Annotated in this window: 56 protein-coding genes, 3 pseudogenes and 1 riboswitch (1 of these 60 running past the window's edge); of the genes and pseudogenes, 45 read left to right on the top strand and 14 right to left on the bottom strand. The window is 47.6% G+C overall.

Annotated elements, in window-relative coordinates:
* Positions 1-220: the 3' end of a response regulator aspartate phosphatase gene (locus AXI59_RS18735; protein ID WP_061528994.1), read on the top strand. The gene continues 929 nt to the left of window position 1, outside the view; the window shows 220 of its 1,149 coding nt (coding positions 930-1,149); its start codon lies off the left edge, out of view; the stop codon is at positions 218-220.
* A complete protein-coding gene (phrC, locus tag AXI59_RS18730) occupies positions 204-323 on the top strand; it encodes a phosphatase RapC inhibitor PhrC (RefSeq protein ID WP_013351005.1) in 120 nt (39 codons plus the stop codon). Before AXI59_RS18735 ends, phrC begins: the two co-directional genes overlap by 17 nt.
* Positions 324-610: 287 nt before the next feature.
* On the opposite strand, the gene AXI59_RS19905 is transcribed toward phrC, so the two are convergent.
* Together AXI59_RS19905 and AXI59_RS18725 are read right to left on the bottom strand one after the other, a co-directional pair.
* Positions 611-688 carry a YjcZ family sporulation protein gene (locus AXI59_RS19905; protein WP_156476333.1) on the bottom strand — a complete coding sequence of 26 codons (78 nt, stop codon included), beginning with the start codon at positions 686-688 and terminating at the stop codon, positions 611-613.
* A 113-nt stretch (positions 689-801) separates the two neighbouring features.
* A complete protein-coding gene (locus tag AXI59_RS18725) occupies positions 802-2,166 on the bottom strand; it encodes an aspartate kinase (RefSeq protein ID WP_061522856.1) in 1,365 nt (454 codons plus the stop codon).
* A gap of 415 nt (positions 2,167-2,581) precedes the next feature.
* Between AXI59_RS18725 and AXI59_RS18720 the strand changes: the two genes are divergently transcribed.
* The 4 genes from AXI59_RS18720 to AXI59_RS18705 are packed head-to-tail and all read left to right on the top strand — an operon-like array spanning position 2,582 to position 6,198.
* Entirely contained in the window at positions 2,582-3,535 is a 954-nt protein-coding gene (locus AXI59_RS18720; protein ID WP_061522828.1) for an ABC transporter permease, read from the top strand.
* Positions 3,525-4,472 carry an iron chelate uptake ABC transporter family permease subunit gene (locus AXI59_RS18715; RefSeq protein WP_061522827.1) on the top strand — a complete coding sequence of 316 codons (948 nt, stop codon included), beginning with the start codon at positions 3,525-3,527 and terminating at the stop codon, positions 4,470-4,472. Before AXI59_RS18720 ends, AXI59_RS18715 begins: the two co-directional genes overlap by 11 nt.
* Positions 4,466-5,224 (top strand): iron ABC transporter ATP-binding protein, encoded by a 759-nt coding sequence (locus AXI59_RS18710; RefSeq protein ID WP_061522826.1) that lies wholly within the window; start codon positions 4,466-4,468, stop codon positions 5,222-5,224. The genes AXI59_RS18715 and AXI59_RS18710 overlap by 7 nt, the downstream gene beginning before the upstream one ends.
* Positions 5,225-5,244: 20 nt before the next feature.
* A complete protein-coding gene (locus AXI59_RS18705) occupies positions 5,245-6,198 on the top strand; it encodes a siderophore ABC transporter substrate-binding protein (protein WP_061528993.1) in 954 nt (317 codons plus the stop codon).
* Between the two features lie 49 nt (positions 6,199-6,247).
* Here AXI59_RS18705 and AXI59_RS18700 read toward each other — a convergent pair.
* The 3 genes and pseudogenes from AXI59_RS18700 to AXI59_RS18690 form a co-directional block, all read right to left on the bottom strand.
* A pseudogene (locus AXI59_RS18700) lies at positions 6,248-6,520 on the bottom strand (MFS transporter); the annotation flags it as partial.
* A 132-nt stretch (positions 6,521-6,652) separates the two neighbouring features.
* Entirely contained in the window at positions 6,653-7,399 is a 747-nt protein-coding gene (locus AXI59_RS18695; RefSeq protein WP_061522823.1) for an NADPH-dependent oxidoreductase, read from the bottom strand.
* Positions 7,400-7,415: 16 nt separating this feature from the next.
* Positions 7,416-7,703, bottom strand: coding sequence for a putative quinol monooxygenase (locus AXI59_RS18690; protein WP_061522822.1), 288 nt, complete (start codon positions 7,701-7,703; stop codon positions 7,416-7,418).
* A 140-nt stretch (positions 7,704-7,843) separates the two neighbouring features.
* On the opposite strand from AXI59_RS18690, the gene AXI59_RS18685 reads away from it, so the two are divergent.
* Positions 7,844-8,158, top strand: a complete 315-nt coding sequence (locus AXI59_RS18685; protein WP_061522821.1) for an ArsR/SmtB family transcription factor — start codon at positions 7,844-7,846, stop codon at positions 8,156-8,158.
* Between the two features lie 26 nt (positions 8,159-8,184).
* Here AXI59_RS18685 and gabR read toward each other — a convergent pair whose 3' ends face one another.
* Positions 8,185-9,597, bottom strand: coding sequence for a MocR-like transcriptional regulator GabR (gene gabR, locus AXI59_RS18680; protein ID WP_061528991.1), 1,413 nt, complete (start codon positions 9,595-9,597; stop codon positions 8,185-8,187).
* Between the two features lie 113 nt (positions 9,598-9,710).
* On the opposite strand from gabR, the gene gabT reads away from it, so the two are divergent.
* The 5 genes from gabT (at position 9,711) to gdh (ending at position 15,306) form a co-directional block, all read left to right on the top strand.
* Complete coding sequence (gene gabT / locus AXI59_RS18675) at positions 9,711-11,018, top strand: 4-aminobutyrate--2-oxoglutarate transaminase (protein ID WP_061528990.1); 1,308 nt, start codon at positions 9,711-9,713, stop codon at positions 11,016-11,018.
* 75 nt (positions 11,019-11,093) lie between these two features.
* Complete coding sequence (gene gabD, locus AXI59_RS18670) at positions 11,094-12,479, top strand: succinate-semialdehyde dehydrogenase (protein ID WP_061529014.1); 1,386 nt, start codon at positions 11,094-11,096, stop codon at positions 12,477-12,479.
* 152 nt (positions 12,480-12,631) lie between these two features.
* Complete coding sequence (locus AXI59_RS18665; RefSeq protein WP_061529013.1) at positions 12,632-13,519, top strand: DMT family transporter; 888 nt, start codon at positions 12,632-12,634, stop codon at positions 13,517-13,519.
* A 116-nt stretch (positions 13,520-13,635) separates the two neighbouring features.
* Entirely contained in the window at positions 13,636-14,499 is an 864-nt protein-coding gene (locus tag AXI59_RS18660) for a RhaT/GlcU family sugar-proton symporter (RefSeq protein ID WP_061528989.1), read from the top strand.
* Between the two features lie 21 nt (positions 14,500-14,520).
* Positions 14,521-15,306, top strand: a complete 786-nt coding sequence (gdh, locus tag AXI59_RS18655; RefSeq protein WP_061522816.1) for a glucose 1-dehydrogenase — start codon at positions 14,521-14,523, stop codon at positions 15,304-15,306.
* Positions 15,307-15,351: 45 nt separating this feature from the next.
* Here the strand turns inward: gdh and AXI59_RS18650 are convergent, their stop codons facing one another.
* From AXI59_RS18650 to AXI59_RS18640, 3 genes are read right to left on the bottom strand one after another with little or no spacing between them, the layout of a single operon-like run.
* The gene (locus AXI59_RS18650; protein ID WP_061528988.1) at positions 15,352-15,963 is read right to left on the bottom strand and encodes a YcnI family copper-binding membrane protein; all 612 of its coding nucleotides are present in this window, start codon (positions 15,961-15,963) and stop codon (positions 15,352-15,354) included.
* Between the two features lie 12 nt (positions 15,964-15,975).
* Positions 15,976-17,610, bottom strand: a complete 1,635-nt coding sequence (locus tag AXI59_RS18645) for a copper resistance CopC/CopD family protein (RefSeq protein ID WP_061529012.1) — start codon at positions 17,608-17,610, stop codon at positions 15,976-15,978.
* A gap of 32 nt (positions 17,611-17,642) precedes the next feature.
* Complete coding sequence (locus tag AXI59_RS18640; protein WP_061522814.1) at positions 17,643-18,215, bottom strand: DeoR family transcriptional regulator; 573 nt, start codon at positions 18,213-18,215, stop codon at positions 17,643-17,645.
* A 175-nt stretch (positions 18,216-18,390) separates the two neighbouring features.
* On the opposite strand from AXI59_RS18640, the gene AXI59_RS18635 reads away from it, so the two are divergent.
* The 4 genes from AXI59_RS18635 to AXI59_RS18620 all read left to right on the top strand — a co-directional run bounded on the left by AXI59_RS18635 (position 18,391) and on the right by AXI59_RS18620 (position 21,932).
* Positions 18,391-18,732: an LIM domain-containing protein gene (locus AXI59_RS18635; protein ID WP_061522813.1), complete on the top strand. Its 342-nt coding sequence runs from the start codon at positions 18,391-18,393 to the stop codon at positions 18,730-18,732.
* A 183-nt stretch (positions 18,733-18,915) separates the two neighbouring features.
* Entirely contained in the window at positions 18,916-20,352 is a 1,437-nt protein-coding gene (locus AXI59_RS18630; RefSeq protein ID WP_061528987.1) for a PTS mannitol transporter subunit IIBC, read from the top strand.
* 25 nt (positions 20,353-20,377) lie between these two features.
* Positions 20,378-20,809: a PTS mannitol transporter subunit IIA gene (locus tag AXI59_RS18625; RefSeq protein ID WP_061522811.1), complete on the top strand. Its 432-nt coding sequence runs from the start codon at positions 20,378-20,380 to the stop codon at positions 20,807-20,809.
* Between the two features lies 1 nt (position 20,810).
* Entirely contained in the window at positions 20,811-21,932 is a 1,122-nt protein-coding gene (locus tag AXI59_RS18620; protein WP_061528986.1) for a mannitol-1-phosphate 5-dehydrogenase, read from the top strand.
* A gap of 46 nt (positions 21,933-21,978) precedes the next feature.
* Here the strand turns inward: AXI59_RS18620 and AXI59_RS18615 are convergent.
* Positions 21,979-22,578, bottom strand: a pseudogene (locus AXI59_RS18615) (dienelactone hydrolase family protein).
* Between the two features lie 75 nt (positions 22,579-22,653).
* On the opposite strand from AXI59_RS18615, the gene AXI59_RS18610 reads away from it, so the two are divergent.
* Positions 22,654-23,049, top strand: coding sequence for a 3-hydroxyacyl-ACP dehydratase FabZ family protein (locus tag AXI59_RS18610; RefSeq protein WP_061528985.1), 396 nt, complete (start codon positions 22,654-22,656; stop codon positions 23,047-23,049).
* 51 nt (positions 23,050-23,100) lie between these two features.
* Here AXI59_RS18610 and AXI59_RS19900 read toward each other — a convergent pair whose 3' ends face one another.
* Positions 23,101-23,265 carry a hypothetical protein gene (locus tag AXI59_RS19900; RefSeq protein ID WP_156476330.1) on the bottom strand — a complete coding sequence of 55 codons (165 nt, stop codon included), beginning with the start codon at positions 23,263-23,265 and terminating at the stop codon, positions 23,101-23,103.
* A gap of 128 nt (positions 23,266-23,393) precedes the next feature.
* Between AXI59_RS19900 and AXI59_RS18605 the strand changes: the two genes are divergently transcribed.
* From AXI59_RS18605 to AXI59_RS18565, 9 genes are all read left to right on the top strand, one after another.
* On the top strand, positions 23,394-24,143 hold the full coding sequence (locus AXI59_RS18605) for a Cof-type HAD-IIB family hydrolase (protein WP_061522808.1): 750 nt from the start codon (positions 23,394-23,396) through the stop codon (positions 24,141-24,143).
* A 189-nt stretch (positions 24,144-24,332) separates the two neighbouring features.
* Positions 24,333-25,097 carry a 5-oxoprolinase subunit PxpA gene (locus AXI59_RS18600; protein WP_061528984.1) on the top strand — a complete coding sequence of 255 codons (765 nt, stop codon included), beginning with the start codon at positions 24,333-24,335 and terminating at the stop codon, positions 25,095-25,097.
* Between the two features lie 22 nt (positions 25,098-25,119).
* Complete coding sequence (locus AXI59_RS18595) at positions 25,120-26,334, top strand: NRAMP family divalent metal transporter (protein WP_061528983.1); 1,215 nt, start codon at positions 25,120-25,122, stop codon at positions 26,332-26,334.
* Positions 26,335-26,359: 25 nt separating this feature from the next.
* On the top strand, positions 26,360-27,133 hold the full coding sequence (locus AXI59_RS18590) for a putative hydro-lyase (protein WP_156476332.1): 774 nt from the start codon (positions 26,360-26,362) through the stop codon (positions 27,131-27,133).
* A 35-nt stretch (positions 27,134-27,168) separates the two neighbouring features.
* Complete coding sequence (gene pxpB, locus AXI59_RS18585; RefSeq protein WP_061522804.1) at positions 27,169-27,900, top strand: 5-oxoprolinase subunit PxpB; 732 nt, start codon at positions 27,169-27,171, stop codon at positions 27,898-27,900.
* A gap of 2 nt (positions 27,901-27,902) precedes the next feature.
* Entirely contained in the window at positions 27,903-28,910 is a 1,008-nt protein-coding gene (locus AXI59_RS18580) for a 5-oxoprolinase subunit C family protein (protein WP_156476329.1), read from the top strand.
* A gap of 16 nt (positions 28,911-28,926) precedes the next feature.
* Positions 28,927-29,676: an IclR family transcriptional regulator gene (locus AXI59_RS18575; protein WP_061522802.1), complete on the top strand. Its 750-nt coding sequence runs from the start codon at positions 28,927-28,929 to the stop codon at positions 29,674-29,676.
* A gap of 64 nt (positions 29,677-29,740) precedes the next feature.
* Positions 29,741-30,382: a GDSL-type esterase/lipase family protein gene (locus AXI59_RS18570; RefSeq protein ID WP_061528980.1), complete on the top strand. Its 642-nt coding sequence runs from the start codon at positions 29,741-29,743 to the stop codon at positions 30,380-30,382.
* Between the two features lie 166 nt (positions 30,383-30,548).
* Positions 30,549-30,794, top strand: a complete 246-nt coding sequence (locus tag AXI59_RS18565; protein ID WP_061522853.1) for a YczI family protein — start codon at positions 30,549-30,551, stop codon at positions 30,792-30,794.
* Here AXI59_RS18565 and AXI59_RS20590 read toward each other — a convergent pair.
* Positions 30,795-31,079 (bottom strand): annotated as a pseudogene (locus AXI59_RS20590) (antibiotic biosynthesis monooxygenase family protein).
* Between the two features lie 144 nt (positions 31,080-31,223).
* Here AXI59_RS20590 and AXI59_RS18555 point away from each other — a divergent pair.
* From AXI59_RS18555 to AXI59_RS18515, 9 genes are all read left to right on the top strand, one after another.
* Positions 31,224-33,227: a penicillin-binding transpeptidase domain-containing protein gene (locus tag AXI59_RS18555; RefSeq protein ID WP_061528979.1), complete on the top strand. Its 2,004-nt coding sequence runs from the start codon at positions 31,224-31,226 to the stop codon at positions 33,225-33,227.
* 119 nt (positions 33,228-33,346) lie between these two features.
* Positions 33,347-34,249: an aldo/keto reductase gene (locus tag AXI59_RS18550; RefSeq protein WP_061522799.1), complete on the top strand. Its 903-nt coding sequence runs from the start codon at positions 33,347-33,349 to the stop codon at positions 34,247-34,249.
* A 301-nt stretch (positions 34,250-34,550) separates the two neighbouring features.
* Positions 34,551-36,638 (top strand): BglG family transcription antiterminator, encoded by a 2,088-nt coding sequence (locus AXI59_RS18545; protein WP_061528978.1) that lies wholly within the window; start codon positions 34,551-34,553, stop codon positions 36,636-36,638.
* A 222-nt stretch (positions 36,639-36,860) separates the two neighbouring features.
* Positions 36,861-38,375 (top strand): class I adenylate-forming enzyme family protein, encoded by a 1,515-nt coding sequence (locus tag AXI59_RS18540; protein WP_061529011.1) that lies wholly within the window; start codon positions 36,861-36,863, stop codon positions 38,373-38,375.
* A 150-nt stretch (positions 38,376-38,525) separates the two neighbouring features.
* Positions 38,526-39,386, top strand: coding sequence for an SDR family oxidoreductase (locus tag AXI59_RS18535; protein ID WP_061528977.1), 861 nt, complete (start codon positions 38,526-38,528; stop codon positions 39,384-39,386).
* Between the two features lie 12 nt (positions 39,387-39,398).
* Positions 39,399-39,902: a D-lyxose/D-mannose family sugar isomerase gene (locus tag AXI59_RS18530; protein ID WP_061528976.1), complete on the top strand. Its 504-nt coding sequence runs from the start codon at positions 39,399-39,401 to the stop codon at positions 39,900-39,902.
* Positions 39,903-39,988: 86 nt separating this feature from the next.
* Positions 39,989-40,540, top strand: coding sequence for a GNAT family N-acetyltransferase (locus AXI59_RS18525; protein WP_061528975.1), 552 nt, complete (start codon positions 39,989-39,991; stop codon positions 40,538-40,540).
* Positions 40,541-40,619: 79 nt separating this feature from the next.
* Entirely contained in the window at positions 40,620-41,042 is a 423-nt protein-coding gene (locus tag AXI59_RS18520) for a pyridoxamine 5'-phosphate oxidase family protein (RefSeq protein ID WP_061528974.1), read from the top strand.
* A 492-nt stretch (positions 41,043-41,534) separates the two neighbouring features.
* On the top strand, positions 41,535-42,344 hold the full coding sequence (locus AXI59_RS18515) for a lipid II flippase Amj family protein (protein ID WP_061528973.1): 810 nt from the start codon (positions 41,535-41,537) through the stop codon (positions 42,342-42,344).
* Between the two features lie 39 nt (positions 42,345-42,383).
* Here the strand turns inward: AXI59_RS18515 and AXI59_RS18510 are convergent, their stop codons facing one another.
* Entirely contained in the window at positions 42,384-42,674 is a 291-nt protein-coding gene (locus AXI59_RS18510) for a DUF3817 domain-containing protein (protein ID WP_061522793.1), read from the bottom strand.
* Positions 42,675-42,846: 172 nt separating this feature from the next.
* On the opposite strand from AXI59_RS18510, the gene AXI59_RS18505 reads away from it, so the two are divergent.
* The 10 genes from AXI59_RS18505 to AXI59_RS18460 all read left to right on the top strand — a co-directional run bounded on the left by AXI59_RS18505 (position 42,847) and on the right by AXI59_RS18460 (position 57,269).
* On the top strand, positions 42,847-43,281 hold the full coding sequence (locus AXI59_RS18505) for a transcriptional regulator LrpC (RefSeq protein WP_061528972.1): 435 nt from the start codon (positions 42,847-42,849) through the stop codon (positions 43,279-43,281).
* Positions 43,282-43,344: 63 nt separating this feature from the next.
* On the top strand, positions 43,345-45,531 hold the full coding sequence (locus AXI59_RS18500) for a DNA topoisomerase III (protein ID WP_061529010.1): 2,187 nt from the start codon (positions 43,345-43,347) through the stop codon (positions 45,529-45,531).
* A gap of 205 nt (positions 45,532-45,736) precedes the next feature.
* On the top strand, positions 45,737-46,822 hold the full coding sequence (locus tag AXI59_RS18495) for a lipoprotein YdaJ (protein WP_061528971.1): 1,086 nt from the start codon (positions 45,737-45,739) through the stop codon (positions 46,820-46,822).
* On the top strand, positions 46,803-47,654 hold the full coding sequence (locus tag AXI59_RS18490) for a diguanylate cyclase domain-containing protein (RefSeq protein WP_061528970.1): 852 nt from the start codon (positions 46,803-46,805) through the stop codon (positions 47,652-47,654). The genes AXI59_RS18495 and AXI59_RS18490 overlap by 20 nt, the downstream gene beginning before the upstream one ends.
* The gene (locus AXI59_RS18485; protein ID WP_061528969.1) at positions 47,644-49,371 is read left to right on the top strand and encodes a DUF2334 domain-containing protein; all 1,728 of its coding nucleotides are present in this window, start codon (positions 47,644-47,646) and stop codon (positions 49,369-49,371) included. The genes AXI59_RS18490 and AXI59_RS18485 overlap by 11 nt, the downstream gene beginning before the upstream one ends.
* On the top strand, positions 49,364-50,626 hold the full coding sequence (locus tag AXI59_RS18480) for a glycosyltransferase family 2 protein (protein ID WP_061528968.1): 1,263 nt from the start codon (positions 49,364-49,366) through the stop codon (positions 50,624-50,626). Before AXI59_RS18485 ends, AXI59_RS18480 begins: the two co-directional genes overlap by 8 nt.
* Positions 50,627-50,631: 5 nt before the next feature.
* A complete protein-coding gene (locus AXI59_RS18475; protein ID WP_061528967.1) occupies positions 50,632-52,749 on the top strand; it encodes a cellulose biosynthesis cyclic di-GMP-binding regulatory protein BcsB in 2,118 nt (705 codons plus the stop codon).
* Positions 52,750-52,883: 134 nt separating this feature from the next.
* A riboswitch (cyclic di-AMP (ydaO/yuaA leader) is annotated at positions 52,884-53,031 on the top strand.
* A gap of 156 nt (positions 53,032-53,187) precedes the next feature.
* A complete protein-coding gene (locus tag AXI59_RS18470; RefSeq protein ID WP_061528966.1) occupies positions 53,188-55,008 on the top strand; it encodes an APC family permease in 1,821 nt (606 codons plus the stop codon).
* Positions 54,995-55,453, top strand: a complete 459-nt coding sequence (locus AXI59_RS18465; protein WP_061529009.1) for an NUDIX hydrolase — start codon at positions 54,995-54,997, stop codon at positions 55,451-55,453. The genes AXI59_RS18470 and AXI59_RS18465 overlap by 14 nt, the downstream gene beginning before the upstream one ends.
* A gap of 58 nt (positions 55,454-55,511) precedes the next feature.
* Positions 55,512-57,269, top strand: a complete 1,758-nt coding sequence (locus tag AXI59_RS18460) for a pyruvate oxidase (protein ID WP_240491532.1) — start codon at positions 55,512-55,514, stop codon at positions 57,267-57,269.
* A 25-nt stretch (positions 57,270-57,294) separates the two neighbouring features.
* Here AXI59_RS18460 and AXI59_RS18455 read toward each other — a convergent pair whose 3' ends face one another.
* Positions 57,295-57,561 carry a hypothetical protein gene (locus AXI59_RS18455; RefSeq protein ID WP_061528965.1) on the bottom strand — a complete coding sequence of 89 codons (267 nt, stop codon included), beginning with the start codon at positions 57,559-57,561 and terminating at the stop codon, positions 57,295-57,297.
* Positions 57,562-57,671: the final 110 nt, after the last annotated feature.

The raw sequence follows: 57,671 nt of genomic DNA, 5'->3' as shown, positions 1-57,671 counted from the left end.
TCTGTATCAGGCGAAACCGGATGAAGAAAAAATCAACACGTGTTTTCGCTACCTTGCAAATAAAAATTTGTACGCCGATATAGAGGATTTAGCACTAGAAGCAGCTAAATATTACTATGAACAAAAATGCTTTGAGATGTCTTCTTACTATTTTCTCAAAGTCGAAGAGGCAAGAAAACAAATACAAAGGAGTGAGGGTTTGTATGAAATTGAAATCTAAATGGTTTGTCATTTGTTTAGCGGCCGCCGCGATCTTTACTGCTGCAGGAGTAAGCCAAACTGACCAGGCTGAATTCCATGTAGCAGAAAGAGGAATGACGTAAGAAGAAAAGTCCCTTATTTAAGAGGCGGACTGCCTGAGAATACGATCTCGGCAGTCTTTTTTGGTGAATTGATAGATTCGTTAAATTTAGAATCGTAAAGAATGATCTCTTGCTTGCCAAAGATATATTCTTGTTCTGTATCTTTTTTCTCGTAAAATGTTCTAATTGTATTTGAAACAGAATGGAAATTGATTTGCAGGGCAGGGAGGAACCAACGCCATATAAGAATACAAAAAAAGACGCCGCAGGACGAATCGCGCAGCGCCTAAATTATAGACAGAGTAATTCTAGTAACCCCCAAAGAAGGATGATCCTACGATAACTAATAGGATAAACAAAACAACGATTAAAGCGAATGAACCCATTCCGCCCCATTCTGACATTAGCTTCACCTCCATATCGTCTATACCATACAATATGTGAGCGACGCTTTTTTGAAAGGGATAATAGTGGACAAGAGAAAAAAAGAGGCAGTTTTCTATGAGAGTAAGACTCTTGCGAAAAATTCTTCATACAGCGCCTGAACCGCTCGTTTTTCCTGCTCTTCCATGACACCGAACATCATGCTCACCTCAGAGGAGCCTTGGTTGATCATCTCAATGTTGACGTCAGCCTCTGATAACGCTTTTGACGCCCTCGCCGTTGTGCCGACATTATGGCGCATCGCTTCTCCGACGACCATAATCAGCGCCAAATGGTACCGGACGGTGACTTCATCGGCATGAAGCTCTCGTTTCAGCCGTGTGACAAGCCTCTGTTCCAATGCGGCGTCCATTTGATTGTGCCGCAGGATGATCGTGATGTCATCAATTCCGGACGGCACGTGCTCATACGTTAATCCCTCATCCTCTAAAATCTGAAGGGCTTTGCGTCCGAAACCGATTTCCCTGTTCATTAAATATTTGCTTATGTAAATGCTGCAAAAGCCTGTGTCGCTTGCGATGCCGATGACAGGTCCGTTTGTATGATCGCGCCTGCTGACGACTCGGGTGCCCTTTGCATCCGGGTTGTTCGTATTTTTTATCTGAACGGGAATGCCTGCCCGAAATGCGGGGATGAGCGCCTCGTCATGAAAGACGGAGAAGCCGGCATAAGAAAGCTCGCGCATTTCCCGATACGTCAGTTCATTGATTTCCTTCGGGTCCTGAACGATCGACGGATTGACGGAATAGACGGCGTCTACGTCCGTAAAGTTCTCGTACAGATCGGCCTTTAAGCCGTTGGCGAGAATGGAGCCGGTAATATCAGAGCCGCTCCGGGAAAAGGTCAGGACGTCACCTTCTTTGCTGTATCCGAAAAATCCCGGAAAAATGATCAGGCCTTCACGGTTTCTCAGGCGGTGCAAATTGTCATATGATTCAGGAAGCACCTGCGCGCTCCCCGGCTCATTCGTCACGAACAGCCCGGCTTCCTTAGGGCTGACGTATTCCGCTTCGACTCCCTGATGCCGAAAGTACGCCGCGATCAGCTTTGCATTGTTATCCTCGCCGCTTGCTTTAACCGCGTCCAAATACTTCTCGGGATTGCGTTTATCGCCGTTTAAGAGTGTGAACAAGTCATCACGGATTCTTTCAATAATAGAGGAATCCAAGTTCAGCTCACGCGCGATGCTTGCGTATCGTTCGATGACCGCTTCAGCAAGTTCGGGCGCTTTTCCTTTCTGCAAATAATGATCCGCACATGCGATTAACAGATCCGTCACTTTTGTATCGTTCGAAAAGCGTTTTCCCGGCGCCGATACGACTACTGCTTTTCGCGACGGATCGGCCGTCACGATGTGAAACACTTTTTCAAGCTGTGCTCCTGACGCGAGGGAGCTGCCTCCGAATTTTACAACTTTCATCATTATACATCCCCTAATGTTTAAATTTTCCCACAAATTTAATTTTTATTATCACTCTTTCATTTGTGTAAATCAAGGGATTTTTCTATATGGAGTGAACATTTGTATTCTCGGAGAGGAATGACAGCGTTGTTTGTCAGATTTATTTCCTGATAAGTGTGCATGGAGGTGCAAAATATGATAACTGTCCAAACAATGGTTATAGAAAATCCTGCAAATTATTGATAGACTTTTTGTAAAACAGTTAATGTACGAACCCGGAAAGACCGTTTGTGCACGCAAAACCATATTGACTAAGCCCGGAAAGATGATAAGATTGTAATTGCAGTTGATAATGATAATCATTACGAGTCGGGCTGTATCGGAGTCGCCGTACAATGGGTCTAACCGTTTGAGAAGGGTGCAGGGAGGCAGCATGAAGCTACGTTACTTACTTTTGTTACTGGCGGTATTGGCGGTTGCTTCTACCTTTATCGGAGTAGAAGATCTGTCGCCGCTGGATGTATTTCATTTAAATAAAGAACAGGCCGGTACATTATTTGACAGCCGCCTGCCGCGTTTGGTGAGCATCATCATCGCCGGCATGAGCTTGAGCATCTGCGGATTGATTATGCAGCAGATCAGCCGAAATAAGTTTGTTTCGCCGACAACCGCGGGAACAATGGATTGGGCAAGGCTCGGGATTTTAATCTCATTAATGTTCTTTACTTCAGCGAGTCCGCTTTTGAAAATGTTCATCGCTTTTATATTCGCTTTGGCAGGAAATTTCCTCTTCATGAAAATCCTCGAGAGAATCAAGTTTAATGATACGATTTTTATTCCTCTCGTCGGTTTAATGCTCGGGAATATTGTCAGCTCAATCGCCACATTTATCGCATATAAATACGATTTGATTCAAAATCTCTCGTCATGGCTGCAGGGGGATTTTTCACTGGTTGTGAAAGGCAGGTACGAGCTTTTATACCTGAGTATTCCGCTTGTGATCATTGCTTATGTGTATGCGGACAAATTTACCGTGGCGGGGATGGGAGAGAGCTTTTCCGTCAACCTCGGCCTGAAGTATAAACGGGTTGTGAATATCGGTCTGATCATCGTGTCGCTCATTGCTTCACTTGTGATTCTGACCGTCGGGATGCTGCCGTTTCTCGGATTGATCATTCCCAATATGGTTTCGATCTACAAAGGAGATCATTTAAGGAGCAGCCTGCCTCACACGGCTTTGTTAGGCGCCGTTTTTGTGCTGTTTTGCGACATATTGGGGAGATTGATCATTTTCCCGTACGAAATTTCAATCGGCCTGATGGTCGGAGTTATCGGCAGCGGCATCTTCCTGTATATGCTGTTAAGGAGAAAAGCATATGAGTCATAATAAAAAAATTACGCTGCTGGCGGCACTCGCCATGTTATGTATCGGATTATTTTTGTTCTACGGTCTGGGCAATTGGGAATATTCACTGCCGAGACGCTGCTCCAAAGTGCTCGCCATGATGCTGACGGGCGGAGCGATTGCGTTTTCCACAGTGATCTTCCAGACGATTACGAATAACCGCATCCTCACACCGGGCATTTTAGGCCTTGATTCCTTGTATATGCTCATTCAGACCGTCATTGTTTTTCTGTTCGGATCAATGAATATCGTCATGATGAATAAGAATCTAAACTTCGTCATCTCCGTCGGGCTGATGGTTCTGTTATCTCTTCTTCTGTATCAGCTCATGTTTAAAGGGGAAGGGCGGAATGTGTTTTTCCTTCTTCTTGTCGGTGTCGTGTTCGGTACTTTGTTCAACAGCTTATCATCGTTTATGCAAATGCTGATTGATCCGAATGAGTTTCAGGTGGTTCAGGACAAGATGTTTGCCAGCTTTAACAATATCAATACGGATCTTTTAGGCTTTGCCGGCTTGATATTCCTTCTTACCGGCATCTATGTCTGGCGGTTTACGCGGTTTTTTGACGTGCTGTCGCTGGGAAGGGAGCACGCCGTCAATCTGGGAATCGAGTACGATAAGCTGGTGAAACAAATGCTCATTGTGGTCGCGATCCTTGTTTCTGTGTCAACGGCGCTTGTCGGGCCGATCATGTTTTTAGGGCTGCTCGTCGTCAATTTGGCGAGAGAGTTTTTGAAAACGTATAAGCACACGTATTTAATCGCGGGCTCTGTCCTGATCAGTATGATCGCGCTTATCGGAGGCCAATTCGTTGTGGAGAAAGTGTTCACCTTTTCCACGACGCTGAGCGTCATTATTAATTTTGCCGGCGGGATTTATTTTATCTACTTGCTGTTAAAGGAGAATAAATCATGGTAGAGGTCAAAAATGTAAGCAAACAATACGGAGGGAAGGTTGTCCTTGAAAAAACGTCTTTGGCGATACAAAAGGGCAGGCTCACCTCGTTTATCGGTCCTAACGGCGCCGGCAAAAGCACGCTGCTGTCTATCATGAGCCGGCTGATTAAGACGGATTCGGGAGAAATCACCGTCGACGGTCAAGAGATCGGATCGTGCAAAAGCAATGAGCTGGCGAAAAAAATCAGCATCCTGAAGCAGGCGAACCAAATTAATATCCGGCTGACCATTAAAGACTTAGTCAGCTTCGGCCGTTTTCCTTATTCGCAGGGGAAGCTGACGGCTGAAGATTGGACGCACATTAACCAAGCCATCGATTATATGAAGCTTGCCGACATTCAGGATAAATACCTCGACCAGCTGAGCGGCGGACAGTGCCAAAGGGCGTTTATCGCGATGATCATCGCCCAGGATACGGACTACATTTTTCTCGATGAGCCGCTGAACAATTTAGATATGAAGCATTCAGTTGAAATGATGAAGCTTTTGAAGCGGCTTGTGAAGGACTTTGGAAAAACGGTCGTCGTAGTGATTCACGATATCAACTTCGCATCAGTATATTCAGACCATATCGTTGCTTTAAAAAACGGCCGTGTCGTAAAAGAAGGGCCTGCTGAGGAGATCATTGAGACCTCCGTGCTTGAAGAGATTTATGATATGACCATTCCGATTCAAGAGATTGACAGTCAGCGGATCGGTGTTTACTTTTCTTAATAACAGATGGGGTGAAAATCATGAAAAAATTCGCATTGCTATTTATTGCGCTGGTAACGGTATTCGTTGTTTCTGCGTGCGGAAACGGAAGTGCGGACAAAACGTCCGGCAAATCAAAAAAAGATACAATCACGATTAAGGATGACCTGAACAAAGAAGGAGTCAACGTGCCGAAGAATCCGAAAAAGGTTGTTGTGTTCAACCTCGGAATGCTTGACACAATGGACGAACTCGGTTTACAGGACCATGTAGCGGGGCTGCCGAAACAAAGCCTGCCAAAATACTTATCTAAATACAAAAATGATAAATACGCCAATACCGGAAGTTTAAAAGAACCGGATTTTGAAAAAGTCGCAGACCTTGATCCCGATTTAATCATTATAGCTCACAGACAATCTGATTCTTATAAAGAGTTTTCAAAAATCGCACCGACGCTTTACCTTGATGATAACTATACAAACTACGTCGACACGTTCAAACACAACACAAACGTCATCGGCAAAATCTTTAATAAAGAAAATGAAGTGAAGGATAAGCTTGCGAAAATCGATCAATCCATTGCTGATCTGAAGAAAAAAACAAGCAAAATGAATAAAAACGGCTTGGTTGTGATGGCGAACGACGGCAAAATCAGCGCGTTCGGATCTAAATCAAGATACGGCTTCATTCATGACGTATTCGGCGTCAAACCGGCTGACAAGAATATTGAAGCCTCATTGCACGGACAAAGCATTTCATATGAATACATCGCCAAAACAAATCCTGATTACATGTTTGTCGTTGACCGCGGAACCGCGATCGGCACAACCTCTTCGACAAAACAAGTGGTTGAAAACGATTATGTAAAATCCGTCAACGCGGTGAAAAACAACCATGTCGTGTATCTTGACTCAGCTGTCTGGTATTTATCCGGCGGCGGACTTGAATCCATGGCGCAAATGGTGAAAGAAGTAAAAGACGGAATTGAGAAGTAAAAAAAACCCGATCACACCTGTGATCGGGTTCTTTGTTTTTAATGAATCATTACCGCGTGACCGCCTGCTGCTTGGGGGGACGCGGTTTTTTCTTCAAGGTGAAGGATAACAGGAAGCCTGCCAGCGCGATGCATGCGGCGACGATAAACGCGGCATTCATGCCGTGAAGGGCGGCGTTTGCCGGGCTATGTGCATCTGCGTGCGCCGCCTGGTTGCTCATCACGGATACGAGCAGCGCCGTTCCGATAGAGCCTCCGACTTGACGGACGGTATTGTTCATGGCCGTTCCGTGCGGGATTAAGTGACGCGGCAGCGCAACAATAGAAAACTCATTGGTTTACAAAAAACCAATGAGTATATGATGAAAATATTAACAAATGCATTCGATAGGTGTCAACGCTTTTGCTTCATAAAAAGAAAAAACCTGCCGGAGTTTTTCCGGCAGGCTGATATCTTATTTATCCGTCTTAAATCCTTGCTTCTCAAGCATTTCGCGAATGTGCGGATAATAAACCTGTTTATAGTAGGCTGTGATGCCTTGTGACCAGTTTCTTGTTTCTTGTCCGTTGGTGCGCTGCTTCATGTACTCGGACATTTGCTTGTCATAGGCTTCAATATGTGTTCTTAAGTCTTCCTCTTGGTACGTTTCCTGATGCAGTATTGCTGCTTGCGGCAGACGCGGTTTTTTCGCAGAACGGTCTGCCGGGCGGCCGACGACAAGGCCTGAGACAGGGAAAACGTATTTCGGAAGCTTCAGCAATTCAATCAGTTCGTCCGGCTTGCCGCGCACGGCGCCGATCGGCACAGTGCCGAGGCCCATTGATTCCGCCGCAGCGGTTGCCGTTCCGAGCGCGATGCCGACATCTACAGCGCCGACAAGAACGGACTCTAATCCGTTCGTAATTTCAAGCGGTGTATCATTATATTCTTCAAGCGCAATTTTGGCGCGGTTAAAATCAGCGCAGAATAAAAGGAAAACAGGCGCTTGGTCAATCCACGGCTGTCCGCCGGCCAATTCGGAGATTTTCTTTTTTCTTTCTTTATCCCGCACCGCGATCACTGTAAACTGCTGGCCGTTAATGGAAGTCGGCGCAGCCTGTGCGGCTTGGATGATCAGGTCGAGCTCTTCTTCGGTAACCGGTTCATCCGTGTAACTCCGTATGGATCGGTGATCTGTTAATAATTGAAGCACTTCGTTCATGTCAGCCATCCTTTCGTTATTCCGCCAGCTCTGTGCGAACGACATCAAGCGGAGCGTTCAGCAGTTCTTTGCCTTTTGCGACGAATCCTTGGAAATGATCTGTTGCGTTATGAAATTTCATTGCTTCTTCATCTTTCCATTGTTCAAGCATGACGAATGTATTCTCTTCACCGATTTTTTCAAACAAATCGTACTGCACATTTCCTTCTTCTGCGCGTGAATGCTGAACAAGCGATTGAGCCTCTCCTAAAAATTCCTCGCGTTTTTCGGGTTTTACTTTCATGTAAGCTTGTAAGACGATCATGACAATCCCTCCTGATTGGGTTTATTTGTTATAGTTCGAATGTTATCGAACTAACTGTAACATGTTTAACGGCGCAAGGCAAAGAAAAAAACCTCCTGCCTAAATTGTCACCAGCCGCTGATATGTGTTACATTTGACTCATGAACATTCCAAACCATCCTGAAACCAATCATTTGCAGCTGACAAAAGTTCTTCATGCCCTCAGTGATCCGCTCCGCTTAGAGCTGGTCAAGCAATTGGCTGAAACTACAGAAAAAACGTGCAGCACATGCGCTGATATCCAGGTGGCGAAATCGACGCTGTCCCATCACTTCAAAGTGCTGAGGGAAGCGGGAATCGCCCAAGTGCGTATAGACGGGAAGCATCGCTATTATTCCCTTCGTAAAGATGATTTACAAGAGGCGTTTCCAGGCTTGCTGGAAGCGGTGCTGCAAATAGATCCAACCCGCTGGTAAACCAGTCCCCGAAGCCCGGGGTTTTTTTATGCACCGAAAACCGCCCGGTAAAGCCTTGTGACACCTTCTTCGATATCGTCCTGCTTCAGGCGGGCGAATCCGAGAATGAGCTTCGGCTTTTCTGACACGCCGCCTGTTTTCAGCCTAAAACGGCTCATCGCGAACAGATCGAGCTGTTCGGCGGATGCGCGTGCCAATATATCTTTTTCTGAACGGGTGCAGTCAAATTCAGTGACAAAATGAAGGCCCGCATTGGCGCCTTTTAAAATGATCGTTTTCCCGAAAGCCTCTTCTAAAGCTGAAATGAGGCGCTCCCGTATGTCCTTATAATGCTGTTTCATCTTTTTAATATGCTTCTGATATTCACCGGAATCAATGAACTCCTTAAGCGCCAGCTGGGCAAGCGTGTTGCACGTATGCAGATCATACGTCCTTCGTTTGAATACCCGCAAAAGCTCAGGCGGCAAGACCATATAACTGATGCGCAGGCCGGGAAGAAGGGATTTTGAAAATGTCCCCATGTAGATGACATTTTGAAACCGGTCCAGACTTTGAAGCGCAGGGATGGTGTCCGCGTCATATTTAAATTCACTGTCATAGTCATCTTCAATAATGTATCTGTTTTTTCGTTCAGCGGCCCAGTTCAAAAGCTGAATCCGCCGGGAAACGGGCATGATAACGCCGGAGGGAAATTGATGGGACGGCGTGGTGATCAGCACATCGGGCCGGCATATGTCAATTTCCGTCATTGACATGCCTTTCTCATCAAGATGAATGGTCGCGGTCTGTTTTCCGAGGCTTTTCAATAGCTGATACATCCTCATGTAGCCCGGCTCCTCCATGGCGTACAGCGCGTCTTTTGGCAGCAGTTCGGTCAGAAGCTGCATCAGCATTTGCGTGCCCGCCCCGATCACGATCTGCTCCGGCCGGCATTTGACGCCCCTTGTTAAAGAAATAAGTCTTGAGATCGTTTCCCGCACCTCATACAAGCCCTGCGGGTGAACGAGTTCACCGAGCGTATGAAATGAGCGGGCGGCCGCTTTCTGCTCACAGCGGAACCAGCTTTTTAACGGAAAATGCGCCGTGTCCACGCTCATATGCGAAAACGAAATCCAGCCGCTCTTATCCGGCTCCTGCTCCTTTAAATCGTCAGGCAATGCCGACCCAGCCGGCTTCTCTTCATAATAAAACGTGTCAATTTCTTCAACGAAAAATCCTTTTCTCTCAATGGCATATAAATAGCCCTCCGCAAATAGCTGCTGGTAAGCGGAATTCACTGAATTCACACTGATATTTAACGTATCGGCGAGCTCCCGTTTAGACGGCACCTTTGTGTGAGGCGGGAGGCTGCGGTCTAAAACGGCCGCTTTGATCTTCTGATAAATTTGCTGATAAATGTAATCCGCCGTTTCTGAATGATCAATAGACATCGTCATCATAACCCGGGTCACTCCGTTTCATCTGATACCATGAAAAAATTAAAATTGGTACTTTTCATCATACCAAAAAGAAGTCAGAATGATAAGAAAACAATGCAGGGGGATGAAATCATATGAGTCAAACAACAGCATCGGGAAGAACGACAGCCCAGTGGCAGGAAAAACGGGATCAATTCGTATCAAACGGCGTCGGCAACGGAAATCGCAGCATGGCGGTAAAAGGAGAAGGGGCGCTATTATATGACTTGGACGGCAGAAGATTCATTGATTTTGCGGGAGCGATCGGAACGTTAAATGTCGGCCATTCCCATCCGAAGGTGGTTGAGGCCGTGAAGAAGCAGGCCGAGGACCTGATTCATCCCGGCTTTAACGTCATGATGTATCCGTCTTATATTGAATTAGCCGAAAAGCTTTGCGGCCTTGCGCCGGGGGATCATGACAAAAAAGCGATCTTCCTGAACTCAGGAGCGGAAGCGGTTGAAAACGCCGTGAAAATCGCTAGAAAATATACGAAACGCCAAGGCGTCGTCTCCTTCACACGGGGATTTCACGGCCGCACCAATATGACGATGAGCATGACGAGCAAGGTAAAGCCCTATAAATTCGGCTTCGGCCCGTTTGCCTCAGAGGTTTATCAGGCGCCGTTTCCTTACTATTATCAAAAACCCGCCGGGATGAGCAATGAGCAATACGATGACTTTATCATAAACGCATTTGATGATTTCTTTATTGCTTCAGCCGCTCCGGAAACTGTCGCTTGTGTCGTGATGGAGCCTGTTCAGGGAGAAGGCGGCTTCATTATTCCTTCAAAACGTTTCGTTCAGCACGTCGCTGATTTCTGTAAGAAACACGGCATTGTGTTTGTGGCGGATGAAATACAGACCGGCTTTGCCAGAACGGGCGCGTACTTTGCGATCGAACATTTCGGAGCCGTTCCTGATTTAATTACCGTTTCCAAGTCGCTTGCTGCCGGACTGCCGCTCAGCGGAGTCATCGGCCGTGCGGAAATGCTCGATGCAGCGGCGCCGGGCGAGCTGGGCGGAACGTATGCGGGAAGCCCTCTCGGCTGTGCGGCTGCGCTCGCCGTACTTGATATTATTGAAGAAGAAGGCCTTAATCAGCGGTCTGAGGAAATCGGGCAGATCATTGAAGATCAGGCGCTTGAATGGAAAAAAGACCACGCCTTTATCGGAGAGGTGCGCAGACTTGGGGCGATGGCCGCCGTTGAAATCGTCAAAGACCCTGATACGCGTGAACCTGATAAAGCAAAAGCCGCGGCTATCGCCAAAACGGTCAACGAAAACGGGCTGCTTCTTTTAACAGCGGGAATCAACGGCAACATTATCAGATTTCTGACGCCGCTTGTGATGACGGATGAGCAGCTCGCAGAAGGCCTTGCGATTATCGAAGCAGCTCTGTAAGCTCATTGTTGGAAACCTCAAGGATGAGTCTGCTATCATGAGAAGTATCACATAGCAGAGAAAGGAATGTTCAATATGCCAGAACAATTAACGGTTTATAATCCGGCAACGGGAGAGGCGATCGAAAGCATCCCTCAGCAAACGGCTCAGGAAGTTGAAGAAGCGATTGAACGTTCACATCAAGCGTTTCAATCATGGTCTAAAACATCAGCGGGAGAACGTGCGTCACTTTTACGAAAATGGTATGAGCTGATTGTTGAACATAAAGAAGAACTTGCGGAATTAATTACGAAGGAAAACGGTAAACCATATCAAGAGGCGGTCGGCGAGGTATTATACGGAGCAGGCTACATCGAATGGTTTGCGGAAGAAGCGAAACGGATTTACGGCAGAACGGTTCCTGCGGCGGCGGGCAAACGGATTGTTGTCACGCGCCAGGCGGTCGGCCCGGTTGCGGCGATTACGCCTTGGAATTTCCCGAATGCGATGATCACAAGAAAAGCAGCGCCGGCTTTGGCGGCAGGATGTACGTTCATCATCAAACCGGCGGAGGATACGCCGCTGTCTGCTTACGCCCTCGCGCGTCTTGCTTATGAAGCGGGTATTCCGAAGGACGTGCTGCAAGTGGTGATAGGAGACGGAGCAGAGATTGGAAACGTCTTTACCAGCAGCCCGAAAATCCGCAAAATTACATTTACCGGTTCAACGCCGGTCGGCAAAATCTTAATGAAAAACAGCGCCGATACGGTAAAACACATGTCTATGGAGCTTGGCGGACATGCGCCGCTGATCGTGGACGAGGACGCCGATCTTGATCTCGCGGTAAAACAAACCATGGCTTCTAAATTCAGAAACGCCGGCCAAACGTGCGTCTGCGCGAACCGTTTAATCGTTCACGAGTCCATTAAGGATGAGTTTGCGAAAAAACTGAGTGAAGAGGCGGCGAAGCTCAAAGTCGGCAACGGCCTTGAGGAAGGCGTAAACGTCGGCCCGGTCATTAACAAAAAAGGCTTTGACAAAATCGTCGGCCAAATCAATGATGCCGTCGAAAAAGGCGCAAAAGTGCTGACCGGCGGAACGTATGACCAAAACGATGAGAAAGGCTGCTATTTCGTGACGCCGACTGTGCTGGCAGACGTGGATACGACCATGAACATTATGCATGAAGAAACATTCGGCCCGGTTGCGCCGATCGTTACTTTCTCTGACATTGATGAAGCGATCAAGCTTGCGAACGATACGCCGTTCGGGCTTGCGGCTTATTTCTTCACAGAAAATTACCGCCGCGGCATCTATATTTCAGAACACCTTGAATACGGTATTATCGGCTGGAACGACGGCGGCCCGTCCGCAGTTCAAGCGCCGTTTGGCGGAATGAAAGAAAGCGGCATCGGCCGTGAAGGCGGTACAGAAGGAATCGAGCCTTACCTTGAAACGAAATATATGTCTATCGGACTTTAATATCCGAAAAGGAAAGCCCCGCTTGGAGCGGGGCTTTTTTGATGCTTTAGGCCGGACAAAAAAACGTATTGCGCCTTGTATGCGTCCGTAGTATATTTCTGGTATGTGTTTTCTGAATATTAAGACAAGGGTGGTAAAGGATGAAACAGGACATGGAAAAAAGGAGATCCATCGGGCTTCCGCTTGTGATTTCCATCATCGCTATATCTTTTTCCGCAATTATCGTGAAATGGTCGGGGGCGCCTGCGTCAGTGTTGAGCATGTACCGTATGGTTTTTGCCGCTGTTTTGATGCTTCCGTTTGTCGCAAAAAAGCGGGCTGAGTTTTTGGGCATCCGTGTGAGAGAGTGGGCGCTTTTAGGGGTGTCGGGCTTTTTCCTCGGTTTGCACTTTGTGCTGTGGTTCGGGTCATTAAAGCTGACAACCGTTGCCAGCTCGACGGTTATTCTCGCTTTGCAGCCGATGATATCCCTTCTCGGGGGATACCTCATCTATAGAGAAAAATCGAGCGGGCGCGCCCTTTTGATTATGTGTTTGGCCGTCATCGGCGCCGCCATGATCGGCTGGGGCGATCTCGGGCACAGCCGGGCGGCGATTTTAGGTGACGCGCTCTCATTTTTCAGCGTGATTGCCGTTGTTTGTTATTTGTTAATCGGCCAGCAGGCGGTCAAAAAGGTGTCACACTGGGTGTACAGTTTTTGTGTTTTCGCCTTTGCCGGCTTTTTTCTGGTGATCTATAACGTATGCGTGTCCGCCCCATTTAGCGGTTATGCTGCGAGAGAGTGGGGCATCTTTTTACTGCTGGCCGTCATCCCGACGATGTCGCATGTCATTAACAATTGGCTCTTGAACTTTGTGAACGCGACCTCCATTTCAATGAGCATTCTCGGTGAACCGGTCGGCGCGACGATATTTGCCGTGCTTCTGCTGGGGGAGCGTGTAACCGCCATTCAAATGGCGGGAGGCGTGCTCGTTCTGTGCGGCGTCTTTTTCTTTTTACTGTTGCAAAGACAAGGAAGCGCTGTAAAACATACTGCTTAAATTTTTATGCTTGCCGGTGAAATTCGCCGGCAGGCTTTTTTTTATCTTGTTTAGAGAATAATCGATATGATTCCAGACAAAATAACAGCAAATACGATTGAAAGAAGGTCGCCATCATGGATATATTACTGGCTCTTCTCCCGGCTTTGTTTTGGGGGAGCATCGTGTTATTTAATGTCAAACTGGGCGGCGGGCCTTACAGTCAGACGCTTGGAACGACTATCGGAGCGCTTATCGTTTCGTTTGTGCTTTACCTGTTTGTTCATCCGGTGCTGTCTGTGCGCATTTTTATCGTCGGGATCGTATCGGGGCTGTTTTGGTCGCTCGGACAAAGCAACCAGTTAAAAAGCATCCAGCTGATGGGTGTTTCAAAAACGATGCCGATCTCAACGGGGATGCAGCTCGTCTCGACATCTTTGTTCGGAGTTATCGTGTTCAAGGAATGGTCAACGCCTATCGCGATTACGTTAGGTATTCTCGCCCTTATCTTTATCATTGTCGGAATTGTGCTCACATCGCTGAATGATAAAAAGGGACAGGCGGACGGAGAACCGGGAAACTTAAAAAAAGGGATCGTGATCCTGCTGATCTCCACGCTTGGTTATTTAGTCTACGTCGTCGTTGCCCGGCTGTTCGGCGTATCCGGCTGGTCGGCGCTTTTGCCGCAGGCGATCGGGATGGTGATTGGCGGACTGGTGCTGACGTACAAGCACAAGCCATTTAATAAGTATGCGATCCGCAACATTCTGCCGGGAATCATCTGGGCGCTCGGGAATATGTTTTTGTTCATCTCTCAGCCGAGAGTCGGAGTTGCGACAAGCTTTTCATTATCACAAATGGGAATTGTCATCAGCACGCTCGGCGGGATCTTCATTCTCCGGGAGACGAAAACGAAACGCCAGCTGATCGCTATCGCCATCGGTATTATTCTGATCATCGCGGCCGCGGTATTCTTAGGAGTCGCAAAATCAAATTCATAACAAAACGCAGGAGGTTCGAACATGTATACTGATTTAAAAGGAAAGGTCGTTGCCATTACGGGAGCGTCATCAGGGTTAGGAAAAGCGATGGCGCTTCGTTTCGGACAGGAACAGGCGAAGGTCGTCATTAACTACTTTAACAATGAAAAAGACGCCCAAAGCGTAAAAGAAGAGGTTCAAAAAGCGGGCGGGGAAGCGGTAGCCGTTCAGGGTGACGTCACAAAAGAAGAAGATGTTAAAAACATCGTGCAAACCGCAGTCAAGGAATTCGGCACACTTGATATTATGATTAATAACGCCGGCGTGGAAAATCCGGTTCCTTCCCATGAAATGCCGCTTAATGATTGGAACAAAGTCATCAGCACCAACCTGACGGGCGCTTTTTTAGGAAGCCGCGAAGCGATTAAATACTATGTGGAAAACAATATTAAAGGCAACGTCATTAACATGTCCAGCGTACATGAAATGATTCCGTGGCCGCTGTTTGTTCACTATGCGGCAAGTAAAGGCGGTATCAAATTAATGACAGAAACACTTGCCCTTGAGTACGCGCCAAAGGGAATCCGTGTAAATAATATCGGGCCTGGCGCAATCAACACGCCGATCAATGCGGAAAAGTTTGCTGATCCCGTCCAGAAAAAAGATGTGGAAAGCATGATTCCGATGGGGTATATCGGTGAGCCGGAAGAAATCGCGGCAGTCGCCGTCTGGCTCGCGTCTAAGGAATCGAGTTATGTCACGGGCATTACGCTGTTTGCCGACGGCGGAATGACGAAGTATCCGTCATTTCAGGCCGGACGCGGATAAGAAAAAAAGCGATCGCAGGCTCAATATGAGCCGGATCGCTTTTTCTTATCCGCGTTTTTTCTTCAAAATCGCTGCTATGGACAAAATAATGGCTGCGGCTGAAAGAACGATGGCCGCAATATCAAGCGCCGATGTGCCTGATTTGCTTTCTTCCTTTGTTTGTGAAGCTCCGTGTGCATCGGTGACGTTGGCCGCTTTTGTGATTTTTGTAATCGAGTGCGGTGTGTCGGCTTTTTCGTCTCCCGTCCATTCTACAATGCTGCCGTCTTTATAATATTGGTAGGCATCCCAAGCGGCATCTTCGGTCTTTTCAGGGTTTTTTGCAACGAATGTGAACTGCTGGAATTGGCCGGGCTTAATGCCGCCGGCTGTTGCTTCCCAAGTGACTGACACGTTTTTATCATCATGTTTTGAAACAGAGGTTTTCCAGCCTGGAATCGGCTGATACTGCTGGAATTCAACACCCGCGGGCATTTTCAGCACAACCTTTGTAGTAGGTTCATTTTTTTCAACTGGCACTTTCATTGTGTACGTTTCCCAAGAGCCGGCAGCTGATTCCGCCGGTTTCACTGAAACGTGGGCGCTTGCCGAAGCCGTAAAGCATACGAGAGACATAATCACGGCCGAAATGAATAATAAAGCATTTTTTTTCAACATGAGACACACTCCTTAGTTTGTGGTAGTGAAGATTTGGTTGATCTCGTTAAAATCGCTTGTCAGTCCGTGGACTTTGATTTTCCAGTTTCCTTTTTCGGTAATGGAAAGGTTATCAGCTTCAAATAAGCCTTGCTTTGTCTTTTTCAAATCAAAGGTGCTTTCGTTTTTATTGCCGCTGAAGCCCGTCTGGTATACGGTCACCGTGAATTGCTGAATATCTTTGACCAGGCGGCCGTTATGATCGGTGACTCTCACTTCAAATTCATTTTTACCCGGCTGGTTCGGGCTGATACTGATAGACAATGTTTGTCCGCTGCCGATCATTTCTGAACCGTTAAACGGCTCCGGCGCCGGTGCCGGCGGGCTTGGCAGGCTTGTGAAGACAGCCGTTATAAACAATACCGCAATGCCGATCACCCATTCAGCCTTGACCGTCCGGCTGATGCTGCGCGTCTGCCGGTACTTTGTGATCCACACATGAAGGCCGCCGAGCGCAAGCATGACAACAAACAGGCCGATTTTAATCAGAAGCGTTTTGCCGTAAGCGGTGTGAAAGAGCGAATCAAACGAGCGGATAATGAAAAATCCATTCAGCACGCCTGAGAATAAAAGCACGCCGACTGCACTGAATGCCCAAGGGGAGAACCGCTTCACCGTTTCCCACGCAGCCGATTTATCGGACTTTCTCCACTCCGCGGAAAGAAGCAGCACAAGCGCCGCCATTCCGCCCGTCCACACAGAAGCCGCTGATAAATGGAGAAAATCCATCGTGATGCCGACCGCTCTTTCTTCAATCACCGCTGCGTGACCGGCAAATGCCTTGGCCAAAAGCGATCCGAAAAAGAAGAGAAGCGGCGCCGTCCAGTATGTAAAAGAACGAAATTGTTTCTTTTTTAACACCGGAATCATGGACAAAACGAGCAGCGCGTATAAGCTGATTTGAATTATCCAAATCGATCCGCCCGCTGTCTGCAGAAGCGTTTCTTTTATATAGCCGGGCTGAAAAGCGGCACTCCACGCACCTCCAGCATTTTCTTTCGTCTGAATCGGAAGCTGGCAGATCAGGGCCAGCCCAAACAAAGACAAGGAGATGATAAACAGCTTTACGGTTCGCCTTGCGAGCTCTCCTGACAGGCCTTCATTCGCCCTGTACCAAAAAAGGTGGAAAAAAGCCGTTCCGATAAACAGGGAAAGGGCCGTGTACAAGATGCCGCGGTCAATTGCCGTTTCGGGATGAAGCGATGCTCCGGAAGCCGTTTTGTCTTGAAAGGCTCCGTCCGCTTTTCCGACGCTGAAAGGAATTATGCCGGAAACCGGATGCCCGTCGGCTGACACCGCGTTCCATTCCGCTCTGTAAATGTCATGCGGCAGGTTTTTCTGTAAAGCGGCGGTCATGATACGGTTATCATTTTTCTTCATCACTGTCCGGCCCGTATCGACCCGCTCGCCGGATGAATTATACACCTTGATGGAATGGAAGCCTTCCTCGATCGGTTCATTGAACTGAATGTCGACCTGCTTCGGCGCTTGTTTTAATTCGCTGTTCTCACCCGGTGTTGAGCTTGTGATATAGGCATGGGCAAAGCTTGTTTTCGGAAACAAAACAAGGAACAGCAGAAGAATGAGCCACAGTTTGTTTCGTCTCATGGCTGAAGACACCGCCTTCCGGTTGGTTGTTGTTACGTCTTGCTGCAAGTGCATCCCTTTTGCCTGTCGTGTAAGATGATTTCCGCCGCCTGGTCAAATGTGCAAATGACCCCGCCGAACCCTTTTTGAAACCGTTTCGCGTAATCTATCGTTGAAAAGGGGATCGCCTGCGGCTGGCAGCAGTGGAGATCAATTTCGGCATTTACTAAAAAGTATGCAGAGGCGGCCGTAATCGTCGTCTGTAGAAGAAAATCCTTACACATGACGTGGGACACTTCTTCCTTTTTATCCTCATACCGCAAAATCGCGCAATGAATGCAGCACATCTGCTCGACGGATTGTGAAGCAGTGATAAGCTGAACAGAATATGAGTGCTGAATCGGCCGCAAGCAATAGCCGCATTGATTGGCGTTTTGCTCTGAAGCGGATGGGAGCGTAATGCCGCCGGGTGTTTTAATAATCCGGTTCGACTCAGCCAGCTGATTGACGTCTCTGTAAACAGTCATTTCAGAGACACCGAATCTCTCGCTTATATCAGAAATTTTTAACACGCCCTCTTGCTTCAGCCATTCAAGCATTTTTTGCTGTCTGTTAATCGGAAGCAATTCTGCATCCCCCTTTTTATGCGAATGAGTGATGATCTCTTTTTAAGAGTAGATGTTTTCATCAGTGTGTACAAGTGCCTGATGATAAAATATGTGAAAAAATGTTGAACAATCACAACCGCAAACCTTTGGGCCAGTCTCTGTTATAATAGAAGTATTGAATGGAGGAATAAAGATGAAAGAAACGACCTGCCCGAACTGCGGTAAGCCGATTACAGGCGACATGGTCAGATCGTCAATGATCCCGTGCCAGTTTCAATGCGGGCATTGCCATGAAAAGCTGCGTGAATATAAAGTGTCAGCCCCCATTATGGCGGTGGCGATTACAATAACAGTCCTGCTGATTTATCTTGTGCAAATGGCCAGAACGGCTGTCATTCCGGTTTTTCCGGCCGCCCGGTATGTGCCGGCCGCCATATTTGCGCTCGTATGCGCGTATCCGGTGTTTATCGTGAGTGAACGGCTGATCGCAAAGCTTGTTGTTACCAAAGGAAACATTATATACAGAAAGCGGTAAGGCACCTGAATAACAGGTGTCTTTTTTTTATTTAAAAATTTGTCACAGTCTATGTGCCAAACTCCTCTTTACTTTTCGTTGAATAGGCACTGTAAGCGTTTTATGATGAAGGCATAGGGGAGAAAGCAGCCCCGTTTTCTTTATTATTTCATCATAAGACAGCAAAACAGGGAGGGAATATATATGCAGCAAGAACAGCAGCAAGCAGGCGTAAAGGTTAAGATTCAGCGGTTCGGCAGTTATTTAAGCGGAATGATTATGCCGAATATCGGCGCGTTTATCGCGTGGGGGATTATCACGGCGCTGTTTATTCCGAAGGGATGGCTTCCGAATCCTCAGCTGAACACATTGGTCGGTCCGATGATTACGTATCTGCTGCCGCTTTTAATCGCATATACAGGCGGAAAAATGATTTACGACCATCGCGGGGGAGTTGTCGGTGCGACGGCAGCCATTGGCGTCATTGTCGGTTCGGATATCCCGATGTTTTTAGGCGCCATGATTATGGGACCGCTGGGCGGATATCTCATTAAACAAGTAGACCGTTTATTTAAGGATAAAGTCAGACAGGGCTTTGAAATGCTGATCAACAACTTTACGGCGGGAATTATCGGAGCGGTGCTGACTATTATCGCGTTTTATGCGATCGGCCCGGTTGTTCTGTCTCTGAATAAATTGCTGGCAGCCGGAGTTGAAGTGATTGTCCATGCGAATTTGCTGCCGATTGCAAGCGTTTTCGTTGAACCGGCAAAAGTCTTGTTCCTGAATAACGCGATCAACCACGGCATTTTAAGTCCGATCGGAATCGAGCAGGCGGCGAAAACAGGAAAATCCATTCTGTTTTTAGTTGAAGCAAACCCCGGACCGGGACTTGGCATTTTACTGGCATACATGTTCTTTGGAAAAGGCTCTTCAAAATCTACTGCGCCTGGAGCTGCGATCATTCATTTCTTCGGGGGGATTCATGAGATTTACTTCCCGTACATTTTAATGAAGCCGATGCTGATCCTTGCGGCGATTGCCGGGGGAGCAAGCGGATTGCTGACATTCTCGATCTTTAACGCGGGTCTTGTCGCGGCATCATCACCGGGAAGCATCATCGCCATTTTAGCGCTGACTCCGAAAGGAAGCTATCTCGGCGTGCTGGCAGGCGTCATCGTCGCAGCGGCCGTATCGTTTATCGTATCTGCGCTTATTCTGAAATCGTCAAAAGCGGGTGAGGAAGATCTGACAGCCGCTGCGGAAAAAATGCAGGAAATGAAAGGGAAGAAAAGCGAGGCTGCGGCCGCGCTGGCGGACAAAGAGGAAGAGCCGGCTGAAGGGTCTGCCGACATCTCTGCTGAACAAGTCAGCCGCATTATCTTCGCTTGTGATGCGGGAATGGGATCGAGCGCAATGGGCGCCTCCATTTTAAGAAATAAAGTGAAAAAAGCAGAACTGGACATTGATGTCACAAATACGTCGATCAATAACCTGCCAAATGACGCGGATGTCGTCATTACGCATAAAGATCTGACAGACCGGGCGAAGGCCAAGCTGCCGCAAGCGGTGCACATCTCGGTTGATAATTTCTTAAACAGTCCGAAATACGATGAACTGATTGAAAAGCTTAAAAACTAATCAAACAGAAAGAGGGATTCCCATCATGGAAGTATTAGCTAAAGCAAATATCAAACTGAATCAAACGGTGAAATCGAAAGAGGACGCGATCCGGTTAGCGGGACAGACGCTGATTGATAACGGCTATGTGAAAGACGGCTACGTGGCAAAAATGTTCGAACGGGAAGAAACGTCTTCCACTTTCATGGGGAACTTCATCGCCATTCCCCACGGCACAGAGGATGCGAAAGAGGAAGTTCTTCATTCGGGCATCTCCGTCATTCAGATTCCTGACGGCGTGGAGTACGGTGAAGGCAATACAGCGAAGGTTGTCTTCGGCATCGCCGGTAAAAACAATGAACACTTAGACATTTTGTCAAACATCGCCATCGTTTGTTCAGAAGAAGAAAACATCGAACGGCTGATCAATGCAAAAACAGAAGAAGAACTAGCCGCTATTTTCAGCGAGGTGAACTGACATGATTGCCCTTCATTTCGGAGCGGGAAACATCGGGCGGGGCTTTATCGGCGCCCTGCTCCATCAATCCGGCTATGAGGTCGTATTCGCCGATGTTAACGAGACAATGATCAGCCTTCTGAATGAAAAGCGGGAATACACAGTTGAGCTTGCCGACGGCGGTCGGAAAACAGAAAAAATCGGCCCTGTTTCAGCCATCAACAGCGCAGTCCAAGAGGAAGAGCTGTACAGACTGATCAATGACGCTGCGATCATTACGACGGCGGTGGGACCGGGCGTGCTGAAATTCATTGCCCCGTCTATCGCGGAAGGATTAAAGCGCAGAACAGCCTCTCAGCCTCTTAACATCATTGCCTGTGAAAATATGATCGGTGGAAGCAGCTTTTTGAAAAAAGAAGTTTATAAGCATTTATCGGAAGCTGAGCAGGAAAAAGTGAGCCGTGCTGTCGGCTTCCCGGATTCTGCGGTGGACCGGATCGTGCCGATTCAGCATCATGAGGACCCGCTGAAGGTATCGGTTGAGCCGTTTTTCGAATGGGTCATTGATAAAACCGGTTTTAATGGCGAACCGCCGGTGATTGAAGGGGCACTGTTCGTCGACGAGCTTACGCCGTTCATTGAACGAAAGCTCTATACCGTCAATACGGGCCACGCGGTCACGGCGTACGTCGGCTATCAGCGCGGATTAAAGACCGTAAAAGATGCGATCGACCATCCTGAAATCTGCCGTGTCGTTCACGCCGCACTTTCAGAAACGGGCGAATACCTGGTGAAAACCTATGGCTTCAAGCCAGCCGATCATGAGCAATACATTAAGAAAATTATCGGCCGCTTTGAAAACGAGTACATCACTGATGATGTGACGAGAGTGGCCAGATCTCCGCTCAGAAAGCTCGGTCCGAATGATAGATTAGTAGGACCGGCTAAAAAAATAAAAGAACCGAACGCTCTGGCGGAAGGCATTGCCGCCGCCCTGCGTTTCGACTATAAGGACGATCCGGAAGCCGCCGAGCTGCAAAAGCTTATAGCAGAGAAAGGCACGAGCGGCGTGCTTCAAGACGTCTGCGGCATTCAGCCGCATGAACCCCTGCACGGCATCGTGCTGAAAAAATTAAATCAGTAATAAAAACTTCGCGTCATCAGGGCGCGAAGTTTTTTTAGTCCGGCCGTTATTCAAGGGGCAGGGCCATTGCTGCCTCATCAGCGATGACAGACAGTGTTTTGAGAAAAAGCTGTTTATTGAAATACACCGAATCCGGATTGGCAAAGCCATGTCTGCTTTCAAGAACTGATAAATCCGGATGAAGGGGTGCTGTTTTTCTTTTATGCCTTCAATACATTGCGGCAGATCAAACGACGGTTCAAATGAAGGAAAAAACAGCAGTGTCGGGCACGCAGGCTCAATGTCCGGGTATTGGCGGATCCGCGAGCCGCAATAGCAAACGGCGCCGCTTACTTCTTTCATGCTGCTGCATATCCAAGCGATGGCCGCCCCCATGCTGAATCCGAGCAAATACACTACACTTCACGGCTTTCTTCATGTGCCTCCATGATCATATGCCGAATGATTTCTTCTCCCTTTTCGAGACGGCGGTTCTTTACAAACCGATTATATGCCGTTTTTTCCTCTTCTAAAGCATATACCTCCCGCTCTCCGGGAAGATTCGGCGTGATGACATCAAAGCCCGCATTTCTCACCAGCCGGGCTTCATATGGGCATTCTTTCCGTATATTTCATGAATCAGTATCACGAGCGGCTTCGCGGCCATCAATATCACCCTTTCGATCTCTCTTCCATTATATCCTATCGGCGTTATAATAATGGAGAAAGGGAGGAGGCCTCTATGAATCAGAAACTTTTACCCCATCGCTATCCGTTCCTGCTGATTGACGGGGCGAAGGAGAGTGAACCCGGAAAGTGGGCTGCCGCTTACAAATTTGTCAGTGAAAATGACTGGTTTATTACGGAGTCACAACGGGAAATGCCGTTTTCGCTCGTGATTGAAGCGTTGGCCCAAACCGCTGCATATGCCGGAATTACAGGCGAAAACAGCCTCGGCCTGCTGTCTGCGGTGAAGAAAGCGGAAAGATTAGGTGCCGCTGTGCCCGGAGACCGTCTGGACCTTTTTTTCGAAGTCACTCGGAGCAGACGCGGTTTTGTGTTCGGACAGGCGCAGGCGTCTGTAGACGGGAAGCCTGTCGCGGAAGCCGAGATCAGTATTTTTATTGAGCAATCGTAGACAAAAGGATGCCGCTGTCCAAACGGACAGCGGCTGACTGCGACAAGCCTGTTATTTTGTATCGTAATCTCGTTCGCTTTGTGAATTGTCCCGCTGATCGTGCTTGTGTTTTTCATCGTTGGCGTTTTCTTTCAGCTCTTCAAGCGGAATCGGATCTGTTAAGTCATGATGTTCAGGATTTGCATTTACTTTGTTTTTCTGTTTTCTTTCTTTCATCCTCCATCACCTCACCATTTGTTTTCCTCAACGGCGCCCTCGCCAAACGTCAGGGAGCGGGTTTTTGTCCCTGTGGGTATTATGTATTAAAATAGAGACGACTACATTATAAAAAGTGAGGTACACATATGCCGATACAAAGAGAAGACGCAGATATCAAACTGATCGCGATAGATATGGACGGAACACTGCTGAATGACGAGCAGCTCATCCCCGAGGAAAACCGGCGGGCGATCAAGGAAGCGGAGGCAAAAGGCATTCACGTGGTCATCAGCACCGGCCGTACGTTGATGACGTGCCGTGAGCTGGCTGAGTCTCTTGAGCTGTCATCCTTTTTAATTACGGCAAACGGCAGCGAAATCTGGGATTCAAACTTTCAATTGATTGAGCGCAAGCTTCTCCATACCGATCATATTCAGCAAATGTGGGATTTGAGAAATAAGCACAACACGAATTTCTGGGCCTCTACTGTGGACAAAGTGTGGAGAGGGGAATTCCCTGAAACGATCACGGATCACCAGTGGCTCAAATTCGGCTTTGACATTGAGGATGACGAGGTTCGGAATGCCGTGCTTAACGAGCTGAAAAAAAACAAAGAGCTTGAAATCACAAACTCCAGCCCGACAAATATCGAAGTGAACGCCCTCGGCATCAACAAGGCGGCGGCACTGGCGAAGGTATCGGAAAAACTCGGCTTCACGATGGAAAATGTCATGGCCATGGGCGACAGCCTGAATGACATCGCCATGATTGAAAAAGCGGGTGTCGGCGTCGCAATGGGAAACGCGCAAGACATCGTCAAAGAAACCGCAGACTGGGTGACCGATATCAACACAGAAAACGGCGTCGCCAAAGCGATCCGGCACTGGGTGCTATAAGCAGAAAAGAGAGTCTCATCGTGAGGCTCTCTTTTTTATGCCGGCTAGGTCCATGGTAGGTTTTCTGACAATAGGATGTTCAAAGCCGTCAGAATTGTTATAATAAAAAGAAGTCCAATAATTCGGAATAGTCGTTCCGAATAACGGAATAATATTATAAAGCGTTTTCATTATAGCGGGAGGGATTTTATGTTTCAGATTGACGTTAATTGCGATTTAGGTGAAAGCTTCGGCGCTTACCGGATCGGGCTCGATGAAGATATTCTGGAATTTGTCACATCTGCGAACATCGCCTGCGGGTTTCATGCGGGAGACCCCGGCGTTATGCGAAAAACGGCGGTGCTTGCAGCAGAAAAAGGCGTGAAAATCGGCGCTCATCCCGGGCTTCCTGATCTTCAAGGGTTCGGACGGAGGCCGATCGCGATTTCCCCGGATGAAGCATACGATATGACAATATATCAGATCGGTGCGCTGTCAGGATTTTTAAAAGCTGAAGGAATCAGCATGCAGCATGTGAAGCCGCACGGAGCCTTATACAATATGGCGGCGGTCGATCATAAGCTTTCAGCAGCAATTGCCAAAGCCGTATACCGCTTTGATCCGGAGCTCATTCTTTTTGGGCTTGCCGGGAGCGAATTGATTAAAGCGGGAGAACAGATCGGACTTCAAACGGCAAGTGAAGTATTTGCGGACCGCACCTATCAAGCGGACGGCACGCTGACGCCGCGCTCACAGCCGGACGCGTTAATTCAGGATGATTCAAAAGCCGTGAAGCAAGTCATTCAAATGGTCAAAGACGGAACCGTGACTTCCCAGCAGGGACAAGCTGTGCGCCTGCAGGCCGATACCGTCTGTATTCACGGAGACGGCGCCCACGCGCTCACATTCGCAAAAACGATCAGAAAAGAATTACAAGCCGCCGGCATTCATATCAGTGCACTTGCACAGAACTGACCAACAGAGGGAGGAAGACAGCATGGAGCGAAAAAAACAACCGGCAGTGAAAAAAGCGGGAACTTGGTCATTGCTGATGGGAGCTGCTTTCTTAATGGCAACTTCAGCGATCGGGCCGGGTTTTCTGACACAGACGGCTACTTTTACAAATACATTGGCGGCCAGTTTCGGATTCGTCATTTTAATCTCTATTATTTTAGATATATTTGCCCAAACCAATGTATGGCGGATTATTGCCGTTTCCGGGAAAAGAGGGCAGGAAATCGCCAATATGGTGCTCCCCGGGTTAGGCTATATCATCGCCGCGATTATCGTCCTTGGCGGTCTTGCATTTAATATCGGAAATATTGGCGGGGCAGGGCTCGGCCTTCAGGTGCTGTTCGGCATATCTCCTGAAATGGGCGCCGTTATCAGTGCGGTTATTGCCGTTCTTATTTTTATGATTAAAGAAGCTGGGAAAGCGATGGATCGGTTTACGCAAATCGCGGGGTTTGTCATGATTTTATTAACGGTTTATGTGGCTGTCACAACGGCGCCGCCGGTCGGCCATGCCATTGCCAAGACCTTTGTGCCTGATCAGATCAGCGTGCTTGCCATCGTCACGCTTGTCGGCGGAACAGTCGGCGGCTATATCACGTTTGCCGGCGGCCACCGTTTGCTTGATGCCGGAATTAAAGGGAAGGATGCAATTCCAGAGGTCACAAAAAGCTCTGTGGCCGGAATTCTCATCACTTCTATTATGAGGATCGCTTTATTTCTTGCCGTTCTCGGTGTCGTCTCAAAAGGACTGAATATTGACAAAAATAACCCCGCTGCTTCAGTGTTCCAGCTTGCGGCAGGAAATGTCGGTTATAAAATATTCGGATTAATTATGTGGTCCGCAGCCATTACATCGGTTATCGGAGCTGCTTATACGTCTGTTTCCTTTTTTAAAACGTTTTCTCCGAAAATCGAGAAGCATTCTAGAGGTATTATTATCGGCTTTATCATCATTTCAACACTCATTTTTATCTCCGTCGGACAGCCCGCGAAAATTCTTGTGTTTGTCGGATCACTGAACGGTTTAATTTTGCCGATTGCTTTAGGGACGATTTTATTTGCCGCACATAAGAAAAAAATCGTCGGCGACTACAAGCACCCGATATGGCTGACTGTGAGCGGCGCCATTGTTGTTGCGGTAATGGCGGTTATGGGGATTTATACATTATGTACACAATTGCCGCAGTTATGGAGCTGATGAGATGAAACCGCTTATGAGTGCTATGAGTCCGCATGAAGTCAGACAGCTGATTCGGAAGGGGCAGATTACTGGTCCGACTGCGGGATTGGCCGCTTCTTATGCGCAAGCCAATCTTGTCATTTTAAAAAAGGAGTCAGCCTTTGATTTTCTCTTATTCTGCCAGCGCAATCAAAAGCCCTGCCCGGTGCTTGACGTGACGGAAGCCGGTTCGCCCGTTCCGGCAATCGCCGCGCCCGGTGCCGACATCAGGACGGATTTTCCGAAGTACAGAATATATCAACACGGTGTGCTCACCGAAGAGGCGGCGGATATTACGCCGTATTGGAAGGATGATTTTGTCGGTTTTTTGATCGGCTGCAGTTTTTCATTTGAACAAGCGCTTATCAATCATCAAATTCCGGTCAGGCATATCGAGGAAGGTTTAAATGTTCCGATGTATAAAACCGACATCGACTGTGTCCCGGCAGGTCCTTTTTCAGGAAAGATGGTGGTGAGTATGAGGCCGGTGCCGGAAAGGCAGGCCGTCCGTGCAGCTCAAGTCACGTCCCGTTTTCCTGCCGTGCATGGCGGGCCCGTCCATATCGGAAATCCGAAAGGCATCGGTATCAGCGATCTTGATAAGCCGAATTTCGGAGATGCTGTCACTGTGCGTGAAGGCGAGGTTCCTGTGTTTTGGGCGTGCGGCGTCACACCGCAGGCCGTGGTGATGGAGGCCAAACCTGACATTGTGATTACACATTCGCCGGGGCACATGCTGATCACCGATATACAAAATGAGTCGCTGGCCATTCTGTAATAGAGAAAAAGATATTTTACAACGAGGTGATGACAATGATGCAGCATAGCGGCAATGCCGCACTTGATATACAGCCGCTCGGTGATTCCGCCATTATCATCCGTTTTGGCGGGCAAATCAGCGAGCAGGTCAACGGCCGCGTCCATGCGGCCGCCGCCTGTATGGAAGAACGGCCGTTTCCGGGATTCATTGAATGCATCCCGGCATTTACAAGCTTAACAATCTTTTATGATGTATACACCGTCTCCAACATTCAGAAGGGCGTCTCACCTTTTGAGCTGGTAAAAAAAGAAGTGACGGAACGCCTGAGCGATGTAACGGCTGAGCAAAAAGAAGACCGCCGGATCATCGAGATCCCTGTTTGTTACGGCGGGGAATACGGCCCTGATTTAGAAGAGGTCGCCAAGCTTAACGATCTGACGCCTGAAGATGTCATCCGCATTCATACCGAAGGCGAATATCTCGTTTATATGCTTGGATTTGCACCGGGATTTCCGTTTTTAGGAGGGATGTCTGAGCGGATCGCCGCCCCGAGAAAATCGTCGCCAAGATCGTCCATTCCGGCCGGCTCAGTCGGCATCGCCGGGCTTCAGACAGGTGTGTATCCGATTTCCACCCCGGGCGGCTGGCAGCTGATCGGCAGTACGCCGCTTAGCCTGTTTCAGCCTGAAGAAAATCCGCCGAGCCTGTTAAGAGCCGGTGACACGGTGAAATTCGTACGAATCACAGCGGAAGAATACAGCCGCCTCATGGAGGGAGCCAGTTGAGTATGAAAGTTTTGAAACCCGGCCTGCTGACAACGATCCAGGACACCGGCAGAACCGGCTATCAGAAATACGGCGTATTAGGAAGCGGCGCCATGGATACAGTTTCCCTGCGCATCGCCAACATGCTCGCCGGAAACGAAGAAACAGAAGCGGGGCTTGAAATCACGCTCATGGGGCCCGGGCCATCGTTCGAAATGACAGAATCCAGGGTCATCGCCGTAACGGGCGCTGAATTTGCCTTACACATTAACGGAGAGCCGGCCCCTCTGTGGAAGCCGGTTTTCGTCAAGGAAAACAGCACCATCTCATTTGGGCCGTGCAAGCTTGGAAGCCGCGCTTATCTCGCTGTTGCGGGAGGATTCTGCGTGCCGGCCGTCATGGAAAGCAAAAGCACCTATGTTAGAGCAGGAATTGGCGGTTTTCATGGCAGAGCGCTCCAAAAAGATGACGAATTGCCTCTTGGCAGCATGACACAGCTATCGAAAACCATAGCAGCCCGTCTGAGCGGCTCTGCCGGACAGAACGGTTTTTCAGCACCTGATTGGGCCGTCAGCCGCCGGGGATTTTTGCCGCTGAAAAAAAATCCGGCCATTCGCGTTCTGGAAGGCTCCCAATATAACGCCTTTACCGAGGAGGCGAAAACGCGTTTTTATCATGAGCCGTTTAAAGTCACGCCGCAATCCGACCGGATGGGCTATCGGCTGAAGGGCGAGCCGCTTGAATTACAGGAGCCGCTGGAAATGGTATCAGAGGCCGTGACATTCGGGACGGTGCAGGTGCCGCCGGACGGAAATCCGATCATTTTGCTGGCGGACAGACAAACGACGGGAGGCTATCCGAGAATCGCGCATATTATCTCTGCCGATCTTCCTCTCGTCTCGCAAACGATGCCCGGTGAATATATCACCTTCCGGCCTGTTTCAAGAGAGGAAGCGGAAATGCTGATTCTGCATCGTGAAGAGCAGATGAAGGAGCTGAAAGTAAGGATTAAAATGGAATGGCTGACATAACAAAGGGGCTGAGATTGTGGAGAACAAAAACAAAACCGTGGTCAAATCAATGGAATTGCTTCATTTGTTTTTGACAGAACCGAGTCTGACTTTAAACGACATGGTTTCGCTGTCGGGGATGCCGAAAACCTCAGTTCACCGAATGGCCTGTTCATTGGAGGAAATGGGATTTCTCACCCGCGGCGCCGACGGCCGTTATCAATTGGGCCTGATTTTTTTACAGTTCGGGCAGCTCGTCTCCGAACGCCTTGACATCAGAAAAATTGCAAAACCCATCATGGAAGAGCTGTGCACCGAAGTGGACGAGGCGGTTCAGCTTATTATGAGGGACGGCGATGAAGCCATTTATGTCGAAAAAATAGAAGGCACACAAACCGTTCGTCTCTATACGGCAATCGGCCGGAGATCGCCCTTGTACGCGGGAGCGTGCGCAAGAAGCATTTTGTCGTTTCTGCCCAGAGATGAGATTGAAGCTTATATTCAGCAGACAGAGCTTGCGGCGATCGGCTCAGGCACGATCACAGATCCGGCTGCATTGCTTCAATCCATTGAAACTTCATTAAAAACGGGGTATACGCTCAGCTACTCAGAATTGGAGAATTACACCGCGGCAATCGGGGCGCCGATTTTTAACCATGAAGGCAAGGTGGCGGCGGGTATCAGCATTGCCGGCTTTGAAGCCAGGTTTTCAGAGGACTGCCTGCCATATTTAACGGATAAGGTCAAAACCGCCGCACAGCATATTTCTGAGAAATTGGGGTATTGACCGAGCCAATTTACCTTCACTCGCGTACATTACAATATCGACAGTAACGAGTGGAGGAAAGAAAATGGCACTTGTTTATACGGCACTCGGCGATTCTTTGACCACCGGAAGGGGAGCCGGTCCGTTTTCAGCCGGCTTTGTTCAGCGTTTCGGACGTATGATGGAAGAGGATTTACAGAAGAAGACCGACATATCTATTTTTGCGAAATCCGGCCTTGAGACGGGAGAAATCCTGGGACTTATGTCTTGGCCGAATATTCAAAGGCGGATTCAAGCAGCCGATATGATTACGATCACAGGCTGCGGCAATGATTTAATCGATTCTGTTCAAGCGTACCAGAAAACATCGGATGCCTCTGTTTTCACCAGCGTATCTGCGCACTGCCATGAAAATTTTGAAAAGATGATTGCCAGAATTGCCGACATAAAAGGAAAGCATCCAGCTCCTTATGAAATCCGCGTCTTCAATTTATACAATCCCTTTCCTAATATCTCTATTGCTGAAAAATGGATTTCTTCTTATAATGCGCACCTCAGCACGCTTGCATCAAAGCCCCACGTGAAAATCGCCGATGTTCACAGCGCCTTCAAAGGAAGACTGAACGAATATCTCTCCTGTGACTGCGTTCATCCTAACGGCAGGGGCTACGAAGTCATGGCCTGTGTCCTGCGGAGGCTCGGATACGGAAGCCTTGCCGCTTCATAAAAAAACGCGCTCCTTTTTCGGAGTGCGTTTTTTTGTGCTCCTTAAAACAAACTTAAAATTGCCCGTCTCTTGTTCTATATGCAAAAAAAGTACGCTAGAATAATGGGGGATAAAGACAGAAATAGAATTGTGTTCAAAAAACGAAGAAAAGAAAGGATGGATTTTTTTGCTGCGCGCCTTAAAGCTATCACTTGCAATGCTGATTATTATTCTTGCGGCTGCCGCATTTACGTATGCAGAACATACCTCTGTCATACAGCCGATTATGCTCGTGTTTCTCGGTGCGGTCATGTTTATTCAAGGACTGGAAGAAAAAAGAAAAGAAAACGACAGCTCGGGAAAATTTAATATGTACACCGCTGTTTTTGTATGGTCGATCTCCTTAATCGGTTTTACGCTTTACGCTATCTGATTATGTTATATCCCGAAAATGCTCCGCAACTGGAAAAGGTGAATAAAAACGGTGCAAAGGCTTTCCATTCCTGATAATCCGGCGACCCGCGAAAGCCTTTTGTATAATCCTCCAATGTCTCCCATTCTGCAAGCAGCAAATATTTACACGCTCTTCCATACATTTGGACAAGGAATGGGACAGATAACCTTTCATTCCCGATATATTCGGCTCCGCCCGGCGAAACGCCTCTTCAACATTCCCTTCAAGACCGTCTTTTACATTTCTCTGGTCATAAAAAAACATTCCCTTTTTTAATAGATATATTGAATCGGAATATGGGCAAAGATTGCTAGAAAAATAAAAAAATTTTAAACTCTATATGAAAAAAATCCTTGCATGCCTGATTTGCTTTAGGAGAAAATAACAATTGGAAGGCAGGGGAATATAGTGAAAAAAGGGATATACGTATTGCTTTTACTTGCAGGAATCATAGGATTGATCGGCTGTTCAAAAACAGAAGCAGCCGAAGACAGAATGAAAGATTTCGTCAAAGATTGGAACGGCGGTCATTACGATAAAATGTACCAAAGCCTTACGAAGGATGAAAAGAAAAAATTATCCAAGAAAGATTTTGTGAAACGCTATGAAACCATTTATGAACAAGCAGGCGTTAAGAATCTGAAAGTCACTGCTGAAAAACAGGACGAAGACGATAAGAAAAAAGATGACCTGCAGCACATCGGTTATAAAGTCAGCATGGATACGAAAGCGGGAAAGGTCGCCTTTGACAACACGGCTGTCCTGAAAAAAGAAAAAACCGATGATGGAGAATCATGGAACATCGACTGGAATCCTTCCTTTATCTTCAAACAGCTTTCCGATGACAAAACCGTGCAAATCGCAAATGAAGAACCGAAGCGCGGCCAAATTTACGACAAAGACGGAAAAGGACTTGCCGTTAATACAGAGGTGCCGGAAATCGGCATTATCCCTGGCAAACTCGGCAAGGACAAAGAAAAAGTGATCAAAAAACTGTCTGAAAAACTAGACCTTTCTGAAGATGATATTAAGAACAAACTGAATCAGAGCTGGGTAAAAGACGACTCCTATGTGCCGATTCAGAAGGTCAGACCGGATGACGAAAGCATGGTCAGCAGCCTGCTCTCATTAGATGGCGTCACAAAAACGAAAGTCAGCTCCCGCTACTACCCGTACGGCGAAAAAGCGGCCCACCTGACCGGATATATCAAGACCATTACTGCGGAAAAATTGAAAGAAACAAAAGAAGGCCAATACAGCGACACATCCAAAATCGGCATCTCCGGTCTTGAATTTGTATATGAAGATAAGCTGCGCGGCACAACCGGATGGAAAATTTACGTTCCGCAAACAGGAGACGTGATTGCTGAAAAGAAAGCAAAAAACGGCCAGGATATTCATTTAACAATCGATATGAAAACCCAAACAAAGCTGTACGACTCCATGAAGGATGACAGCGGAGCAGCGGTTGCCCTCGAGCCGAAAACGGGAGAAACACTGGCTCTTGTCAGCGCGCCGAGCTATGACCCGAACGGCTTTATTTTCGGCTGGAGCGATAAGGAATGGAAAAAGCTGAACGAAGATAAAAACAATCCGTTTACTGCGAAATTCAACAAAACCTATGCACCGGGCTCAACCATTAAACCGATTACCGCGGCGGTCGGGCTGACGAACGGAACACTGAAGGCTTCTGAAAAGAAAAAAATCACCGGAAAAGAGTGGCAAAAAGACTCAAGCTGGGGAGGCTATCATGTTACACGGGTATCAGAGCGCCTGAGTGAAGTCGACCTTGAAAACGCCTTGATTACCTCCGACAACATCTACTTTGCGCAAAATGCAATTGACGCGGGAGCAGATGCGTTTACAAAAGGATTAGAGTCATTTGGCTTTAATGAAGAGATTCCGTACCAATTTCCGATAGAAAAGTCATCAATCGCTAACGGCAAGCTCGATTCCGATATCCTGCTCGGCGATACCGGCTACGGTCAGGGACAGATGCAAATGTCTCCCCTCCACTTGGCAGCAGACTATACCGCATTTGTTACTGACGGAAATCTCGTCAAACCGACATTAGTCAAAGACGGCGTTAAAACTCCGGAAATCTGGCATAAACAAGTGGTATCCAAAGCAAATGCCGAAGAAATCACGAAAGGCCTGAGAGGCGTTGTTGAAGATCCGCGCGGCTCAGCATACCAGCCGATCGTAAGCGGCATTACCGTAGCCGGAAAAACGGGAACAGCCGAGCTGAAAACGTCTAAAGAAGATAAAAACGGCAAAGAAAACGGCTGGTTCGTCGGCTACGATTACAAGAAGAAAGACCTGCTGATCGCAATGATGATTCAAGACGTCAAAAAACGCGGCGGAAGCCACTACGTTGTGGAAAAAGCGAAAAAGCAATTTCAGGACAAGTAAAAGACGATTTTCTCGGGGACGAAAGGATAATTGGCCGCTGAAGCCGAATCAAAGAGCATGGCATTTCCTAAAAAGCACAATCACAGGCAGTGACACAGAAAGAAAAAGGGGGAATTCACATGCAGCGTATTCAATTGGCGGAAGATCTGGAATTTTCAAGGATTATACACGGGCTTTGGCGTTTGAATGAATGGAATTATTCGGACGGGGAGCTGCTCAATCTCATTGAATGGTGTATTTCCCAAGGCATAACCACCTTCGACCACGCCGACATATACGGCGGTTATACGTGTGAGAAGCTGTTCGGCGGCGCGATTGCCCTTTCGCCTGCCGTAAGGGAACAAATAGAAATCGTCACGAAATGCGGGATTGTCATCAAGTCACCGGAGCGGCCCGGAAACAGATCGCACCATTATAATACGGCGAAAGCTCACATTTTAGCGTCTGCTGAGCAATCACTTTTAAACCTGAACACGGATTATCTGGATGTGCTTCTCATTCACAGGCCTGACCCGTTAATGGACCCGGAGGCCGTGGCCGAAGCGTTTCATGCGCTGAAAAGCTCAGGCAAGGTCAGATATTTCGGCGTGTCAAACTTTAAAGCGCACCAATACAGAATGCTGGAATCCTATTTGGATGAACCGCTTGTCACCAACCAAATTGAAATATCAGCCTATGAGCTGGAAAATATCCATGACGGCACATTGGACTTCTGCCAGGAAAAACGCATTGCGCCGATGGCATGGTCACCGCTTGCAGGCGGCAGCGTATTTGCCGGAACATCGGACAAGGACACCCGAATCCGTGCCGCGCTTGAGTCCGTCCAAGAGGAAATCGGTGCCGCCTCCATTGATGAAGTCATGTACGCCTGGCTGTTCACCCACCCGGCAAACATTATGCCGATCGTGGGGAGCGGAAAACAGAACCGCATTTCCGCCGCAGTCAGCGCTTTGGAATACAAGCTCAGCCATGACCAGTGGTTTCGGATTTATACAAGCGTACAAGGATACGATATTCCATAACACAAAACAAACGCCCGGAAGATCATCATCTCCCGGGCGTTTGTTCATGCGGTGTGCATTGTCAAAACAATAAGGTCAATTTGAAGTATATACCGCCGGATAAAGCGAAACAAGCATCCCGACAGGTTATCTGACACATTTTTCTTTTTTCAATGCTGTCACACTCTTTACTGCCAAATTGCCATTTATAAAAGGTTGAATATTCATTGAAAGCGTTTTATATTATAAGGTACATCAATTTCCCCAGCAGCATTCCCCTATGCATTACACCTCACAACTTGAAAATCTGGAGGCACGTTTCATGTATAAGACAGCGAGAGAACAAAAATTAATGAAGCATCTTTTATTGCAAAACCGGTACGAGACAGTACATGAACTGGCAGAAACGTTGCAGGTCAGCACACGGACCATTCACCGTGAATTGAAAACGGTCAAGCCGCTGATGGAATCATTCGGCCTGACACTTGATAAACAGCCGGGCAAGGGCCTTAAGGCTGTAGGGAGTTCAGAAGATAAACAAAGACTGCTGGCTGATTTGTCCTATGAACATCATGAATACAGCGCTGAGGAACGGAAGCTCTTGATTCTTTGTTCGCTATTAGAGTCTCAAGATCCGATCAAACTTTACAGTCTGGCGAATGAGCTTCAAGTCACAAATGCGACGGTCAGTTATGACTTGGATGAACTGGAGGCGTGGATTGCGCCGTTCGGCCTTACGCTTATCCGCAAAAGGGGTTTCGGCATTCAGCTTACAGGGCCGGAAAATGCAAAACGGAAAATCATCGGCAATCTCATTGTCAACCGCCTTGATATTCAGAGCTTTTTGGAAGCGGTTGAATTAAATATAAAAGGAACACCCGGCTCAACAGAGAAAATGTTCGGCGTCGTGAACAAAGGGGAACTGCTGAAGATGGACCGGCTCTTATTTCAGCTGAAAGAAAAAATCGCCTTCGCCTTATCTGACAGCTCCTACATGGCGCTTGCGGTTCATTTAACCTTCGCGATGGAGCGGATCAGGCTCGGCGAAATGATCACGATGGAGACGTCGGAACTTGAGGCGCTTCAGCAGACGAAAGAATACGGCTCCGCGCTCGAGATGGCAAAAGAGCTTGAAAAAGCGTTCGGCATTCTCATTCCGGAAGCTGAGATCGGTTATATCACGATTCACTTGCGAAGCGCCAACCGCAAATATAAAACCGAATTCAAACCGCAGGAAATTGAACTCGAAACCGCCCTGCAAACCAAGCGGCTCATCTGCTTTATTTCTGAAAAAATTAAAATCGATCTGACGGAAAACGGCCCTTTATACGACGGCTTAATCGCTCATCTGGAGCCGGCCATCAACCGTGTGAAAGAAAATATCGATATGTACAATCCGATGACGGAGCAAATTAAGCGCGACTATTTTCTTCTTTACATGGCGGTAGAAGAAGGAATGGAAAAATACTTTCCGGGACTGGCTTTTTCCGATAATGAGATCGCTTTCATAGTTCTTCACTTCGGCTCCGCGCTGGAAATCAAAAGAGAAGAGGCGAAAATTAAAGCGCTGATCGTGTGTTCAAGCGGCATCGGGTCATCCAAAATGCTTGCCTCAAGGCTGAAAAAAGAGCTTCCTGAAATCCGTTCCTTTGACATGTCTTCCCTGATCGAACTGAAAGACCGTGATATCGGCGCATATGATATGATCGTGTCCACCGTCCCGATCCCGTATGAAAATATTGATTACATCATGGTCAGCCCGTTATTAAATGAGGAAGACGCTGATCAAGTCAAGCAGTACATTAAAAGGAAGATCCCGCTGATTCTTGATAAAAAACGAGGCAGATCGTTAAGAGAAGAAAAAAAACAGGACACACCGGATATGCTGGAAGCCGCCGGACGTATGAGGCATTATGCAGCAGTCATCGAAGACGTATTGCGGCATTTTTCAATCAAGCCCATCGAGTCAAATATGGAATATGATCTGTTTTTGAGAAATCTGTTTCTTATGCTGGAGGAAGAAGGCCATGTCCGTGACGCGCAAAAAACCGCGCTGCTGCTCGCGGAGCGTGAGCGGCAGGGAGGTCTCGGCATCCCTGGCACCGCAATGGCTCTTTATCATCTCAAAAATGAAGAAATTGTCACGCCTTTTTTCAAAATTTATGATTTAACGGCTCCATACAGTGTCAAAGGCATGGACGGAAACTCCCTTGCCGTCACGCGCGCGCTGGTGATGATGGCGCCGGCTGACATGCCTGCTGAAGGAGCGGAAATCTTAAGCGCGGTAAGCTCGGCCATCATCGAATCAAAAGACAGCATGGAAGCCTTTCAGACTGAGGATGAAGCTGATTTATATGAACGCTTAAACAGGCTGTTTTATCTCTTTATGCAGGAGCAATGGCAGCGGTAAACAGAAAGCACACGCCACTGAAAAGGCGTGTGTTTTTTTCGGCATGTATGAGGGTAAGGGGCAGGGAAGAAACTAAAAACACGGGACTATTGGACCATTCAGAGATAGAATAGTTCTAAAACAAAATAGTTTTACAAGTTATCTTTTTTGGTTTAAAATGGGTTGCGTGAGGAAGAAAATCTGACAGATTTTATGGGATTTATCATTATGGGAGATGAAAATATGAAGACATTACAGCATCTGATTCTGCATGACATTCCAAATAGCGAAGAGATAGAAGCTGTAAAAAGCGGTGCGCATACCTTGAATTACGCAGAATATCGCAACCGAATCAACCAGCTTGCACAAACGCTTCTTGATAAAGGCATAAAAAAAGGCGACCGGGTGGCGATGCTTTGCAAAAACGGCCGCGCATCATCTATCATCATGTTTGCGGCTCTTGAAGTCGGCGCGGCAGTTGTGCCGGTCAGCTGGCAGTTAACGCCTTATGAAATGAAAGGCATCTTATCAGCCTGTGAACCGAAAGCCATTTTTTACGGCACAGAATTTGAAGACGTCATGAAAGAGGTGCTTCCTGCGCTTACATCATCGCTGCGTCTGACGGTGGTGACGGGAACCGCTGAGGAAACAACGCCTGAATTTGACGCTTTGTTTACCAGCTCCGGTGAAACGCCTGATGTTGAAACAGTGTCTGAAAACGACACGGCATTGCTGATGTTTACATCTGGTACAACAGGCAATCCAAAACGCTGCATGGTCACCCACGGCGGTATTTATAACTACGTGAAAGCGATGTTGGCGGCGAGCGGACGGATGCAGCATGTTCGTTTCTTAGCGTGTCATCCGAATTACCATACAAGCGCGATCATCTGTCAGATGGTCGGTACGGTGACCGGAACGACGTTTATCATGACGGACACTCAGGACCCTGTTGAAAACTTAAAGCTCATCGAAAAAGAAAAAATTCAAACTATTATGGCGCTGCCTGTCTACTTCACATACCTGCTCAAAGCATGGGAAACGCACCAAACTGATTTGTCTTCAATTCTTTATATGCTGACAGGCGGCACTAAAGTGCCGAGTAGCCTTATCCAGCAGTATCGCGATATCGGCATTCCGCTTATGCACGGCTACGGAAGCACCGAAGCATGGGGCATCAGCTCATGGAATCCGGAATTGGGCATGGATAAAGCAGCCTCTGCAGGCAAACCGATGGAGGAAGTCAAAGTTCGGATTGAAGATCCGGAAACAGGCGAAGTTCTGCCTCAAGGCTCAATCGGAGAAGTTGTCGTGACAAGCCCGTTTTTATTCAAAGGCTACGAAGACAACGAAGAAGCGACACGAAAAGTACTAAAGGATGGCTGGTTCCATACAGGAGACTCCGGCTATGTGGATGAGGATGGATTTATCTATATCACCGGACGTTATAAAGACGTTATCATCTACGGCGGAGACAATATTTATCCTGACCAGATCGAAGAGGTGATTCAGCAAGTGCCGGGTATTCTTGAAACGGCTGTAGTCGGTGTCCCTGATCCGCTTTACGGCGAAAAACCGAAAGCATTCATCGTGACAAACGGCAGAAAAGACCTGACGGAAGAAGAGGTTACCCGTTTCTGTCAAGAACGGCTTGCTGCCTTCAAAATTCCGGAAATCGAGTTTGTCAGTGAACTGCCGAAAAACAACCTCGGCAAAGTTAAAAAAGACGTATTGCGCAATCAAGCGGTACGCTCATAAGAAAAACCCGGCCGCCCGCCGGGTTTTTTTATGCGTTCCATGTGAAACATTTTTCTCCAAAAACGTTTTCGAACTGTCCTTTCATGTTTAATCCGCAAACGTGCGAGGTAGACAAGAAATATGACAGCGAACAAAAAGGAGGAACATGACATGGGAAACTATCCGAAAGAATTTCCTGCAGAAACACAGAACCGCCAGCCCGGAATCGAGAGCGAAATGACTCCGGCACCTGTATATGAGTACAAAGAATATAAAGGCGCAGATAAATTAAAAGGGAAAACCGCCCTCATCACCGGCGGAGACAGCGGCATCGGCCGCGCCGTGGCAGTGGCTTATGCTAAAGAAGGCGCAAATATCGCCATTGTCTATTTTGATGAACACGGAGATGCGGAAGATACAAAAAAACGTGTTGAGCAAGAAGGCGTGAAGTGTCTGCTGATCTCCGGCGACGTCGGTGAGGAAGAGTTTTGCAATGAAGCGGTTGAAAAAACGGTGAACGAATTCGGACGTCTCGACATTCTCGTGAATAATGCCGCAGAACAGCACCCGCAAGAAAGCATTAAGGACATTACGAGCGAGCAGCTTCACAGAACCTTTAAGACAAACTTTTACTCACAATTTTATTTGACTAAAAAAGCAATTGATTATATGAAGCCGGGCAGCGCGATTATCAATACGACATCAATTAATCCGTACAGAGGCAATCCGCAGTTGATTGACTATACAGCAACAAAAGGCGCAATTAACGGGTTTACGAGATCGATGGCGCAAGCGCTTGTCAAAGACGGAATTCGTGTCAACGCCGTAGCGCCGGGGCCGATCTGGACACCTCTTATTCCGTCCACATTCTCAGGAGAATCAGTCGCTTCCTTCGGCCAAGATACGCCGATGGGACGCGCCGGCCAGCCTGTTGAGCATGTCGGCTGCTATGTACTGCTTGCTTCTGATGAATCTTCCTACATGACGGGGCAAACGCTGCACGTCAACGGCGGCGGCTTTGTAACCACATAAGGGGGCAAGGGTATGGGAACTTCAAGACGTGACGTTAATGCATACTTTCAAAAAGCGGGAATCGTGCTGACCGATGATGAAATCGAAGACATTCAGATGATGGATTACGGATTAGGCAAGCTTCAAGAAACGGGGCTTCAGCTGTTTATTTACGTCAATACTGACCGGTACTGTTCTAAAGAATTGGTGCTGTTTCCGGGCCAGACGTGCCCGGAACACCTCCATCCGCCCATTAACGGCGAAAAGGGAAAACAAGAAACATTCCGCTGCCGATGGGGGAAGGTGTATCTTTATGTGGAAGGAGAAAAGACGGAACATCCGAAAGTTCTCCCGCCCGAAGAAGATCAGGAATATTACACCGTCTGGCATGAGATTGTACTGGAGCCAGGCGGACAATACACCATCCCTCCAGACACGAAACATTGGTTCCAAGCGGGAAAAGAAGGAGCGGTCGTCACCGAAATGTCTTCAACAAGCACGGATGACCATGATATATTTACCGATCCGCGAATTTAAGGATGGGGCTTATAAAGCCCCATCTTTTTTGTGGAAAAAAATGAAATAACAAGTATAATGGCTAATAAAGGAAAGAAGGTGCGGCTGTGTTTTCTTATCAAATAGATGAGAATCTCACCATCAGACTGCTCACTCACGAAGATACGGACGAATTATACACGGTGATTAAGCGGAACCAAAAACATCTCAGCGAATGGCTCAGCTGGGCTGAAGAGCTGGCTGATATCGACACGTACCGCAATGTGCTTATACCGGAATGGCGTTATAAATATGCAGAACAAAAAGGCTTTGATGCAGGTATCTTTTTAAATGGCCATTTTTGCGGCATGATCAGTGTGCACAATTTGGATACAGTCAACCACAAGGCGGAAATCGGCTATTGGCTTGATCGGAGTTATGAAGGAAGAGGTATGATCACCGCCTGCTGCCGAGCTGTCATCGCCCATGCTTTTTATGATCTCGGGCTGAACCGCATCATGATCTGTGCAGCTGAGAAAAACGCGAAAAGCCGAGCCATCCCGGAACGTCTTGGGTTTCAGAGGGAGGGCTTGACGAGAGAAGGCATTTTTGCGCAAGGCAGATATCATGATTCAGTCAACTACAGCATGCTGAGGCGGGAGTGGAATACGGATAAATAAGAAGAGCACACTTCTTGGTTTAATTGTCTCCCCGTTGTGGAAAAGTAAAAGCGGAGACGTTAAAAAGGAGTGATTCTTCATGAATCAGGATGAAATCAAACAAAAAGTGCTGGAAGTGCTGGATCATCATAAAATCGGTTCGCTTGCTACCGTAGAACAAGGTAATCCGCATTCCCGTTATATGACATTATTCCATGACGGCTTAACCATTTACACGCCGACAAGCAAGGAAACACATAAAGCAGAAGAAATTGAAAACAACCCAAATGTCCATATTCTGTTAGGCTATGACTGTGAAGGCTTCGGCGACGCTTATGTGGAGGTTGCCGGAACTGCTAAGCTCAACAATTCAGAGGAATTGAAAGATAAGCTTTGGAGTTCAAAATTGGAGCGCTGGTTCGACGGAAAAGACGATCCGAATCTGGTGATTCTTGAAATTGAGCCGCAGCAGATCAAGCTGATGAACGCTGGCGAAACAGCGCCGGCTGAGCTGAAGCTTTAACAGATTTGATCATTCAGGGGCAATCTGTTATAATTAACTGCTAGGTACCAAACATGCAAATAAAAAAGAAAGTAAACTTCTTTTTTCTGTTTATAATGAAGCTTCAAGCTTCAATGTACAGCTTGAAAAAAGCTGAGCTTATTCTTTTCCTTCTGAACATTCGCCCCTAACGAAGAGATGGAAAAAAGACTTTTTGTTTTACAATTCACACCGGCGCGGCTTCGGAGCCGCAGTGACGATTGAGAGGTAGGGCTTTCGTTGTCTTGTGTTCAAGAAATTCCATGGTGTTTACTTTCGAACGATGATTCTGTCGGAACAATTAATCATGAATCTGCCCGCGGGCTAAGGCGGGAAATATAATCTTTATTTGCTTAAGAAAAGAATAAGACAAACCGCACCGGCCAGCCGGGCGGTTTTTTATTTTTACATACCTGAAACTTCGTCCGCTTTTAGAGAGTCTAATCAGTATGAAGAAGCTGGAGGAAAAAGAAATTGCACGTTATCACATCACAAGTACTGTTCATTTTTTGCTTTCTGCTGTTAATTCACTCTATTGAAACGCTTGCTTACGCCACAAGGCTTTCTGGCGCAAGAGTCGGGTTCATCGCATCCGCTCTGTCCTTATTTAATGTCATGGTAATCGTATCGCGCATGTCAAACATGGTGCAGCAGCCATTTACCGGACATTTAGTTGATGCCGCAGGGACAAATGCGCTGTCTGTCGTAAGTGCGCAGTTTCGGTTTTTAATATTCGGTTCAACCGTCGGAACGATGCTCGGCATCTGCCTGCTGCCGACATTCGTCGCCTTATTTTCACGGGCGATTATTCACTTGGCGGACGGCGGCGGGTCCGTGATGCAGGTATTCAAAAAAGGCTTATCGCTGAATGGGCTGAAGCATGCCCGTTCCTATATCAGACTGCCGTCTGTTTCCTATTTAAAAGGCCTTCAATTCCGGATGATCCCGAAACGCCTGTTTGTCATTAATATGGTCATTACCTCGATTTACACGATCGGGGTTCTGTCTGCGCTGTATGCCGGCCTTCTGGCGCCGGAGCACAGCACGACGGCCGTCATGGCATCCGGCTTAGTCAATGGGATTGCGACCATGCTTTTGGCCGTGTTTGTTGATCCGAAAGTATCCGTCCTCGCCGATGATGTGGCGAAGGGCAAACGAAGCTATGTCCATTTAAAGTGGACATCCTTGACGATGGTGACATCAAGGGTGGCGGGCACGCTTCTCGCCCAGCTCGTCTTTATTCCCGGCGCTTATTATATTGCCTGGGTGACACAATGGATGTAACGGACGCAAAAAAGCTCCTCTATGAAAAGAGGAGCTTTTTTATTTATAGTTTCTTAGGCCGCGGTCATAAAAAAAGTTGCCGAACGGAATGAAAGCCGCGATAAACCCTGCGGCTGACCATTTGAACGGCCATTTGACAGAAAACGCCGCATAAGCCAGTACAGCCAAATATATAATAAACAATCCCCCATGAATGGAGCCGACAATGGTGACGGCGAGCGGATGATGAGCCCAATATTTGAGCGGCATCGCAATAAACAAAAGCACTAAAAGCGACATGCCTTCAATAAATCCCATCGTGCGAAGCCTGCCGATTGGCGTGTGAAGCATAAAACAACCTCCTTACGGTCATCTATTTCTCTATACTATAAGCGATGGGCCGTCCAAATATGACGGTTTCGCCATCATTTTCGCAAAACCTTCATATTTCAAGCGGCTGCTCTTGTCATTTTACTTATTTCTCCTGATAATAAAGCCAAAAGGGTAAGGAAGGATTACGCTCATGAAACTAGATAATATTGATCTGAGCATTATTAAGGAGCTCCAAAGAGACAGCCGTCTGTCCATGAGAGAGCTTGGCAGAAAGATTAAGCTGTCAGCGCCGTCCGTGACCGAGCGCGTCAGGCAGCTTGAATCCTTCGGCGTCATTAAACGATATACATTGGAAATTGATCAAAAGAAAATCGGGCTTCCCGTGTCCTGCATTGTAGAAGCGACAGTGAAAAACGGAAAATATGATCAGTTTAAAACCTATATTCAATCCATCCCCAATATCGAATTTTGCTTCCGTGTTGCCGGAGCGGCGTGTTATATGCTGAAAATCAATGCGGACAGTCTGGAAGCGATTGAACAATTTATCAACCGCACCTCTCCGTATGCCCAAACCGTCACCCATGTCATTTTCTCAGAAATTGACACGAAAAACGTCCTCGATTAGAGAGAGCATGAGGAAGTCTGTTATAATAACAGGATGAGTGTGAAAGAAAGAGAAGTGAAAAGCATGTCAAAAACAGTTGTATTAGCTGAAAAACCTTCAGTCGGACGGGACTTGGCCCGCGTACTGAAGTGCCATAAAAAAGGAAACGGATACTTAGAAGGCGACCGGTACATCGTCACATGGGCGCTCGGTCATTTGGTGACGCTCGCTGACCCTGAAGGATACGGCAAAGAGTTTCAATCTTGGCGGCTTGAGGATCTGCCGATCATCCCGGAACCGTTAAAACTTGTCGTCATTAAAAAAACAGGGAAGCAGTTCAATGCGGTCAAAGCCCAGCTTACCCGAAAAGACGTAAGCCAGATCGTTATCGCGACAGATGCAGGAAGGGAAGGGGAGCTTGTCGCCCGCTGGATTATCGAAAAGGCGCATGTCCATAAACCGATCAAACGCCTGTGGATTTCCTCGGTTACTGACAAAGCAATCAAAGAAGGGTTTCAAAAGCTCCGCAGCGGCAAAGAATACGAAAACCTGTACCATTCCGCCGTCGCCAGAGCGGAAGCGGATTGGATCGTCGGAATCAATGCGACCCGCGCGCTGACGACAAAATTTAACGCGCAGCTGTCATGCGGACGTGTTCAGACGCCGACACTGGCCATGATCGCGAAACGGGAAGCGGATATTCAAGCGTTTACGCCCGTTCCATATTACGGGCTTCGCGCGGCAGCCGATCATATGACGCTGACGTGGCAGGATAAGAAAACGAAGCAGACAAGAACATTCGACCAAGCGATGACAAGCCGTTTGGCAAAAGAGCTTCAAGGAAAACAGGCAGTCATTTCAGAATTGAAAAAAACAGCGAAAAAAAGCTTCGCCCCTGGTCTTTACGATTTGACTGAATTACAGCGCGACGCTCACAAACGCTTCGGCTTTTCCGCGAAAGAAACGCTGTCCGTGCTGCAAAAGCTGTATGAACAGCATAAGCTGGTCACATACCCGCGGACGGATTCCAGATTTCTTTCCGCAGACATCGTGCCGACATTAAAGGACCGTTTGAACGGCATGGAGGTCAAACCTTACGCCCAGTACGTCAATCAAATTTTAAAACGCGGCGTTAAAGCGCATAAAGGATACGTCAATGATGCCAAGGTATCGGATCACCATGCCATCATTCCGACAGAGGAACCGCTTATCCTCTCAAGCCTCAGCGATAAGGAACGCAAGCTTTACGATCTGATTGCCAAGCGTTTTCTCGCCGTCTTAATGCCGGCGTTTGAATATGAAGAAACAAAGGTGATTGCCGAAATCGGCGGAGAAACGTTTACTGCAAAAGGCAAAACCGTTCAATCTGCGGGCTGGAAAGCCGTCTATGATATGTATGAGGATGACGATGACCATGAGGACGACAAGGACCAGACGCTTCCGGCTCTTCAGCAGGGCCAGCGCCTTTCTGTCACGTCGCTGAAAGAAACGAGCGGACAGACGAAACCGCCTGCGCGTTTTAATGAAGGAACGCTGTTATCCGCGATGGAAAACCCAAGCGCTTTTATGCAGGGAGAAGAGAAAAATCTTGTCAAAACGCTGGGCGAAACCGGCGGGCTCGGCACGGTCGCCACACGCGCCGATATTATTGAAAAACTGTTCAACAGCTTTTTAATAGAGAAAAAAGAAAAAGATATTTTCATCACGTCAAAAGGAAAGCAGCTCTTACAGCTCGTTCCTGAAGATTTGAAATCACCGGCCTTGACTGCCGAATGGGAGCAAAAGCTCTCCGCCATCGCAGCGGGCAAACTGAAATCAGCCGTCTTTATTAAAGACATGAAATCGTACGCGGGTAAAACGGTGAGAGAAATCAAAAACAGCAGCCAAACCTTCAGGCATGATAACATTTCCGGAACCGCCTGCCCTGAATGCGGCAAAATGATGCTGAAGGTCAACGGCAAACGCGGCACGATGCTCGTGTGCCAAGACCGGGAATGTGGCAGCCGGAAAACGCTGGCCAGAAAAACGAACGCCCGCTGCCCGAACTGCCATAAAAAAATGGAGCTGCGCGGCCAGGGCGAAGGCCAAACCTTCGCGTGTGTATGCGGCCATCGCGAAAAACTGTCCGTCTTCGAAAAGCGTAAAGCGAAAGATAAGACCGGACGCGCCTCAAAGCGAGACGTTTCATCTTATATGAAAAAACAAAACAATGATGAACCGATTAACAACGCGCTGGCAGAACAGCTGAAAAAACTGGGATTAGATAAATAAAGCAAGGGGAAGGCAGCATTTTGATAAATGCTGCTTTTTGCTGTGTTTTTTTCCTGGCAGCCCTTTCATTTTTTAAAGTGCATCCCATTTTTTTCAATATAAAAAAATGCTAGTAATGTGGGAACGTTTCTTATATAGTAGAAATACTTTGTGAAAAAATGAGAATTTGGTATAAAAAAGGTGATCGGAAATAGGGGGATTGGCTGTGAAACAATTCGGTTTGTGTGTCATTTTACTTTTCATTTCTATTGGGGTGACGGCGGGCTGTGCAGAGGCCGGCACATATAAACAGACGGCTCTTGAACCGTCAGGACCGCTCCAGCCGACAGAGCACTTTATCTATCATAAGCTGATGAACGGCGAGGGGATGATAAAGACGAATGTATCCGGTGACCCGTTGTATTTATCTGAATCACTAGGATTATGGATGGAATTTTTGCTCGGCAGGAAGGATGAAGAGCATTTTCAAGCCCACTATCGGCTGTTAATTGATTCGTTTCTCACCAAAAACGGGCTCGTGGCGTGGAAGATTGAGCAAAATAAAGCCAGCGGCACGAATGCTTTAATCGATGATTTCAGAATTATGGTAAGTCTGAACCATGCCGCATCTCTATGGGGAAACAGCGAATACGGTCAAACGGCCCGGAAAATCGGAGCAGCACTGAAAAAATACAATACGAACGGCGGATATTTTACGGATTATTATGATGCCGCTTCCGGCTCGGCTTCAAAGGCCGTGACGTTATCATATGTACATCCGGAGGCGTTACAGTTTCTAAAGGAAAAGGGAATCATTGATGAAAAAACGGAAGAACAGAACTTGGACGTTCTCTATCTTGCGCCTCTGCAAAATGGTTTTCTGCCGAAATCGTACAATACCGAAACAAAGCAATACAAATACGACAGCGAAGTGAATGTCATCGACCAGCTGTACGCCGCCGTGAACCTAAAACAGGGCGATGACAAGGCCGCCGTCTTGTCAAAATGGATCACACAGGAATTCAAGTCAAACGGAAAGCTGTACGGACGGTACAGCGCGGAAACGAAAGAGCCGTCCGTTCCATACGAATCTCCGTCGGTGTATGCTTTGGCCGTTCTTTTCTTATTAGAGCAAAAAGAAGACCCGGCTGTCATCAAATCGTTTTATGAAAGAATGACATCATTTGAAACGCTGGACCCGCTGAAACCTGATTATGGAGGATATATGAGCGGCGGCGATACGCACTCTTTTGATAATCTGCTGCCGCTTTTGGCTGAAAGGAAATTGTTTAATGAAAATATCATTCAATGAATCACAAAAACTGTGCAGTTATATAGCTGTTTTGATAGCGGCACTGGCCTTTTTTATTTATTATGTGCCGCAGCAGCAATCGGAAGGGCTCCTCATTACAGGGATTACATTGGTTGTGATCGGAGCCGGAATATGGTTTGGGACGATCTATGCGCTCGTCATCACCTTGATCATTTTATTTGTGCTCGGCAGTCTGCTCCTTTGGTTACAAACCGGCAGCATTGTGCCGTCTGCTCCGGCTGAAGGACTTCAGATGCTTGTCATTTGGGGTGCAGCGCTTTTGCTGTTTTCCTATATGTCGGGCAGAATTCATGACTTGGCGAAAGGTCTGCAGCGCTCAGTGAAGCGGCTGCGGGAAGAGATTACAAGCTTTGTAGCGGTAGACAGAGTCACGGGTTTTGACAACCAGAAGCGAATGAAACTGGAGCTTTCTGAAGAAATGAAGCGGGCGGAGCGTTACGGCAATTCCTTCGTCTTTCTGCTTTTGCACATGCATTATTTCAAAGAATTTAAATCTCTCTACGGAGAAAAAGAAACCGACCGCCTGCTGGCGTTTATCAGCCGTCAAATCAGATCAAGCGTACGGGAAACGGACAAAAAGTTCCGGCCGTCTGACGAACGGTTCGGAATCGTGCTGACCCATACACCGGAAGAAAACATGCCTGCCGTTCTGGCGAAGCTGAAAAAGGAACTGGATACGTACCAGCTTCAAAACGGAAAATACGTTTCCATCACCTTCCGCGTATGCTATCTGCCGTACCGAAAGGATTTGAAAACGGCGGAGCAATTTTTAAATGAACTGGAAAACGAGATGATGATGAATGAATTATAAATGGATACGTCTCTTTTTGGCGGCGCTGCTTATGTTCGCGGCGGCATATATGCCCCGCCCGGCGGAAGCAAAAAACAGGGATGACGGGATTCTCATCACCTATACAAGCTTGGACGGCAAAGAAACCGTTAATGGCAAAATGCTTGATTTGCTCGCCGGCCATTTCTCCTCTTCGGTCACCGTTAAGAGCGATCATGACGTCACAGCCGCCGATCTCAAAGGAAAAGGCCGCGTCATTTATTACGGAGAAACGAAAAAAAAGCTGAGCCGGCAGTTTATTTCTCTCATCAGCGGCATGCCGCAGCAGCTTGTCAGCATCGGTTACAATGCGGAACAGTTCCGCCAATTTGCGGGCTTATCGTTAACAGAAAAACAAAATGTATATCGCATTTACAGCAATGAGGAAAAAACAGACCTCTCACTGGAAAAAGGGGCGGATGTGTTCGGCGTATCTGGAGTGAAGGGAAAAGCCCTCTATACGTACCGATCCAATGACGGCAAAACGCACCCTTTCATGTGGAAAACGGACAGCTCAAACTATTACTTCGGCTTTACGAATCTATTAAACGATTCTCTCCTTACGGCAAAAGAGCTGAGAAAAGTGTTTGGAGAATCACCGGGGAGCACGCTTCTCTATTTGCGGCTTGAAGACATCAGCCCGATGTCAGATGAAAAATTGCTTTACCAAGCGGGCGCCTATCTGCATAAAAGAAACATCCCGTTTATCATGGCCGTTATTCCGGTATATTTGAATCCGGAAAACGGAGAAAAGGTATACCTGTCTGATAAGCCGAAAATGGTAAACGTTTTGAAGAAACTGCAAAAAATGGGCGGCAGCATCATTATTCACGGATATACACATGCATACCGCTACAGCGAAACGGGGGAAGGCTTTGAATTTTGGGATGCCAAGGCGGATCAGCCGATCACCTCGGAAAATGCGGATGATACACCCGTGAAGCTCGAAAAGGAGCAGGACTTTCCGAATGAAAAAGCTTACCAAACGTACGCCGAGCCTTTCCGGAAAAAAGAAGACATCTATACGAGGACGAAGCTTGAACAGGCGATTGACGATTTAACGGAGCTCGGCCTTTATCCGTTATCATTCGAAGCCCCGCATTACACAATGTCCGAAGAAGGCTACAGCATCGCGTCCTCCTATTTCTCAAGCATATTCGGCCAAGTGCAGCTCAGCGCCACAACATGGAAAACCTCGGGCGCGCCGCCTTTTGTCTCGAAGCCGGAAATGCTGCACGGGATGACGCTTTATCCTGAAACGATCGGTTTTGTAAACGCGTCGAAAAAAAATCCCTTCGGAGATATGGAAAATAAAATCTCACAAATGATTGACTTTGAAGGCGGAGTTGCGGGAGGGTTTTATCACCCGTACCTCGGCATGAAATACTTGCCTGAGCTCATCGATCAAATGGAACGTATTCCCAATGGCGAATGGCTCGATTTAAAAAGAACAAAGCAAACGGTAACGTCTGACAGCGTTGAGATCAAAACGAACGGGGACGGAACCATTCACGTGCAAAACAAGATTCATCCTGTGCGGGCTTTTTTTGAGCATCATCAGCAGACGCCGCTGGAAAAAGCGCTGTGGATTCTCTCCGGCGTGGTGTTTTTGTTCGTCATTATGTTTGCCGGCTATACCCTTTATTTGCGCGCCACATTAAAAAAACGAATCTTTAAGGAGAGAAGAAGCCTTGAGTAACATTCTGTTTTTTATCTCACTAAGCCTAATATGGGTGATGCTTCTCTATCACATGTTTCTGATGCAGGGCGGTTTCAGGCATTATATGACCTTCGAGCGGAACATTCCGGCATGGCGCGGGAATATGGGGGAGCTTCCGAAGGTCAGCGTTCTTATTCCGGCGCATAATGAGGAGGTCGTCATCAGGCAGACGCTGAAGGCGATGGTGAATCTGTATTATCCGAAAGACCGGCTGGAAATTATCGTCGTCAATGATAACTCATCCGACCGGACAGGGGAGATTGTCAGCGAATTTTCCAGGCAATATGACTTCATTAAAATGGTCATCACAAAGCCGCCGCACGCCGGAAAAGGCAAATCCTCGGCGCTGAATTCAGGTTTTGCCGAAGCGAATGGCGACGTCATCTGTGTGTATGATGCGGACAATACCCCTGAAAAAATGGCGGTCTATTACTTGGTTCTCGGTCTGATGAATGACGAGAAGGCGGGGGCCGTCGTCGGGAAATTCCGTGTCATCAACGCGGCAAAAACGCTGCTGACGAAATTTATCAACATTGAAACGATCTGTTTTCAATGGATGGCGCAGGGCGGCAGGTGGAAGTGGTTCAAAATTGCCACCATCCCGGGAACAAACTTCGCCATTCGCAGAAGCATTATTGAACAGCTCGGCGGCTGGGATGAGAAGGCGCTGGCGGAGGATACCGAGCTGACCATCCGCGTCTATAATCTCGGCTATCATATCCGCTTTTTCCCGGCGGCGGTGACGTGGGAGCAGGAGCCTGAGACGTGGAAGGTCTGGTGGCGCCAGCGGACAAGGTGGGCGCGCGGCAACCAATACGTCGTCCTCAAGTTTTTATCCCAATTTTTTAAGCTGAAACGCAAACGGATTATCTTTGATTTATTTTATTTCTTTTTTACGTACTTTCTGTTTTTCTTCGGCGTCATAATGTCAAACACGATCTTTGTCATCAATCTTTTTTATGATCTGCATCTGTCAGTCGGATTTTTGGCGATGATTTTGTGGATATTGGCCTTTTTCCTGTTTATGACCGAGGTCATGATCACATTAAGCATCGAAAAAACAGAAATGAACAAACAAAACTTCTTTATCGTGTTTCTGATGTACTTTACTTACTCTCAGGCTTGGATCGTGCTCGTCATCTACTCGTTGTTCACAGAGATCAAGCACCGGTTATTCAAGCAGGAAGTCAAGTGGTACAAAACGGAGCGATACAATCAAAATAAAAGCGGGTGACCTTTTTGAAAAAAGCGATCATATTGATAACATGCCTTTTGCTGCTGGCGCTGAACGGGGAGCCGGCCGCAGCACAAGAGCTGAAAACGGACGGTTCCTTTCTCGGAAAAAGCATCAGCGCTAAAGATAAGCAGCAGGCGCTGACGAGTGATCTGATCACGCTGTACGGAGCTAAAGACAGCTCGCAGCTGACCTATCAGATTCCGGCAGGCGCTTCCGATGCCACTCAGTCACTGGTGATTGATTACGAGGCGTCAAACTTATTAATTTCTCCATCTTCTTTAACCATTGCTATAGATCATGAACCTGTCAAATCCATAAAGCTTGACGGTGACGCCAAGCGGAAGGCAGTGAAGCTCAATCTCAGCAAAAGCCAATCCGCCCAGGGCTATCACAATGTCTCATTGAACTTCTACGGCGTGTTAAAAGAGGGAGTCTGCGTCAGACAGGATACGTCCGGAAACTGGATTAAAATTTATCCGGACAGCCGGCTGCTGCTTTCTGAAACAAGCAAGTCAAAGGGAGCGGATCTCAGTCATTTTCCGTATCCGTTTGCTCAATCAGGCAATACGGGTGAAGAGACTGACATTATCATTCCAGACAAACCGAGCTCAGCAGAGATTGAAGCCGCAGTAAAAACAGAAGGCTTTTTGAAAACGGCTGACAGCAAGCTGAAGGTGTCATATGTAAAAGAATCCGACGCCGCGAAAATCGATAACCCTTCGATTGTGATCGGCGCCGACAATCATTGGAGAGGCAGCATAAAAGAGCTTTTCAAACAAGGAAACATCGAAGCTGAAGAAAACAAGCTCCTTCTCGCTGAACGGGTGCTGACCGCTAAGGATAAGCGCCAGCCCGTCCTTTTTGTCACCGCAAAATCGGATGAAACGCTGGCAGATAAGATCAGCGTCATCACAGACAAAGCGTATACAGGCCAGCTGAGCGGAGACACATTGATGATTGACCGGTTTCAGCCGGCTGCTGAGAAGGCGAGCAATCAATTGACATTAGAAGACTTTGGGGCGGGCGATGTAACCGTCGGTTCAAACAAAACGTCGTCAGAGCACTTCTTTTACCCTGCGCTGGCGGTTGTTGATAAAGACGGGAAGGCAAAATTGTCTCTGAAACTGAAGACGTCAGAAGCCATTCAAACGAAGGTGGATGATTCCGGCTCAGAAAAGGCCGAGCTCAACGTCATGATTAACGGGCAGCCGAATGCGGTCCGTCTTCTTGACCTCGGAAATAAGGATAAAGACGGCTTTTATCACGTCTCACTTCCGGTAGATCCGAAGCTATTGCAAAGCAGCAGGTACATTGATTTACAGTTTGTCACATCCGGCTTCAAAGACAATAATCCGTGTATTGACCATGATGAAAATAAATGGGTCTATATTGATAAAAGCAGCACGCTGTCTTATCCTGTAAGCGATACAGCGCAGAAAGCGGATTTTGAGCATTGGCCGCTTCCGTTTGCAGGTAACCAAAAGGAAAAAACGGTCATCGCCATCCCGGACAGCGTGAGCATGCAGAAGCTTGAAGAGCTCTCTCTATTGACTGATTCATTCGGAAACAGCGCTCAGCAGTCATTTACCGTGAAGACAGCATCAGAGATGAAGGAAGCGGACGCCAAGGGGCGCAATGTCCTGTTTATCGGCGGTTTACAGCAATTTCCGCTGCTGAAGGCAAAAGCATCTGAACTTATCGTGCCGTCAGATCGAAACAGGACGTACAATGTATCGGAATTCCAGATGCTGAACGAAACGACAAAACAAATCGCATTCACACAAAAATCGCCGTGGGACGCAGATTACAGTATCGCAGTTTTCGCTCCTTTATCAGGCAGCGGCACGTCCGTCACAAAAGAACTGATCAGCTTTTTAGAAAGCAGGAGTGAAGCCGCGACGGTTATTAACGAAACGAGCAGCCATCAGCTGTTTTCGAACCATCAGCAGATTAAGTCTGACAGCAGCAGCCAATCAGCTGATGCCAGCAGTACGGCTTCAAACGTGAACGTCATGTATATTGTCCTTTTTGCCGCGCTTATCATCATTGCGGCTGTATTGATCTGGTATACGGCAAGAAGGAAAAAGAGAAAAACAGATAGTGAAAAAAATGAAGATTAACTGCTATAAAAGAGGCTGATGACAGCCTCTTTTATTTGTATTTTTATTTCCATTTTTGGCGGGAGTTTTTTTATTTTTAAATCGGCATAAAAGCCTCTTTACAACCCGGTGATACGGGAGTATGATCTCTTTTATAATCTATATCGCTTAATCTGAAATCAGAGCGGGGGAACCAATTTTTGCGGCGCATCAAGCCGCTTGGGGTGAATCCTTTGTAGGTAGGGCCAACTCTCATCAGCCCGAATCCGTCAGCTAACCTCGTAAGCGTTTATGAGAGGAGATGAATGAAACCTGTGCACGTTTAGGGCGCAGGGGCATCCGTTTGCCTCTGTGTTTTTTTGCTGTGCTGAAATTTAGCATGTAATCAGCATAAGGAGACATGATAGCAGTAAGGGATTTGAAATCAAACGGAAAATGAAAAAAAGGGGAAGACAAGAAATGTACCATTCAATCAAAAGATTTTTGATTGGGAAACCATTAAAATCACAGGCAGCGGGAGAGCAGAAGCTGACGAAACTGAAGGCGCTGGCGATGCTCTCATCAGACGCGCTGTCATCTGTTGCATACGGAACAGAACAGATTCTTATCATCTTGGCCACGGTAAGCACGGCCGCGTTTTGGTATTCTATTCCGATTGCCGCAGGGGTTCTCATTTTGCTGCTAGCTTTGATCCTGTCATACAGACAAATCATTTACGCTTATCCGCAAGGCGGAGGAGCATATATCGTATCAAAAGAAAATCTCGGCGAAAAACCGGGGCTGATTGCGGGCGGATCATTGCTTGTTGATTATATTTTAACAGTGGCGGTGAGTATTTCCGCCGGGACTGACGCGATCACTTCAGCGTTTCCGGCTTTGCATCCGTACCATCTGCTCATTGCCGTCATCCTGGTCGTTCTGATCATGATTTTAAACTTGAGAGGGCTGTCAGAATCGGCGTCCATTTTGGCTTATCCCGTTTACTTATTTGTGGCGGCGCTCATCCTGCTGATCGGCGCCGGGCTGTTTAAGCTGGCAACGGGCCAGATTCATCCGGCAGACCATACGCCGATCGGCACACCCGTAGCGGGAATCACGCTGTTTTTACTGCTCAAAGCCTTTTCATCAGGCTGTTCGGCGCTTACCGGGGTTGAAGCCATTTCTAATGCGATTCCGGCTTTCAAAAATCCTCCGGCAAAGAACGCGGCCCGCACGTTAGCAATGATGGGCATCCTTTTGGCCGTTTTATTTACGGGGATTACGGTACTGGCGTTCGGCTACGGCACGGGGCCGAAGCCGAACGAAACGGTCATTTCCCAAATCGCTGCGGAAACGTTTGGCCGTCATACGATTTATTTTATTATTCAAGGCGCTACGTCCCTGATCCTCGTGCTTGCGGCAAATACGGGCTTTTCCGCTTTTCCGCAGCTTGCTTTTAATTTAGCGAGAGACCAATATATGCCGAGAATGTTCACGGTGCGCGGCGACCGTTTAGGCTTTTCAAATGGTATTATCTTTCTCGGTGTCGCGTCCATTTTGCTTATTCTGTTATTCGGCGGCCGCACGGAGCATTTAATTCCGCTGTATGCCGTCGGCGTGTTCATTCCGTTTACGCTGTCACAGACGGGAATGTGCATTAAATGGATCAAACAAAAGCCAAAAGGCTGGGCCGGAAAAATGTTGATCAACTCATGCGGCGCCGCGATTTCATTTATGGTGCTGTGCATTTTATTTGCGACCAAATTTAATCTTGTCTGGCCCGTGCTTATATTTATGCCGGCTGTCGTCATGCTGTTTTTTGTGATTAAAAACCATTATACCGCTGTCGGCGAACAGCTTCGGGTCGTCGATACAACGCCCGAAGATATTAAAGGAACTGTCGTCATTGTGCCTGTTGCCGGGGTCACCACCGTCGTCCAGAAATCGATTCAATACGCAAAATCATTATCAGATCAGGTCATTGCCGTTCATGTGTCCTTTGACAAAGAAAATGAAAAGAAAGTGGAAAAGCGCTGGGAGGAGCTTGATAACGGCGTCCGTCTCGTGACGCTTCATTCCTCATACCGCAGCCTCATCCATCCGTTTGATAAATTTCTGGAAACAGTGGAAGCGAAAGCGAGGAAGGAGCAGTTTTCCGTCATGGTGCTGTTTCCGCAATTCATTACGAAAAAACGCTGGCAGACCATCCTTCATAACCAATCAGCCTTTTTGCTACGCGTCCGGCTGTTCTGGAAAAAGGACATTATCGTTGCCACCCTGCCGTATCATTTTAAGAAATAAAAAAAGAGACCGCCGGCCGAGTGCCGCGGTCTTTTTTTGTAAAAATGACGGGCGGGACATATTGCTCGTGAAACGGAAAGACCTGCCTTTATGGGATCTGCCTGGCGGAGGGATTACAGAAGGAGAAACACCCGAAACCGCCGCCGTCAGGGAGGCCTATGAAGAAACCGGATATACCATTGCCATCCTGCGGAAAGCCGGTGAGTATGAAAGACCGGCATTTCATGATATACAGCACGTATTCATCGGAACCCCGCTGATGAACGGGCCGGAAGCCGCCGATTTACGCTGGTTCCGCCCAAACCGGCTGCCGCTGTTCATGGTGCCTAACAGAAAACGGCAAGTGAAAGACGGGCTTAATGGAGCGGCGGATATCAAGGTAACGCTTAAAGACCGAAATCTGTTATCCATACTTGATCTGCTGAGAAAAAAGTCAGGCATATAGCTCTCGTGTTTCAACCTGTTTCAGAAAGGGCATTATACAGGTAAAAGGAGGATGCAGTATGCCAAGTAAAACAGCAGGACACGTAATGACAGAGCTGCTTGAACAATGGGGAGTCGATCACATATACGGCATTCCCGGAGACAGCATTAATGAATTTATCGAAGAACTGAGACATGAAAGAAACAACCTGACATTCATCCAAACCCGGCATGAGGAAGTCGCTGCCCTGGCTGCAGCGGCTGAGGCGAAGCTGACCGGAAATATCGGTGTCTGCCTTTCTATCGCGGGGCCTGGCGCCGTTCATTTACTGAACGGATTATATGACGCCAAAGCGGACGGTGTTCCGGTCCTGGCGATTGCGGGACAGGTCGCTTCTAATGAAATCGGCCGTGACAGCTTTCAGGAGATCAAATTAGAGCAAATGTTTGAGGACGTGGCGGTATTTAACCAGCAGGTACATACGGCAGAAGCGCTGCCCGATCTTCTGAATCAGGCGATCCGTACGGCATACAGCAAAAAAGGCGTTGCCGTCTTAACCGTATCGGATGATTTATTTGCGGAAAAAATCAAACGGGAGCCGGTGTACACATCACCTATTTATCTCAAAGCAGACATCGAGCCTAAAAAAGAACATCTTGTTACCTGCGCGCAATATATTAACAACGCAAAAAAACCGGTCATTCTCGCAGGTCAAGGGTTAAAATCAGCAAAAGAGGAGCTGCTTGCGTTCGCCGGCAAAGCGGCGGCCCCGATCGTCATTACTCTTCCGGCAAAAGGTGTCGTGCCTGACAGCCATCCGCATTTTCTCGGGAATCTCGGACAAATCGGCACAAAACCTGCCTATGAGGCCATGGAGGAATGCGATCTGCTGATTATGCTCGGGACATCGTTCCCGTACCGGGATTATCTGCCTGAAGATACGCCGGCGATTCAGCTTGATTCAGATCCGGCGAAAATCGGCAAACGCTATCCCGTCAACGCGGGGATTGTCAGCGATGCGGCTCTCGGCCTGAGAGAGCTGACGAAGTATATCGAATATAAAGAAGACAGAAGATTTTTGAACGCCTGCACGGAGCACATGCAGCATTGGTGGAAGGAAATTGAAAAGGACGAAACGGAAGCGACTCATCCGCTCAAGCCGCAGCAGGTCATTGCCCGTCTGCAAGATGCCGCGGCAGAAGATGCCGTGCTTTCCGTGGATGTCGGAACGGTGACTGTATGGATGGCGCGCCATTTCAAAATGGCCAAGCAGGACTTTATTGTATCAAGCTGGCTGGCTACGATGGGCTGCGGTCTTCCGGGAGCCATTGCCGCAAGCCTTGCCGAGCCGAACCGGCAATCCATAGCCATTTGCGGAGACGGCGGATTTTCAATGGTCATGCAGGACCTCCCGACCGCCGTTAAATATAAACTGCCGATCACAGTCGTCATCTTAAATAATGAAAATTTAGGCATGATTGAATATGAACAGCAGGTCAAAGGCAACATCGACTACGTCACAACATTGCAAAACGTGGACTACGCCGCATTTGCAAAAAGCTGCGGGGCGAAAGGCATCAAAGTGACAAAACATGAAGAGCTTGCTCCTGCCTTCCATGAAGCGCTCAACTCAAACGAACCGGTCGTCATCGATGCCGTCATCGGCGACGAGCCGCCGCTTCCGGGAAAAAATCACTTACGGCCAGGCGAAGGGCTTCAGCAAGTACATGCTGAAAAATTTCTTCGAAAACCAAAAACTCGAAATGCCGTCACTCAAGAAAAGCTTGAAACGGCTGTTTTAGAAAGACATATGTTTCTCATAAAATTGTATAAATAAAAAATAAACAGGCGTGAAAGCCTGTTTATTTTTGTTTTCGCGAAGAACCAAAGAAGAACGGGAAAGCAGAGCCAACCAATAACGTACCGAATAAAAACATGCCGCCGATGAAAATGTGATAGTTCACGTCGCCGAGCGTAAGCCCCGTTATCAAGGAAACGATGCTCAAAGCGATCATCACAAAGCCGGGGATCAGCCGTTTCTTTCCCGTTGTCCGATATGCAATAAGAGAACAGAAAATGCCAATGACAATCGGCACAATCCACAGATAAAAAAGGATAAATACTGACATATGCAAAACTCCGATTTTTCTTCTATCATACCAAAAACGGCAATAAAAAGATACGAACTAAAGCCGGGCGGCAAAAGAAAACCCGGCTCTAACGGGACTGACCCCATAGA

The organism is Bacillus nakamurai (assembly GCF_001584325.1).
Classification (GTDB): Bacteria; Bacillota; Bacilli; order Bacillales; family Bacillaceae; genus Bacillus; species Bacillus nakamurai.
Note: the sequence above shows the minus strand (reverse complement) of the source record. Positions and strands in the feature narration are given on the sequence as shown.

Excerpts from the sequence above, each read along its gene's own strand:
- phrC (WP_013351005.1), top strand. The coding sequence starts at position 204 with ATGAAATTGAAATCTAAATGGTTTGTCATTTGTTTAGCGGCCGCCGCG.
- AXI59_RS18610 (WP_061528985.1), top strand. The coding sequence starts at position 22,654 with ATGAATCAGAAACTTTTACCCCATCGCTATCCGTTCCTGCTGATTGAC.
- AXI59_RS18535 (WP_061528977.1), top strand. The coding sequence starts at position 38,526 with ATGGGAAACTATCCGAAAGAATTTCCTGCAGAAACACAGAACCGCCAG.
- AXI59_RS19905 (WP_156476333.1), bottom strand. The coding sequence starts at position 688 with ATGGGTTCATTCGCTTTAATCGTTGTTTTGTTTATCCTATTAGTTATC.
- AXI59_RS18650 (WP_061528988.1), bottom strand. The coding sequence starts at position 15,963 with ATGTTGAAAAAAAATGCTTTATTATTCATTTCGGCCGTGATTATGTCT.
- AXI59_RS18505 (WP_061528972.1), top strand. The coding sequence starts at position 42,847 with ATGAAACTAGATAATATTGATCTGAGCATTATTAAGGAGCTCCAAAGA.
- AXI59_RS18590 (WP_156476332.1), top strand. The coding sequence starts at position 26,360 with ATGAGTCCGCATGAAGTCAGACAGCTGATTCGGAAGGGGCAGATTACT.
- AXI59_RS18710 (WP_061522826.1), top strand. The coding sequence starts at position 4,466 with ATGGTAGAGGTCAAAAATGTAAGCAAACAATACGGAGGGAAGGTTGTC.
- AXI59_RS18705 (WP_061528993.1), top strand. The coding sequence starts at position 5,245 with ATGAAAAAATTCGCATTGCTATTTATTGCGCTGGTAACGGTATTCGTT.
- AXI59_RS18530 (WP_061528976.1), top strand. The coding sequence starts at position 39,399 with ATGGGAACTTCAAGACGTGACGTTAATGCATACTTTCAAAAAGCGGGA.
- AXI59_RS18570 (WP_061528980.1), top strand. The coding sequence starts at position 29,741 with ATGGCACTTGTTTATACGGCACTCGGCGATTCTTTGACCACCGGAAGG.
- AXI59_RS18690 (WP_061522822.1), bottom strand. The coding sequence starts at position 7,703 with ATGATCGTCTTACAAGCTTACATGAAAGTAAAACCCGAAAAACGCGAG.
- AXI59_RS18685 (WP_061522821.1), top strand. The coding sequence starts at position 7,844 with ATGAACATTCCAAACCATCCTGAAACCAATCATTTGCAGCTGACAAAA.
- AXI59_RS18540 (WP_061529011.1), top strand. The coding sequence starts at position 36,861 with ATGAAGACATTACAGCATCTGATTCTGCATGACATTCCAAATAGCGAA.
- AXI59_RS18545 (WP_061528978.1), top strand. The coding sequence starts at position 34,551 with ATGTATAAGACAGCGAGAGAACAAAAATTAATGAAGCATCTTTTATTG.
- AXI59_RS18715 (WP_061522827.1), top strand. The coding sequence starts at position 3,525 with ATGAGTCATAATAAAAAAATTACGCTGCTGGCGGCACTCGCCATGTTA.
- AXI59_RS18635 (WP_061522813.1), top strand. The coding sequence starts at position 18,391 with ATGAAAGAAACGACCTGCCCGAACTGCGGTAAGCCGATTACAGGCGAC.
- AXI59_RS19900 (WP_156476330.1), bottom strand. The coding sequence starts at position 23,265 with ATGAAAGAAAGAAAACAGAAAAACAAAGTAAATGCAAATCCTGAACAT.
- AXI59_RS18520 (WP_061528974.1), top strand. The coding sequence starts at position 40,620 with ATGAATCAGGATGAAATCAAACAAAAAGTGCTGGAAGTGCTGGATCAT.
- gabT (WP_061528990.1), top strand. The coding sequence starts at position 9,711 with ATGAGTCAAACAACAGCATCGGGAAGAACGACAGCCCAGTGGCAGGAA.
- gabD (WP_061529014.1), top strand. The coding sequence starts at position 11,094 with ATGCCAGAACAATTAACGGTTTATAATCCGGCAACGGGAGAGGCGATC.
- AXI59_RS18725 (WP_061522856.1), bottom strand. The coding sequence starts at position 2,166 with ATGAAAGTTGTAAAATTCGGAGGCAGCTCCCTCGCGTCAGGAGCACAG.
- AXI59_RS18625 (WP_061522811.1), top strand. The coding sequence starts at position 20,378 with ATGGAAGTATTAGCTAAAGCAAATATCAAACTGAATCAAACGGTGAAA.
- gabR (WP_061528991.1), bottom strand. The coding sequence starts at position 9,597 with ATGATGACGATGTCTATTGATCATTCAGAAACGGCGGATTACATTTAT.
- AXI59_RS18490 (WP_061528970.1), top strand. The coding sequence starts at position 46,803 with ATGAAAATATCATTCAATGAATCACAAAAACTGTGCAGTTATATAGCT.
- gdh (WP_061522816.1), top strand. The coding sequence starts at position 14,521 with ATGTATACTGATTTAAAAGGAAAGGTCGTTGCCATTACGGGAGCGTCA.
- AXI59_RS18550 (WP_061522799.1), top strand. The coding sequence starts at position 33,347 with ATGCAGCGTATTCAATTGGCGGAAGATCTGGAATTTTCAAGGATTATA.
- AXI59_RS18630 (WP_061528987.1), top strand. The coding sequence starts at position 18,916 with ATGCAGCAAGAACAGCAGCAAGCAGGCGTAAAGGTTAAGATTCAGCGG.
- AXI59_RS18695 (WP_061522823.1), bottom strand. The coding sequence starts at position 7,399 with ATGAACGAAGTGCTTCAATTATTAACAGATCACCGATCCATACGGAGT.
- AXI59_RS18580 (WP_156476329.1), top strand. The coding sequence starts at position 27,903 with ATGAAAGTTTTGAAACCCGGCCTGCTGACAACGATCCAGGACACCGGC.
- AXI59_RS18470 (WP_061528966.1), top strand. The coding sequence starts at position 53,188 with ATGTACCATTCAATCAAAAGATTTTTGATTGGGAAACCATTAAAATCA.
- AXI59_RS18620 (WP_061528986.1), top strand. The coding sequence starts at position 20,811 with ATGATTGCCCTTCATTTCGGAGCGGGAAACATCGGGCGGGGCTTTATC.
- AXI59_RS18485 (WP_061528969.1), top strand. The coding sequence starts at position 47,644 with ATGAATTATAAATGGATACGTCTCTTTTTGGCGGCGCTGCTTATGTTC.
- AXI59_RS18455 (WP_061528965.1), bottom strand. The coding sequence starts at position 57,561 with ATGTCAGTATTTATCCTTTTTTATCTGTGGATTGTGCCGATTGTCATT.
- AXI59_RS18605 (WP_061522808.1), top strand. The coding sequence starts at position 23,394 with ATGCCGATACAAAGAGAAGACGCAGATATCAAACTGATCGCGATAGAT.
- AXI59_RS18595 (WP_061528983.1), top strand. The coding sequence starts at position 25,120 with ATGGAGCGAAAAAAACAACCGGCAGTGAAAAAAGCGGGAACTTGGTCA.
- AXI59_RS18645 (WP_061529012.1), bottom strand. The coding sequence starts at position 17,610 with ATGAGACGAAACAAACTGTGGCTCATTCTTCTGCTGTTCCTTGTTTTG.
- AXI59_RS18665 (WP_061529013.1), top strand. The coding sequence starts at position 12,632 with ATGGAAAAAAGGAGATCCATCGGGCTTCCGCTTGTGATTTCCATCATC.
- AXI59_RS18510 (WP_061522793.1), bottom strand. The coding sequence starts at position 42,674 with ATGCTTCACACGCCAATCGGCAGGCTTCGCACGATGGGATTTATTGAA.
- AXI59_RS18720 (WP_061522828.1), top strand. The coding sequence starts at position 2,582 with ATGAAGCTACGTTACTTACTTTTGTTACTGGCGGTATTGGCGGTTGCT.
- AXI59_RS18600 (WP_061528984.1), top strand. The coding sequence starts at position 24,333 with ATGTTTCAGATTGACGTTAATTGCGATTTAGGTGAAAGCTTCGGCGCT.
- AXI59_RS18460 (WP_240491532.1), top strand. The coding sequence starts at position 55,512 with ATGCCAAGTAAAACAGCAGGACACGTAATGACAGAGCTGCTTGAACAA.
- AXI59_RS18660 (WP_061528989.1), top strand. The coding sequence starts at position 13,636 with ATGGATATATTACTGGCTCTTCTCCCGGCTTTGTTTTGGGGGAGCATC.
- pxpB (WP_061522804.1), top strand. The coding sequence starts at position 27,169 with ATGATGCAGCATAGCGGCAATGCCGCACTTGATATACAGCCGCTCGGT.
- AXI59_RS18500 (WP_061529010.1), top strand. The coding sequence starts at position 43,345 with ATGTCAAAAACAGTTGTATTAGCTGAAAAACCTTCAGTCGGACGGGAC.